This is a genomic window from Ornithinibacillus scapharcae TW25 (assembly GCF_000190475.1).
Lineage (GTDB): Bacteria > Bacillota > Bacilli > Bacillales > Amphibacillaceae > Ornithinibacillus > Ornithinibacillus scapharcae.
In genome coordinates this window covers 57,672-103,447 of record NZ_AEWH01000041.1, presented here as the reverse complement: position 1 = coordinate 103,447, position 45,776 = coordinate 57,672, and the positions used below count along the sequence as shown (strand labels likewise).

General features: G+C 36.8%; 41 protein-coding genes, 1 pseudogene and 1 riboswitch. Of the genes and pseudogenes, 28 read left to right on the top strand and 14 right to left on the bottom strand.

The window, feature by feature from the left end:
- A riboswitch (purine riboswitch) is annotated at positions 1-77 on the top strand. This riboswitch is flagged as partial in the annotation.
- A gap of 312 nt (positions 78-389) precedes the next feature.
- The 7 genes from G5W_RS0110335 to rbsB all read left to right on the top strand — a co-directional run bounded on the left by G5W_RS0110335 (position 390) and on the right by rbsB (position 7,602).
- Positions 390-1,490, top strand: coding sequence for a BMP family lipoprotein (locus G5W_RS0110335; protein ID WP_010096432.1), 1,101 nt, complete (start codon positions 390-392; stop codon positions 1,488-1,490).
- Positions 1,491-1,763: 273 nt separating this feature from the next.
- Positions 1,764-2,765 (top strand): LacI family DNA-binding transcriptional regulator, encoded by a 1,002-nt coding sequence (locus G5W_RS0110330; protein WP_010096430.1) that lies wholly within the window; start codon positions 1,764-1,766, stop codon positions 2,763-2,765.
- A complete protein-coding gene (gene rbsK / locus G5W_RS0110325; RefSeq protein WP_010096428.1) occupies positions 2,758-3,648 on the top strand; it encodes a ribokinase in 891 nt (296 codons plus the stop codon). The genes G5W_RS0110330 and rbsK overlap by 8 nt, the downstream gene beginning before the upstream one ends.
- Position 3,649: 1 nt before the next feature.
- The gene (gene rbsD / locus G5W_RS0110320; protein ID WP_010096426.1) at positions 3,650-4,063 is read left to right on the top strand and encodes a D-ribose pyranase; all 414 of its coding nucleotides are present in this window, start codon (positions 3,650-3,652) and stop codon (positions 4,061-4,063) included.
- Positions 4,064-4,149: 86 nt separating this feature from the next.
- Positions 4,150-5,655 (top strand): sugar ABC transporter ATP-binding protein, encoded by a 1,506-nt coding sequence (locus G5W_RS0110315; protein WP_010096425.1) that lies wholly within the window; start codon positions 4,150-4,152, stop codon positions 5,653-5,655.
- Positions 5,655-6,590, top strand: a complete 936-nt coding sequence (locus tag G5W_RS0110310; RefSeq protein WP_010096423.1) for an ABC transporter permease subunit — start codon at positions 5,655-5,657, stop codon at positions 6,588-6,590. The genes G5W_RS0110315 and G5W_RS0110310 overlap by 1 nt, the downstream gene beginning before the upstream one ends.
- 61 nt (positions 6,591-6,651) lie before the next feature.
- Positions 6,652-7,602, top strand: a complete 951-nt coding sequence (gene rbsB / locus G5W_RS0110305; RefSeq protein ID WP_010096421.1) for a ribose ABC transporter substrate-binding protein RbsB — start codon at positions 6,652-6,654, stop codon at positions 7,600-7,602.
- 66 nt (positions 7,603-7,668) lie between these two features.
- On the opposite strand, the gene G5W_RS0110300 is transcribed toward rbsB, so the two are convergent.
- The 5 genes from G5W_RS0110300 to G5W_RS0110280 form a co-directional block, all read right to left on the bottom strand.
- A complete protein-coding gene (locus tag G5W_RS0110300; protein ID WP_010096419.1) occupies positions 7,669-10,056 on the bottom strand; it encodes a penicillin acylase family protein in 2,388 nt (795 codons plus the stop codon).
- A gap of 353 nt (positions 10,057-10,409) precedes the next feature.
- Positions 10,410-11,078 carry a DUF6320 domain-containing protein gene (locus G5W_RS0110295; protein WP_010096418.1) on the bottom strand — a complete coding sequence of 223 codons (669 nt, stop codon included), beginning with the start codon at positions 11,076-11,078 and terminating at the stop codon, positions 10,410-10,412.
- Positions 11,075-12,352 carry a condensation domain-containing protein gene (locus tag G5W_RS0110290; RefSeq protein ID WP_010096417.1) on the bottom strand — a complete coding sequence of 426 codons (1,278 nt, stop codon included), beginning with the start codon at positions 12,350-12,352 and terminating at the stop codon, positions 11,075-11,077. Before G5W_RS0110290 ends, G5W_RS0110295 begins: the two co-directional genes overlap by 4 nt.
- 269 nt (positions 12,353-12,621) lie before the next feature.
- Positions 12,622-13,131, bottom strand: a complete 510-nt coding sequence (locus G5W_RS0110285; RefSeq protein WP_010096416.1) for a type 1 glutamine amidotransferase domain-containing protein — start codon at positions 13,129-13,131, stop codon at positions 12,622-12,624.
- 166 nt (positions 13,132-13,297) lie between these two features.
- Positions 13,298-13,894 carry a TetR/AcrR family transcriptional regulator gene (locus G5W_RS0110280; RefSeq protein ID WP_010096414.1) on the bottom strand — a complete coding sequence of 199 codons (597 nt, stop codon included), beginning with the start codon at positions 13,892-13,894 and terminating at the stop codon, positions 13,298-13,300.
- Between the two features lie 89 nt (positions 13,895-13,983).
- On the opposite strand from G5W_RS0110280, the gene G5W_RS0110275 reads away from it, so the two are divergent.
- Positions 13,984-14,520 (top strand): 2TM domain-containing protein, encoded by a 537-nt coding sequence (locus G5W_RS0110275; RefSeq protein ID WP_010096413.1) that lies wholly within the window; start codon positions 13,984-13,986, stop codon positions 14,518-14,520.
- A gap of 51 nt (positions 14,521-14,571) precedes the next feature.
- Here the strand turns inward: G5W_RS0110275 and G5W_RS24860 are convergent.
- Positions 14,572-14,757: pseudogene (locus tag G5W_RS24860) on the bottom strand (DUF1093 domain-containing protein); the annotation flags it as partial.
- Between the two features lie 265 nt (positions 14,758-15,022).
- Between G5W_RS24860 and G5W_RS0110270 the strand changes: the two are divergent.
- Together G5W_RS0110270 and G5W_RS0110265 are read left to right on the top strand one after the other, a co-directional pair.
- Positions 15,023-15,664 (top strand): phosphatase PAP2 family protein, encoded by a 642-nt coding sequence (locus G5W_RS0110270; protein WP_010096412.1) that lies wholly within the window; start codon positions 15,023-15,025, stop codon positions 15,662-15,664.
- Between the two features lie 273 nt (positions 15,665-15,937).
- On the top strand, positions 15,938-16,468 hold the full coding sequence (locus G5W_RS0110265) for a copper amine oxidase N-terminal domain-containing protein (RefSeq protein ID WP_420178341.1): 531 nt from the start codon (positions 15,938-15,940) through the stop codon (positions 16,466-16,468).
- 209 nt (positions 16,469-16,677) lie between these two features.
- Here the strand turns inward: G5W_RS0110265 and G5W_RS0110260 are convergent, their stop codons facing one another.
- Entirely contained in the window at positions 16,678-17,427 is a 750-nt protein-coding gene (locus G5W_RS0110260) for a YqcI/YcgG family protein (protein ID WP_033445654.1), read from the bottom strand.
- A gap of 283 nt (positions 17,428-17,710) precedes the next feature.
- Here G5W_RS0110260 and G5W_RS0110255 point away from each other — a divergent pair, with 283 nt between their 5' ends.
- The gene (locus tag G5W_RS0110255) at positions 17,711-19,807 is read left to right on the top strand and encodes a tetratricopeptide repeat protein (RefSeq protein WP_010096406.1); all 2,097 of its coding nucleotides are present in this window, start codon (positions 17,711-17,713) and stop codon (positions 19,805-19,807) included.
- Between the two features lie 152 nt (positions 19,808-19,959).
- Here G5W_RS0110255 and G5W_RS0110250 read toward each other — a convergent pair whose 3' ends face one another.
- The 3 genes from G5W_RS0110250 to G5W_RS24670 all read right to left on the bottom strand — a co-directional run bounded on the left by G5W_RS0110250 (position 19,960) and on the right by G5W_RS24670 (position 21,398).
- Positions 19,960-20,679 (bottom strand): DUF2161 domain-containing phosphodiesterase, encoded by a 720-nt coding sequence (locus tag G5W_RS0110250; protein WP_420178340.1) that lies wholly within the window; start codon positions 20,677-20,679, stop codon positions 19,960-19,962.
- Positions 20,680-20,776: 97 nt separating this feature from the next.
- A complete protein-coding gene (locus G5W_RS24675) occupies positions 20,777-20,992 on the bottom strand; it encodes an RsiV family protein (protein WP_337445661.1) in 216 nt (71 codons plus the stop codon).
- 40 nt (positions 20,993-21,032) lie between these two features.
- Positions 21,033-21,398 (bottom strand): PdaC/SigV domain-containing protein, encoded by a 366-nt coding sequence (locus G5W_RS24670; protein WP_010096402.1) that lies wholly within the window; start codon positions 21,396-21,398, stop codon positions 21,033-21,035.
- Between the two features lie 292 nt (positions 21,399-21,690).
- Here G5W_RS24670 and G5W_RS0110240 point away from each other — a divergent pair, with 292 nt between their 5' ends.
- The gene (locus G5W_RS0110240; RefSeq protein ID WP_010096400.1) at positions 21,691-28,425 is read left to right on the top strand and encodes a pullulanase; all 6,735 of its coding nucleotides are present in this window, start codon (positions 21,691-21,693) and stop codon (positions 28,423-28,425) included.
- Positions 28,426-28,551: 126 nt separating this feature from the next.
- Here the strand turns inward: G5W_RS0110240 and G5W_RS0110235 are convergent, their stop codons facing one another.
- Entirely contained in the window at positions 28,552-29,424 is an 873-nt protein-coding gene (locus tag G5W_RS0110235; protein WP_010096398.1) for a TetR/AcrR family transcriptional regulator, read from the bottom strand.
- Positions 29,425-29,580: 156 nt separating this feature from the next.
- On the opposite strand from G5W_RS0110235, the gene G5W_RS0110230 reads away from it, so the two are divergent.
- The 4 genes from G5W_RS0110230 to G5W_RS0110215 all read left to right on the top strand — a co-directional run bounded on the left by G5W_RS0110230 (position 29,581) and on the right by G5W_RS0110215 (position 35,741).
- Positions 29,581-31,092 (top strand): DHA2 family efflux MFS transporter permease subunit, encoded by a 1,512-nt coding sequence (locus G5W_RS0110230; protein ID WP_010096396.1) that lies wholly within the window; start codon positions 29,581-29,583, stop codon positions 31,090-31,092.
- A gap of 385 nt (positions 31,093-31,477) precedes the next feature.
- Complete coding sequence (locus G5W_RS0110225; RefSeq protein ID WP_029191089.1) at positions 31,478-32,281, top strand: MIP/aquaporin family protein; 804 nt, start codon at positions 31,478-31,480, stop codon at positions 32,279-32,281.
- A gap of 26 nt (positions 32,282-32,307) precedes the next feature.
- Entirely contained in the window at positions 32,308-33,801 is a 1,494-nt protein-coding gene (glpK, locus tag G5W_RS0110220; RefSeq protein ID WP_010096392.1) for a glycerol kinase GlpK, read from the top strand.
- A gap of 278 nt (positions 33,802-34,079) precedes the next feature.
- Entirely contained in the window at positions 34,080-35,741 is a 1,662-nt protein-coding gene (locus G5W_RS0110215) for a glycerol-3-phosphate dehydrogenase/oxidase (protein ID WP_010096390.1), read from the top strand.
- A gap of 138 nt (positions 35,742-35,879) precedes the next feature.
- On the opposite strand, the gene G5W_RS0110210 is transcribed toward G5W_RS0110215, so the two are convergent.
- Positions 35,880-36,749 carry a LysR family transcriptional regulator gene (locus G5W_RS0110210; RefSeq protein ID WP_010096388.1) on the bottom strand — a complete coding sequence of 290 codons (870 nt, stop codon included), beginning with the start codon at positions 36,747-36,749 and terminating at the stop codon, positions 35,880-35,882.
- Between the two features lie 145 nt (positions 36,750-36,894).
- Between G5W_RS0110210 and G5W_RS0110205 the strand changes: the two genes are divergently transcribed.
- The 12 genes from G5W_RS0110205 (at position 36,895) to G5W_RS0110150 (ending at position 43,830) form a co-directional block, all read left to right on the top strand.
- The gene (locus G5W_RS0110205) at positions 36,895-37,860 is read left to right on the top strand and encodes a DMT family transporter (protein WP_010096386.1); all 966 of its coding nucleotides are present in this window, start codon (positions 36,895-36,897) and stop codon (positions 37,858-37,860) included.
- Between the two features lie 410 nt (positions 37,861-38,270).
- Positions 38,271-38,822, top strand: coding sequence for a sulfurtransferase TusA family protein (locus G5W_RS0110200; RefSeq protein ID WP_010096385.1), 552 nt, complete (start codon positions 38,271-38,273; stop codon positions 38,820-38,822).
- 12 nt (positions 38,823-38,834) lie between these two features.
- Positions 38,835-39,230 (top strand): DsrE/DsrF/DrsH-like family protein, encoded by a 396-nt coding sequence (locus tag G5W_RS0110195; RefSeq protein WP_010096384.1) that lies wholly within the window; start codon positions 38,835-38,837, stop codon positions 39,228-39,230.
- A gap of 84 nt (positions 39,231-39,314) precedes the next feature.
- Positions 39,315-40,442, top strand: coding sequence for an MBL fold metallo-hydrolase (locus G5W_RS0110190; protein ID WP_010096383.1), 1,128 nt, complete (start codon positions 39,315-39,317; stop codon positions 40,440-40,442).
- 25 nt (positions 40,443-40,467) lie between these two features.
- Positions 40,468-40,695: a sulfurtransferase TusA family protein gene (locus G5W_RS0110185; protein WP_010096382.1), complete on the top strand. Its 228-nt coding sequence runs from the start codon at positions 40,468-40,470 to the stop codon at positions 40,693-40,695.
- Between the two features lie 63 nt (positions 40,696-40,758).
- Positions 40,759-41,538 carry a sulfite exporter TauE/SafE family protein gene (locus G5W_RS0110180; protein WP_010096381.1) on the top strand — a complete coding sequence of 260 codons (780 nt, stop codon included), beginning with the start codon at positions 40,759-40,761 and terminating at the stop codon, positions 41,536-41,538.
- Between the two features lie 87 nt (positions 41,539-41,625).
- On the top strand, positions 41,626-41,973 hold the full coding sequence (locus G5W_RS0110175; protein WP_010096380.1) for a hypothetical protein: 348 nt from the start codon (positions 41,626-41,628) through the stop codon (positions 41,971-41,973).
- Positions 41,974-41,979: 6 nt separating this feature from the next.
- Positions 41,980-42,240 carry a metal-sensitive transcriptional regulator gene (locus tag G5W_RS0110170; RefSeq protein WP_010096379.1) on the top strand — a complete coding sequence of 87 codons (261 nt, stop codon included), beginning with the start codon at positions 41,980-41,982 and terminating at the stop codon, positions 42,238-42,240.
- 93 nt (positions 42,241-42,333) lie between these two features.
- Positions 42,334-42,630, top strand: a complete 297-nt coding sequence (locus G5W_RS0110165) for a rhodanese-like domain-containing protein (protein ID WP_010096378.1) — start codon at positions 42,334-42,336, stop codon at positions 42,628-42,630.
- A gap of 48 nt (positions 42,631-42,678) precedes the next feature.
- Positions 42,679-43,038 carry a rhodanese-like domain-containing protein gene (locus tag G5W_RS0110160; RefSeq protein WP_010096376.1) on the top strand — a complete coding sequence of 120 codons (360 nt, stop codon included), beginning with the start codon at positions 42,679-42,681 and terminating at the stop codon, positions 43,036-43,038.
- A 15-nt stretch (positions 43,039-43,053) separates the two neighbouring features.
- Positions 43,054-43,353 (top strand): rhodanese-like domain-containing protein, encoded by a 300-nt coding sequence (locus tag G5W_RS0110155; RefSeq protein ID WP_010096374.1) that lies wholly within the window; start codon positions 43,054-43,056, stop codon positions 43,351-43,353.
- Positions 43,354-43,563: 210 nt separating this feature from the next.
- Entirely contained in the window at positions 43,564-43,830 is a 267-nt protein-coding gene (locus tag G5W_RS0110150; RefSeq protein WP_029191088.1) for a glutaredoxin family protein, read from the top strand.
- Here G5W_RS0110150 and uvsE (G5W_RS0110145) read toward each other — a convergent pair.
- Together uvsE (G5W_RS0110145) and uvsE (G5W_RS0110140) are read right to left on the bottom strand one after the other, a co-directional pair.
- Positions 43,818-44,783: a UV DNA damage repair endonuclease UvsE gene (gene uvsE, locus G5W_RS0110145; protein ID WP_010096370.1), complete on the bottom strand. Its 966-nt coding sequence runs from the start codon at positions 44,781-44,783 to the stop codon at positions 43,818-43,820. The genes G5W_RS0110150 and uvsE (G5W_RS0110145) overlap by 13 nt on opposite strands.
- A gap of 22 nt (positions 44,784-44,805) precedes the next feature.
- On the bottom strand, positions 44,806-45,759 hold the full coding sequence (gene uvsE / locus G5W_RS0110140; RefSeq protein WP_010096368.1) for a UV DNA damage repair endonuclease UvsE: 954 nt from the start codon (positions 45,757-45,759) through the stop codon (positions 44,806-44,808).
- Between the last annotated feature and the right edge of the window lie 17 nt (positions 45,760-45,776).

Here is a 45,776-nt window from a genome sequence, read left to right as displayed (position 1 = left end):
TAATAGTAGGGATATGGCCTACAAGTTTCTACCAGTTTACCGTAAATAAACTGACTATGGAAAGCTAGTACGGATAACTTCTATTTTACTATCCTATGATAGTGAACAGTCAGACATCGATTATAGAGAAATATTGCGATAAGTCGTGTTATTAATAGATGTTTTTCTTATTTCAGTCTAATAGAGCTCGAAATACATGCTTTTACATAGTAGCATGTACTTCGAGCTTTTTTCTATGGGATTATATGAAAAAGAGTAATAACGATGAGAAAAGGAGGCGTATAGAGGAATTGATTCTTGTTTGTACAGGGCTTAACAAATATCTATTTAGTGTAATATGAACGAATTGGATAAACTAATCTTAGCAACAAGATATAGGAGGACTATCAATGAAAAAACGTACATTTTTACTTTTCACTTTAATTCTTATTCTAGGCTTGTTCCTAGCAGCATGTGGTGGAGCGAAGGAAGAAGGCGATTCTGGAAAAGATAATAATGGGGATACGGCATCTAAAGGTGGATCAGATTATAAAGTTTCTATGGTGACAGATGAAGGTGGCGTAGATGATAAATCGTTTAACCAATCAGCATGGGAAGGTATTAAAGCTTGGGGAGAAAGTAACGGATTATCCAAGGGTGAAGGTTTTGATTATGCACAATCAAATGAAACTGCCGAATATATGCCTAATATAACTCGTTTTGTTCGTGACGAATATGATCTTATTTTTGGTGTTGGGTTTAAATTAAAAGAAGACCTACAAACAGCAGCAGAACAATATAAAGATAATAACTTTGCTATTATAGATGAAGTCGTTGACGCTCCAAATGCTGCAAGTATTACGTTTAAAGAAGATCAAGGCTCATTTCTTACAGGGGTAGTGGCTGCTTTGAAAACGAAAACGAATAAAGTAGGTTTTGTAGGTGGTATCGAATCTCCTTTAATTACCAAATTTGAATCTGGATTTATTGCGGGTGTGAAGTCCGTGAATCCTGAGATTGAAGTAGATGTTCAATATGCTGAATCCTTTACAGATCCTGCAAAAGGTAAAATAATTGCGGCTAATATGTACGATTCGGGTGTAGATGTAATTTATCATGCTTCTGGTGGAACAGGTAATGGTGTATTTAACCAAGCTAAAGACATTAAACAAAATAATCCTGAACGTGAGATTTGGGTTATTGGGGTAGACCGTGACCAGTACGAAGAAGGGCAAATTGGGGAGCATAATGTAACCTTAACTTCGATGGTTAAACGAGTAGATGTAGCTGTACAAGATGTTATCAATAAAGGGATGAATGGGGAATTCCCTGCAGGTGAAGTATTACAATATGGTATTGAAGAAAATGCGATCGCTATTGCTGAAACAAATGAAGCGATGACAGAAGAGATTATTTCTGCTGTTCAAGAATGGGAGGAAAAGATTCTTAACGGGGAAGTGGAAGTACCACAAACTACGGAAGAATTAGAGGCTTTTGTGAATTCTTTATAAAAATAAAAGAGAAAGCTAAGACGATATAATCTTAATACGGAATATTTAAGGGAGATGGTACCTACCATCTCCTTTTTTTGATTAATCCGTTAAAAGCTAGGAAGGCTGATAAATATTACATTACAAGAAAAAGTAATTGACATCGTAATGAAAGCATTTTACTATATATGTAACGGGTTACACAAATCAATATAAAGTTGATTTGTGTTTTTATAAACCTATGATGTAACCCGTTACATATTGCATGTTATAAAGAAAAGGCGGTTGATTTTGATGCCTACTATAAAAGATGTTGCAAAACTTGCGGGTGTTTCTGTGGCCACGGTTTCACGTGTGTTAAATGATAGTGGTTATGTGAATTTAGAAACCAGGCAACGTGTTGAACAAGCAATCTCGGAATTAAACTATCGTCCTAACAATGTAGCTAGAAGTTTATTTAACGGCCGCTCACAAATGATAGCATTATTAGTTCCCGACATAATGAATCCATATTTTCCTGAACTAGCTAGGGCGGTAGAGGACTTTACGAAACAAAATGATTATACATTTGTACTGTGCAATACCGATGATGATTTGGAAAAGGAAATGCATTATATATACGCTCTTCAACAGAAGTCTGTTGATGGGATTATTATCGTTTCTAGTAAAATCTCTGAGGAGAGATTAAATGAAGTGAGTATACCTATAGTGGCTTTAGACCGTATTGTAAGTACTAAAATTTCGTCGATTACAGTTAACAATAGAGAAGGTGCCAGACAAGCGGTAAAGTATTTAAAAGCCAAGGGTTGCAAGCGAATAGCACATATATGTGGTCCGGAAAACGTTAGTAACTCAAAGGAGCGCTTAAGTGGGTATATGGATGAAGTAAAAAATGAGGGCTGGCTATTATCTAGTTATGTGGTGTCTGGTGATTATCAGTATGAAACAGCTATGGATGCCACGAAAAGGCTTTTAACCAATCACCCTGAAATTGATGGGATATTTGTAGCAAATGACTTAATGGGAGTAGCTGCTTTGAAAGCGACACAGGAGCTTGGACTAATAGTGCCGAAAGACATATCCATTATCGGTTTTGATGGTATATCCTTAGGTGAACAGATTACACCATCTATCACTACCATGAAACAACCCATCTATGAGATGGGTACACGGGCAGCAGAACTACTAATCCAACAAATTAATGAAAAGAGCATTAGCGTTCAGCACGAACAATTTGATGTTACCCTAATCGAGCGAGATTCAACGAAGAAAAAAGGAGGAACTAGCTTTGAATAAAACTCCGGTGGTTACCGTGATAGGAAGCATTAATATGGATTTAACGGTAACAACTAAAAAAATACCTAACAAGGGCGAGACAATTTTAGGAGAAAGCTTTTCAACACTTCCCGGTGGAAAGGGTGCTAATCAAGCTGTTGCCGCAGCAAGGCTAGGAGCAAAGGTTAATTTGATAGGGGCACTTGGTGATGATGCGTTTGGAACTAGCTTACTGGATACCCTAAAAATTGAAGGAATAAATACACATGGTATTAGTATTGAAAAAGATGTCTCTACTGGAATTGCTACTATTCTCGTGTCCGATAATGACAATCGTATTATTGTCACGCCTGGTGCTAATTATCACGTTTCTCCAGCATTAGTAGAAAGATATAAAGAGTTAATTATGCATAGCGATGTCGTGCTACTTCAATTAGAAATTCCGTTGGAAACAGTAGAATATACGACACATCTATGTAAGGAGAATCATATTCCAGTCGTTATAAATCCAGCACCTTATCAAAAATTACCAAGGAATGTAGTTGATATGACTACTTATCTAACTCCAAATGAGTTAGAGGTAGAGGAAATGAAGAATGATTATAGACTTGATGCTATAAAGGAGAAGGTAATCATTACAAAAGGTTCAGCGGGTGTTAATTTCTATAAAGATGGAGCAGAAGATGTGGTACCAGCATTTCAAGTTGATGTAGAAGATACTACTGGGGCAGGAGATACTTTTAATGGCGCTTTTGCAACAAGGATTGCATTGGGATCATCGATAGAAGAAGCTATTCAATTTGCAAACGCAGCAGCAGCATTATCTGTAACTAAATTTGGGGCACAGGGTGGCATGCCAACAGCTCAACAAGTAGAGAATTTTTTACAGGAGAGGAGTATTTAAAATGAAAAAGACAGGAATTTTAAACCGAGATATCGCAACCGTTCTTGCTCGAATTGGACATACAGATACTATTGTTATAGCAGATTGTGGGCTTCCAATTCCAGATCATGTTCCGTGTATTGACTTGTCTTTAAAAATTGGCGTTCCAAGTTTTATAACAGTACTGGATATTATATGCGAGGACATGATAATAGAAAAAATGACATTCGCTCAGGAGATAAAAGGGCACAACAGTATGTTACACGCAAAGCTTCGCAAGGATTATTCTGAAATTCCATTTGATTATGTTTCGCATGAAGTTTTGAAAAAAATCCTTAGCGAGACAAAGGCAATTATTCGTACTGGTGAAGCAACTCCATATGCAAATGTAATCCTTCAAGCGGGTGTTTTATTTGCAGATAGGAAAGAATCATAATCCTTCTCACTTGCACGAAGAAGTTAGGATAATCTCATAAGAACGATCGAATGCGAAATTTTCTAGAAACAGAAAGGAGTGGTGATATGGCGATAACGCCTTTAGTAGAGATGGTTGGGATAGATAAATCATTTTCTGGTAACCAGGTTTTGCATAATGTTCAATTTAATGTAAATAAGGGCGAAATCCATGCGTTGATGGGTGAAAATGGGGCAGGAAAATCAACACTAGTTAAGGTTTTAACTGGTATTCATGACAGGGATGCAGGTGAGATTAGAGTAAATGGTGAGGAAGTTCAATTTATTAACCCTAAGCAAGCAGAAGCGAAAGGTATTGTTGTAATCCATCAGGAATTAAATATCATCCCTAACTTAACTGTTGCCCAGAATATGTTTCTTGGGAAAGAAATAAAGTACGGTCGAACCGGGATATTAAATCATAAGAAAATGAAATCACTAACAGAGGAAAGCTTGCAAAAATTAGGGGTAATAAATATTTCACCGGATGATATTGCAGGAGAATTATCGGTTGGAAAGCAGCAGATGGTCGAAATTGCTAGAGCATTAGCAACCAATGCTGAGTTAATCATTATGGATGAACCTACTGCAGCACTTACAGACCGCGAAATAGAGAGTTTATTTTCTGTTGTAAATGATTTAAAAGAACGTGGAGTTAGCTTCGTCTATATATCTCATAGAATGGAAGAAATCTTTCAAATTTGTGATCGGATTACTATTTTACGAGATGGCGAGTTTATTGGAACAGAGAATATTCGTGAGACATCATTTGAGAAAGTCGTAAAGATGATGGTGGGACGGGAGTTAGGAGAACGTTACCCAACGAAGAGCAATCAGATTGGCAATGTTGTTCTAGAAGTTGAAAACTTAACTAGTAAGGATGGAACATTTAAGAATGTTAGCTTCCAAGTACGTGAAGGTGAAATTCTCGGGGTAGCAGGTTTAATGGGAGCTGGTCGTACAGAAGTAATGGAAACGATTTTTGGTTATCGGAAAAAAGAAAGCGGTATCATAAAACTGGATGGGAAAACATTAAGGAATGGACATCCAAGTGATTTAATCAAAGCGGGGATTGGTTTCATAACAGAGGATCGAAAAATGAAAGGACTTATCTTAGGGTCTTCGATAAGTGAAAATATAGCATTAGCAAACTTAAAAACTATTTCCCAAAATGGTGTTATTTCGAATAAAAGAGAAAACGAATTAGTAGAAGAATTAATTAATCGACTTCATGTGCGCACTACAGGGAAAAACCAAGAAGTAAAATCGCTGAGTGGTGGTAACCAACAGAAAGTAGTTATCGCAAAATGGTTAGGAATAAAACCTAAAGTTCTTATATTAGATGAACCTACTAGGGGGGTCGATATTGGAGCTAAGAAAGAGATCTATACAATTATGAATGAACTAACAGAAATTGGTGTAGCAGTCATTATGGTTTCATCTGAATTGCCGGAAGTTTTGGGGGTAAGTGACCGAATAATGGTGTTACATGAGGGGAAAGTCACTGCCTTTATCAATCGTGATGAAGCTGACCAGGAGAAAATAATGTTTGCTGCAACAGGGGGGAATAGATAATGAAGCGATTTATATCGAATAACATCTCCATCATTGGTCCTTTTATTGGTTTGATTATATTCTCTATAATTCTAGGAATTATGAGTGATAGCTTTTTTACACTTGATAATTTACTAAACTTGTTACGACAAATCTCTATTAACGCTTTAATTGCGTTTGGGATGACATTTGTTATTTTAACTGCAGGTATCGACTTATCAGTGGGATCCATTCTAGCACTTGGAAGCGCATTAACAGCAGGCCTATTAACGAGTGGTATGGATCCTGTTTTAGCGGTGCTAATTGGTCTTTTAATTGGGCTAGCACTTGGGGCTATAAATGGATTAATTATCACGAAAGGGAAAGTAGCACCATTTATTGCAACCTTAGCTACCATGACAATTTATCGTGGAATTACATTGGTTTATACGGAAGGTCGTCCGATAACTGGTCTTTCGGATAGCTTTGCATTTGAAATGATTGGGAAGGGATATATATTTGGTATACCGTTTCCAGTAATCCTGATGTTGATTGCATTTGCGATCCTATACTTCATCTTGAAAAAAACAGTACTCGGACGGCAAGTATATGCGATTGGTGGTAATGAAGAGGCTTCTATTTTATCTGGTATTAAAGCGGATCGAGTGAAAATTTGGGTGTACTCTATAACAGGGATGCTCTCTGTACTTGCAGGAATCATTTTAACAAGTCGATTAAATTCCGCACAACCGACTGCAGGTGCTAGTTTTGAACTTGATGCGATTGCTGCTGTTGTAATAGGTGGTACAAGCCTAGCAGGTGGTAAAGGGAAAATCGTTGGTACTTTAGTTGGTGCTCTTATCATAGGTGTAATCGATAATGGTTTAAATCTATTAAATGTATCTTCCTTCTATCAACAGATTGTAAAAGGGGCAATAATCCTACTAGCTGTTCTGTTAGATAGACGCTCTAAATAGTGGTATTACGGATGTGCAAGCATCCTAAAATATAAATAATATCTCAGAGGAGGAAATAAATATGTTAAATCTACTCAAAAAAGTAGGTCTTGTTTCAATTTTATTAGTCGTGTTAGCAGCATGTTCAACAGAAGCACCCGGATCAAAGGATTCAGCCGATAAAAAAGCGGGAACAGAAGGGAATAGTGATAGCGATGTGAAAATCGGACTATCCGTATCGACTTTAAATAACCCGTTCTTTGTAACACTGCGTGATGGTGCACAAGAAGCTGCAGATGAAGCAGGCTATGAGCTAGTAGTTTCAGATGCACAAGATGATCCCTCAACACAGCTTAGTGATATTGAAGATTTATTACAACAAGATATTGACGTATTATTAGTAAATCCGGTTGATTCTGATGCAATTGTTTCTGCTGTAGAGTTAGCAAATGAGGCTGGTGTACCAGTAGTTACTGTAGATAGAAGTGCAAATGGTGGAGAAGTTGTAACACACATTGCTTCAGATAATGTAGCTGGTGGAGAAATGGCAGGAAAGTTTATCGCTGAAAAACTTGGCGATGCAGGAAATGTAGTAGAACTTGAAGGAATCCCAGGTGCATCTGCAACTCGTGAACGTGGAGAAGGATTCCATAATATTGTGGATGGAATAGATGGAATTGAAGTAGTTGCAAACCAAACAGCCAATTTTGATCGTACAGAAGGATTAACTGTAATGGAGAATATTATCCAAGGCGTAAGTGATATAAATGCTGTTTTTGCTCATAATGATGAAATGGCACTTGGTGCATTAGAGGCATTAGAAGCAAAAGGATTGCTTGAAGATGTAGTTGTTGTTGGTTTCGATGCAACTGACGACGCTATTTCTGCGGTAGAAGAAGGTAGGCTACATGCAACGATAGCACAACAACCAGCATTAATTGGTGAGTACGCTATTGATGCTGCAGGTAAAATAGTGAAAGACGAAGCTGTTGAAGAATTTATTCCTGTTGAATTGGAATTAGTCTCAAAATAATGGTAATCAAGTAGAAAGGACGGTCTCTTGTTTCAATATTTCTGAAACAGGAGAACCGTCTTTTCTTCATGGTACTAAATGTAATACTTTCCCATTTTCAGGAATAAGCTTTGTTTCATGGTAAATTCCTTCCACCCAGTCATCAATTTGGTTATGGTACCAGTCACTTCGGAAATGACCTTCTTGACCTGGACCAACGATATGGTAACCAGTCGTTGGATCTTCCATGTCAATAACGAAACGCCATGATGCACCATGATCTACCTCACCGGTTTCTGTTTCGAAAGCGGCAGCCATAGGCGTTACATTACTTCCACCAACTGGAACTGGATCTCCGTTATTAAAGAAGTAAGCTAATACAGGATGAACCGCTGATAATGGGTGATGAAACTGGACTTGATGATAATCGCCCCACTTCCAAGTATCCATGTCCTCACCATACGACTCGGTAAGCTTCTCAATTGTTTGCTGTAACGATACATGAAGTACGCTTTCCAGACCTCCATTTTCATCAACCCATATGGATCCTTCACCACTGGCCGCCTTACGAAGTAGTTCGTCGGTTGTTTGACCACGGCTATTGAATAAATCCATAACACCATCCGGTAATTCGTTATACAGAATGTCTTCAATTGAATTTATCCAATGATGGAAGATTAATGGCTGTACTGCATCCACATTATCAACATAATCCCATTCCGTTAGAAGTGATAGTGCTTGTGCTTCGTATTTACTTAATTTTGAATCCTTTAGCATATCTAAGAACATCGGCACAAATTCTCTCGCTTGTAAATTGGTTTGGTCCATTTGAAGTGCCATCATATCTTCTTTTGTTAACGTGTCATTAGCCTCTAATACCTCTGCAATTCTTTCGTATCGATAAGGCTGTGCCCAAACATTACTAATATGATATGGATACTCATTACCTGCTACTTTATTGTTCGCTGTTGCGATATAGCCTTTTTTCGGATTCACGACCTTAGGTAATTCATCGAAAGGGATGTACTCATTTAATATATAAGTTGGATCCCAGCCAGGAAGCGGTATTAACGCGTCCTCACTATTTTCGTAGATTGGTATTTTACCATTTGCTTTATAGGCAATCGTTCCGTCTTTAGATGCAAAAACAAAATTTTGTGCTGGAACGAGGAATTTCTCTAATCCCTTCTCAAACTCTTTCCAGTTTTTTGCCTGGTTCATCTCTAGAATGGCTTCGAGCTCTGTTGTTGCATCCAATGCGGTCCAACGTAATGACATAACGGTATTCTTTCCACTATTCTCAGCAAACTCTGATACAATTGGTCCATGCCTTGTTTCAACGACTTGATAGTCTATCGTTTCGCCATCTTTTACTTTTATTGGTTCCTCAATAATCGTTGCTTCTTCCCATTCCTCGTCAAATAGATACTCATTTGGGTTATCTGGATTTTGCTTTTCTAGGTATAGTTGTTGAACATCAGGTCCGGTGTTGGTGACTCCCCAAGCGATATAATCATTATGTCCAAGAATAATCCCAGGAACACCCGCGAAAATTACCCCACTAACATTTAATTCATCTGTCTGAAGATGCATTTGCATCCAAATGGAAGGTGTTGCCAAACCGAGATGTGGGTCATCTGCAAGAAGCGGCATACCTGACTGTGTTTTCTCCCCACTTACAACCCAGTTATTACTTCCATTAAATGGATGTGGGATAACCGCTTTTTCAAAGCTGGATGCTACATCAACAATCTCATCTTCTTGAATAATGGTTGGTTTGGTTTCAGGATAAACGGGGAATAATTCATATGCTTTTTCCTCATTGAATTCATTAAGTACGTAGTAATTAAACGCCTGCCTTTCCCAATGGCCCCCAAGGTCAAAAGCCATGAATTTCCCAATGGTTAATGAATCAATCGGTGTCCACTCAGCGGGCTCACTGCCTATAAGGGTAAATTCAATTGGTAATGAATTGGATTCTTTTGCTTGATTGATATATGTATTTACACCGTCTGCAAACCATTGCAGGATTTGTTTACTCTCGTCTGAATATATTTGATACGACTTCTCCGCAGCCCGTCTTAACCCTAGGGTGCGAAAATATTTATCTTGGTTAATTGTGGATTCCCCAACTACTTCGCTTAATGTTCCAGATGCTTGTCTCCTTGATAACTCCATTTGGAATATCCGATTTTGTGCTTGCATATACCCCTGAGCCATGTATAAATCATGGTCATTGCTAGCTTGGATATGGGGAACACCATGTTCATCTGTTGTAACAATAACTTCATCTTGTAGCCCTGGAATCTCAATAGTCCCTTCTACTTGAGGAAGGGATTTGTTTATGTATGCGTTTACAAAAAATACCCCGATTAAAAGAATAGCTAGTAAAACTCCAACAATTAGGAAGATGATTTTCTTCCAATTTTGTAACTTTTTTTCTGATAAATTCTCAGCTAAACTTGGTTCCGACATTTTTTAATCCCCCTATAAAATGTTTGTTATTAATATTCTGATAGTTAAGATTCTACACATCTTTGCAGGGGTAAACAAGGAGTTGTTTTATAGTTGTAACTCCTATTCTTTTTAGAGTGAGGGCTTATAGTAAAAAAATAAAATAAAAAAGTTATAAGCTGATAAAGGGTACGGTAATATTTAATAGTTATCTTATAAGCTTTTTGGTTTTTAAAATTAATTCAGTTGGTTCAAGGTTTTTTATTCTTGTCCTGCAAGCAGAGGGGACCTCCCTCTGCATTTGATGACTTTTTAGTCGAATACAATTGTCTTGAAATTAAAGCAATCCTAAGGCAAGGAATAGATTCTCTAGTTTAAATATGAAAACGGCGAACGAACTCTTCTTTGAATGTTTTGTTGGAAAAAGTTAGCATTCCAATAAGGGTAAGCAGTGCATATAAGGAAGTAATAGCACATGCCCAAAGTGTTGTAGCAATACCACTTATATAAAGGCCAATCGGGAGAAAACCCATTACAATCATTGCTAGTATAAACCCTACATATTCTTGCCAGCGCATCCGTTTAAATAAAATAATTATCGTTATCAAAAGAGTCGCCGTAATAATCAAGAAAGGAATAACAAAATTTACTGACCAGCGCTGAAATCCTGATGTTATATCAATTAAAATTACCATGATGGAGAAACTAATAACTTGACCAACAATTTTGGACCCAGTATGAGCAAAGGAATAGACTGTATGGTTGATAGATACATATAGATAAATCACGGCTCCTACAATATACAGAGCCCAGAGATGGTTAGGGCTTACGAGAAAATTTATTAGTAGACATGTACTGATAATAACGATAGATATAAAAGTCACTATTCTTCTGATAAATGAATAACCTTTTTTTATTGCCATTTCTCGGTATTCCGGATATAAATTATCCTTTATCGTATCTGTTGGGTTAGCTACCTTACGATGACATAATGGACATGTCACATGCTCGATCAATACTCCGCAGTTATGGCAGTAATTCATGTAGTCTCCCCCCAGTCATTGGAATAGACCTTCACGTCCAGACCTGTTAACCTAGTAAGTTGACTGAAGAAGGCTCTTATTATTTCAGTTTCTACAATAGAGCGCGCAAATGTAATGGTCATATGATCGTTAATGGAACAAACTCCACAATTGATAGGACTATTTTTCGTTGGATAGAGTACCACTTCCATACTTTCGATATAGTCCTTCATAGAGGGAGGTATTGCAATGTTTCCTAAATTAGAAAGTGTAAGAGTCTTAGCCAGTTCCCCAAAGTTTTTAAAACCATAGCGCATCGCTTGATACTTAACGATAAGTGGAACAATTCTCGTTTTTAAGCTTTCTTGTAGCACTACATGGCGATTGATATCATCCTGTAAATGTTCTTTGTTCGTCTTACTTCTCAATTGATCAGACACAGTTTGAATAATATCTTTTAACGTAATCTCGTCAGTGATATCTACTTTTATATTTATTACAGAAAAGAAGTTTCTTAATGTGATAGAAGGAAATTTTTTCCGTAGATTAGCAGGCAGTGCTATTGTAATATTCTCTTTATATATCCCATATTTCATTGTTTCAGAATAAATGGCATAAATAAGTAAAGCAGTTATAAATTCCGTTATGGATGCGCCCATTCGTTTGGCAAAATGGTTTAAAGCTGAAGCGCTAATGACACCATGGATGACATTTACGCCTGGAGGATCAAAGGGAGTTCCTTTAATCTGAAACGAACGGGGTGCTTTATCCTGTAAATGATTGTGTTTAGATTTCTGATAATATTTTACAAAGCTATCCTCTATTTCATATTTACTAGGTATTTGATCTGGGAATAATATATCATCGTCTACAACTAAATCTACTTTTTTCAATGTTAGATATTGATAAATTAAGGTTTTAAGAAACTCAATTGCACCTGTTCCGTCAGTAAGAGAATGGAATATTTCAACCGATATTCTATGGTTGTAGTATAAAACCCTGAACAAATACCCATTATTCTCCCTTGGGTTAATGGGGTGGCAAGGATAGGATGTTTCCTTCTGAACCTTAAGTTGTTCTTCATTACCCTCCATAAAGTCCCAAAATATTCCTTTACGTACTTTTACAGCTAATGTTGGAAATCGTTTGATTACTGTATCTAATGCTTCTTGTAATAATTCTACTTTTACAGATTCCTTCATTAACACAGAGACACGGTACACAGAAGAGTTAGAGGCCTCTGTTACTGCGTGAAATACTTTTCCTGCATTATCGATTTTATACCATTTGTTCATCAACGTACCTTCTTTGTCATTAATCTCAAAAATACCGACATATCGTTTATGTACCGACCTTTGTTTGATTGTTATTATAGCATTGTTTGAAAATAGCGTATACCATGTGAAACACGTGTATCCAAAATGAATATTTCTAAATTTATTTCATAGAACTTCTTGATTATTGCTAGATAAATTACAATGTACAAGAAGTCATATTGTAATAGATTGAAGAATAAAAAAAACGGTATCTGTACAGCACAGATACCGTCTTTATTCTAATGAGATTATTTAAGCAATTTTAATGATTCACGGTTGAATGCAGGTAGGTCAGCAGGTGTTCTACTAGTAACGAGATTACCATCTACAACAACCTCTTCATCTCTTACAATTGCTCCTGCGTTTTCTAAGTCTTTTCTAACAGAAATGAAGCTTGTTAATTCTTTTCCTTTTAATAAGTCTGTTTCAACTAAGAATTGAGGGCCGTGACAAATTGCGAATACTGGCTTTTCTGCCTCCATAAACGCTTTTGCGAAAGCACCATTTTTGGGATTAATACGAAGTAAGTCTGGGGAGAATCCACCAGGAACTAACAATGCGTCATAGTCGCTAGCATTAACTTCATCAATTCCTTTATCTGCCTTTAGTTCATGTCCGTTTTTACCTTTAATTAGTTTACCTGCCTCGTCACTAATAATTTCAGCTGTATGACCAGCTTCTTCATAAGCCTTAACAGGATCTGTCAATTCAATTTCTTCCACCATATCAGTCACAAGTACTGCAATTCGTTTAGACATAAAACATTCTCCCTTCATATATGTTACCTTAATGGTAACGAATATAATGCGATTTGTGAAGAAGGAAGTCTTATACTAAAAAGGGGAAAGTAATGGGACATAAGCCCTAAGTTGCACTAAAAAGGCAATGTTTATTACATAAGCATGTTAGATTTAAGAAGGATGATCATTTACAAAGTGATTGAAGATGATAAGCTAACGTTTGAATTATATTCTCCTTTGTAAATTGTTCGGGATTTAATAAATGATGTATAGCCATACCATCCACTATTGCATGAAGCCTATTAACCTCCATATCTAAATTAAGATTTTCCTTTGTAAGGTTTAAAGCTTGCAAAGAGAGGACAACATTTTTAAATCCTAGATGCATATCACAATATACTTTATTGCTCAGTTCACGAAGTGTTGCATCGACAAGAACCTTTGCCGAGAATGCAAGCCACACCTCCATCTCTATTTTTCGCTCTTCATCGATAGGGAGTACCTCATAAACTCCTTCCGTTACAAATTCTAGTGGATCCTGTCCTTTTGAATATTTTCTAGCTTTTGCACGTTCCATAACTCTTTCTGAAACCAGTTCCATGGAAAATCGTAATAATTCCGACTGTGATGCAAAATAGTGTCGCAGGGCACCAACCGATAGGCCGGTAGCGCCAGCAACTTTTCTTACCGTTGCTTGTTCAATACCTTCGTCGACAATTACCTTCCATGTAGCTTCAGCAATTTGAATTTTTCGTTTATGATGATCAACTTTTTTTGGCATGTTTTTAATATAACACACTTGTATTAAATAAACAATTCTGATACCATTTTAGTACAGACGTGTTAAATAAAGTTGGAGGTGTGTTTCATTTGATTGGATGGTTAATTATCGCCTGTGAAATTGGATTTTGGGTATTTGTTTTAGTTGGTTTGACATCTAGGTATATCCTCAAGAAAAAGAAACTAGGTACTATTTTATTAATCTGTACTCCTTTGGTTGATTTAGTTTTACTAATCGCAACTGTGTATGATTTGAAAAATGGTGCTGTTGCTACTACAATACACGGAATAGCAGCAATTTATATTGGCGTAAGTGTGGCATTTGGTCATCAAATGATTAGATGGGCAGATGAGCGTTTTAATTACCGATTTGGTAATGGGAATCAACCAGCAAAGGTTAAAAAGTTTGGAAAAGAGCATGCGAGGAAAGAACGAGAGGGATGGTACCGTCATTTGTTGTCGTGGTTTATAGGTGTGGCATTATTAATGGGGATTATCCTTTATATTAATGACCATTCACAAACAGAAAGATTATTACGTACCGTACAGCTCTGGTCTATAGTTTTAGTCATAGATTTTATTATTAGCTTCAGTTATACACTTTTTCCAAGGAATGAGAAGGTATAATAGATTAAAAGGAAGCCTGATTCTGTTAGTCAGGCTTACCCTTATTCGTATCTACTCATTTATTATATTTAATATCTTTTCCGGTACATCTTCCTTGTCAATTTCTCCCCTGCGTTCGCCGAAGCTTCCCTCCGCAAAAATGATAAGGTAAGCATCAGGACGAAGCTTTCTATCAACTACTTTCGCGATTTTTTGTTTTTCCCCGTCTTCGCTATATCCAGAAAAAGAATAACGGTATTTTCCATTCCAAAGCTTTTTAAAGTTATCTGTTGAATAGGATCTTTAAGACAAGAAGTTCTCTTGATTTTTCTCATATTTTCTAATTTTAAATGGAAATCTAGTTCAACGCCCTTAAGAAGTAGGAAAATTAAATAAAATTGAAACTTTTATGAGGTAAATGAGTATTAAAGTACTATGGGAACTTATATTAAAATATTTTTTTCGATAAACTTTTAAAAAATATATAAAAGGAAGAAATTGCAAGAAGGGGGGAGAAATTGATTTGAGATATAAGAACCTATCCGTAGTTCTATTTTTATTAACCGTGATTTTTATATTATTAGTACAACTTAATATATTTAAAGAAATAGACCTTTTATTAAATGGATGGTCTTATTCACTTTCAAATCCAGTAACGGATGTATTCTGGAGAATGTTTACAGTGCTAAGTGACACTGAAATATTAGCGGTTTTATCATTATTAATCCTTGTATATTTGTTTTATCAAAAAAAGGTCATTGAAATCATATTATATTTATTTCTAATGTCTTCTGGAATTATGATTACGTTTGTTTTAAAGATTTTATTGCAAAGGGAACGTCCTGGAGATGTGGAGTATATAGATTTTTGGGGGCTAGGTAAAGATATAGTATCTTATAGTCTTCCTAGTGGGCATGCAGTAAAGAGTTTATTGCTTTTTGGTTTTGTCCTATGGTTTATCCAGCAGAATTATCATCATAACAGATATACGCTTATACTTTCTACATTACTTGTATTCATAATTATATTTTGCGGTATTGGTCAAATGTTCCTGAATGAACATTACATGAGTGATATTATTGGAGGTTATTTAGTTGGTTTTACTGTTTTTTCTTTTTCATTTTGGCTATATAGAGTAAGGTTTCCAATGTCTTATATAAGATAATTAAGTAAGTACAAAAATAGGGGTTTGAAGAATAGTTGATGTTTTTTATTCATTGGAGGATTATTACGTTTGGAAATATTTATTTAAATAGATAGATAATAATGCTTGTAAAGATAAAAATATAATAAAAGTGGAAAATATAATAAAAGTGGAAAATTATAATTAAAATTCCTATTTTATAGATTATAATATAATTGATTATCAATTATTTATAGAATAGGAGAATGAAAAATGAAAAAGTTATCTATCGTAATTACTGTTTTCTCATTGTTTATGATGTTCTTAACTCCTATAGTAAATGCACATCCAGGAAGAACAGATAGTAATGGTGGACATTATTGTTGGACAAATTGTAGTAAGTGGGGATTATCCTACGGCGAGTATCACTATCATAATAGTGCCAAAAACTATAATCCTCCAAAAGTTGATTACACTCCTTTGGTCGAACCAATAGATATTTATATTAATGGTGCCTGGCAATATTATGATCCCAGTGCTTATATTAAGAATGGTACTACCCTAGTACCTATGCGGGCAATATTTGAAGAGTTGGGAGCAACTGTAAATTACGACTCCAAGAATAAAAAGATTACTGCAATTAAAGATGGAAAGAAAATTGTTTTTAGTATTGGTAATAAGAAAGCGTATGTGAATGATAAAGGTGTTACAAGTTCTATTAGTTTAGGATATCCAGCAGAAATTAAAAACGGCTCTACAATGGTTCCGATAAGATTCATTAGTGAAGCACTCGGAGCAAGAGTAAACTGGGATGGCTTAACGAATACAATTGAAATTAATAATTAGGGATACGGATGTTAAGTGTGTCTAATAAAAAACATAAAAGCTATACACTAACTCTATACAAACAAAAAGAAAACTCTAGGCAATTTTGATATGCTCCCCTTATAGTAGACAGGTTAAAAAATCTATTTACTTAAGGGGAGTATTTTATATGTCAAAAGAGCATGTTCCTTAGAAGAAAAAGCCTTGATTATTACTCCTCTGTACTTTACCTAATTTTCATAGTGGGATATCAAAAGGCGATGAAAAGGACACTTAGGTATAGTAGTGTCATCGTCATGTAAGAAGTATTGTTTCCATTCATAATTATCATCTTCTCCATAACTATTTAAATCAGGATGCACCTCAATAGAATCAAAAGCTTTCAGCCGTTTCCGTATACGCTCTTTAATTTTTGTTGCTCGATGCTCGGATTTATTAAACGTCTGTAAAACCCATCTTGGTGTAATGGCAAGCAACATGGTGTCAAAATGTCTGCTCTGACGATTCTTATGAGCGGGTGTTGCACAAAACATGAAATATCGCTCTCCGTGAAAACAAAATTCCCAAATTGGATGGTCTGGTTTTACAGGGATATCCTTAGGCCAGTCTAATTTATCAATAGAAGCTAATTGGTTTAGAATATGCCAAAATAATTGTTCATAATCCTCAACTGAGCATGTCTTTTTAGTCTCTTCTGATAGCTGGAAAAAAACAATCAGCGAAGTGTAGTCCCCGAATTCATTCGATTTCTCTGTGTAATCTCTTAATAGATTCGCGAGTTCGCTAACAGTTGATAACCTACTGGGATCACCTATGAAACCATAACGTAATTGATTCAACGAAAAGCCTATAGTCGCAGGAATACAAGGAAACGGATTACTTCTATCAAGCATTCTGGCTTCAAATTTCTCCAATACCATTCTTTTATTATCACGTAATTGCTTCCTAGTTGTAGGACCGTCTTTAAATAAAGTCTTCATTCCAATCACCTCTATTAGCTTCCTATACTGTATTCAACCTAGTGGGCATTTGGTGAATTATTAAGTGAAAAATGGGCAGTTGTACAGATTTTTACGTGAATTGTTCCATAATTTACAATAAAGTGATTCCTATTTATGCCCCCATAAACAGAGGAGAAATCCCGAATATAGTGACGATGAACTTATATGCTAGCACTATTTTAGAACCTTCTAGTACTAGTAAGATAACCTGATAGAGCGCGAACTACTAAAACAATCTAATAGAAACATGTGAGGGATTATCATGACATTTGAAAAAAAATTAATGAATAAAACTTTTTATCAGACATTGATTGAAGAACATGAACTGATTCATCCAATTGAAATATTAGGTAAAATGTATATGAACGAAATGCAAAAAAATCGACCGAATTTATCAGCGATTCGTTTTGCTCAAGGGGAAGTATATTTCATGCATCATGATTATGAAGCGGCAATTTACAAATGGGGACAAGCCTTAGATGATAAATTCATTCCTTGGGCACAAAAAAATATTGCTGATGCCCATTTTGAAATGGACTTAATAGATGATGCAGAGAAATATTATAAAGAAATAGATACCCAATCAATTGAGTTGAATGCAGAAGTTCTACTGCAGTTATTTTCTTTGTATGTTCAACAAGGTGATTATGAGAATGCTGTTGATACGATACAACAGGCAGTAAGCCTAAATCCAGATTATTCGGGTGTTACAGAAATAGCTAAAGTCTTTTTCGAAGATATCCAGGATTGGAACCATGCTATTCAACTTGCCGTGCAGGAGGCAGTTCGAACGGAGTCGCTATCATGGTTTGTAGCTTTAGAAGAGTATGTGGTGCAAGGTCTTACAAGGAATTATGAACCAGAATACTTTAAAAAAGTACTAGCGTCTTTATTACATATCGATAAGTTACAATTTGAAACCTTTACGGAAGTATTGTGGAACAGTTATAAAGAGAGCGACTATTATATGTTGTGGCTAAGAGAGATTAACCATTTCCTAATGGAGAATCATGTGGAAGAAGCTTATATGTGGAAGAAGCTACCAAGCCTTTACACAGAAGCCTACTTTGAACTAATTAGCGGAAAGTTTCTAATTGGGGACATATCCACGCTGGTACAAATTCATTTAACAAATTGGCTAAGCTTATCCTCTGATTCAGATACATTAGTTTCCTCATCTGCAATTCTGGCTTGGAATGAGATGTTTCCATCGGATCTTAATACTTCGCTGCTCATAGAGGCGGAAAGTCGTTTTGAAAGTTCGAATGTCCACCAAACCAATAGAGAAGATGGGATTAAGCTCTTTGAATCCATTAAAGATTGGGCAGAGAAAGAAAACCTCTTAGAAGAATTATCAGAATGTATTCTGCCTATGATAGAGGAGTATAACATCGATGTGGCAAGTCCTTCTAAAATCCGAAATGTAATTAAGCAGGCAATAGAATTTCTGATTGAGAAACAGGTAGAAGTAGAAAATGAAATAATGGAGAAAGTGAGTTGGAACGAAGAGCAACTTGCAAATCTTCAAGACATACAACAACAGTTAGGTAAATTGGAAAAGGAAAAAGTAGAAGTTATAAGAACATCCTTCCAAAACATTAAAAATGATTACACTCAAAATTTATTACGGACGTTGTCAGAGCTACTTCGAAGTTGTTCTGAATTAATCCATGTAGATAGTGACTTTGGTAAACTTCATGTTGATCTCAATAATGAGATGAATAGGAAGCTTCAATCTTACTTGGAAACAACTGCGCTGCAGGAATTTAGTAATGCCATTCAAGTATGGGTAAAGGATTGTGAAAGAGAGTTAAGTGATAGTCAGGTAAGACTGGCTGAAATCAGTGAAGATTTTAATGATCCATATGGGAGAGAGATGATTGTATTAGAGGGTGACTTTAAGGTGCTAGATGATTGGAAAAGAGATATGGAACGTATTGCTAGAGGAATGATTCACCTAGAAAATGCAAATGTCATGTTACGTAATAACCCTTATCAGTTGTTCTTAAAAGGAGCAGGAAAAATACTCGGTTCCATTTCCAAAAACAAAGAGAAGCTCTATAGTAAATATAAGAATTACATTGAGACCCAGGATTATAATCAAATAACACAAGAAATAGTAACGCCATTTATCCAACAATTAGAATTATTCGAAGGATCGATGGATTGGGATATAAATAAGTTTTTCTCCGGTTCTTATGAAGTACTTAATTATGTTAGAGAGCAAGTACAAGGTGAAATGGAGGAACATCAAACTTCTCTCGCTATAATACAAGAAAAGCCAGAAATATATCGTGATCCACTTACCTTTTTCGAAGTAAAGCTTCGTCAATACGAATTAATGAATAGGATAAGTTGAGGGCTATAAAGCGGTAGTTTGAACAAAAGAAGTAGCTTTGGCGGTTTAAATTTCGCACTCTACAAACAATATAAAGGCAAAGGGAACTCTGTTTGGAGTCCCCTTTTTTTACGATATAAGTAGAATCGAAAACTATACAAAACATTTTGATGCTATTTACGGTAATATGCTACAAGATCAGGGTATTCCTTTATTTCTCGTTTACCTTTTGCGCTGAGTGCATAGATGCCTCTTCGAATACGTACAAACCATCCATAATAGTTTTTACTTAAAATTGATTGGGTTTTCTTATTTGTTCCCAGTTGTAATAATTCTTTTGGTGATAGTTCCCCATGCTCCTCCAGGTAGCTAGCAATTTGAATGCAGCTTTCTCTGTAAGCAGTCATAATTTGTTTTCTAGAAGAACCACCAACATTATAGTCTCCACTACGTCCATTGATTTCTTTTATAATGGCCTGTCTAAGGTATTTGGCTTTTCCCGCACTGATTGGACGATGAAAAGGTGTTGGCTCCAAGACAACTTCCACTCTTCTTTGCTTTTCTGTAAACGAAACAAGGATTAGACCTAATTCTAATCTTCGTATTAAGTGGCAAGTATCCCGCCATTTTTTGGAGCGAGGGTTGTGCTTTTTCGGTCTAGGAATAGCGATATATACATGCTCGGACAACCGTTGTCTTTTGGTAGCTTGTATGAGTAGGTCCACACTTAAGTTCAATTTTAATTCCACTATAATTAACAGATCATCTTTTATAACTGCAACATCACAGTCTTTTACTTCACCATAGACTTCATAGCCTTTACGCTTGAAGTACTTGTTAATCGGCTCATATAAATCAATTTCTTTTAACTTTACATTCTCCAAAGCTAGCACCGTCCAGTAATAGAATTCTAGAATCCATTTTAACATATTAGTAGTGTGTAGTTGGGAGTAGTGATGCTTATGATAAGTGCATAACTCTTTCCAATGGTTAATTATTTTCCGCCATACGCCCTAATGGTCCATCTTCCCTAATAATATCTTGAATTTGATAAACGGAAATTGGAAACATTGGAAATCCATAAACATATGGCGTTATTTCATACAGTTGGAAATAAATGACTAAGCTTTTATCAGCAATGTAAAAATCCTGGTTAGGACTAATTTCGGTAAAATCTTCTATTAGTTGGATGTCACGTTGTTTGATTTGTTCTTTGATGATTGCCGATAGTCGTTCGATATACGGACTACCAGGTTTGTTTGAATAAATCCTTTAAATCAAGTTTCTTCTTGGCTAATAAATCAAAGTTTAATGATTTTATATATGTCATCCCATGTGCTGCCTTATCGTGGTATGTGTAATTCGTAAGAGAGAGGCTCAAAACTTCTCGTTGATTATTTTTTAATTCAAATGTTCCAAGCATTTCCACTACCGAAGATGGCATGTCAGCCACTTGTAAATTTATTAGAGCTTGTGTTTCGTTTATAATTGCTTGATTGATAGATTTTTCTAGTAATTGATTTTGCATATGGATAACTTGAGGATAATAGACATTCTTCTGTAAACCAGCACTAACCGATAAGGGGATTATTTGAACAGGGAAGGTAGGCAATTATCTCATTCCTTTTTTATCTTATCTTATTCGTAAGATGTATAGGTGTGAGGCGGAAGAAGAGAAAATCCTTATTAAGTTTTGATAATACTCTATGTGTAAAATTTTTATAGAACTTTTTGCCCCTTTGTGGGTTTTCCCCTTGATAGTTTTTCCTTTGTAACTTAGAATAAAAATACATTTATGAAAACGTTTGCCTAAATTATTATATTAGTCTACTACCTTGGTTTGAATGTTAACAGAATACCTAGTGCAATTGTTTTCACAAAAATATAAGGAGGATTGGGAAAACATGAAAAGGGATTCGAAGCGAAATTTTTCTATCGTTATGATTGCAATTATGTTATGGAGTTTGTGGGCTCCTTTTGTACCTACTCAATTAGTATTTGCAGAAAATGTAAGCGTTACCAGTGGGGCAGAGACTGGGCAACGAACTGTGCGTTTTACGTATATACGCGAAGATCAAAATTTTACTGATTGGAACATTTGGGTATGGAATACTGGTGTTAAAGAGGATCAAATTGATTTTGAAACGTATGATGGGGATAAGGCGATAGCTAATATTGCTGTTGCAACTGAGACGGAACAATTCGGATTTGTTCTTCGTAGTACAGATAATTGGGATACGGCGGTTAAGGAGTTCGGTGATCGCTTTATTAAAGTAAACAAAAATGACTTGCTAACCAAAGTTTATATTACAAGTGGAACAGAAGAAGTTCGTATTGTCCCAGATGGCTCTGCGCCGGTCGTGAAAGATGGGAATGCTACGTTTTATTATCGTGATAAGGAGCTTTTCCAACAGGATGCGATGGACAGTATTGAAAAGGTAGAGTTAGAGATAAATGGCGAAACATATGAGATGGAGTATGAGCCAGAGAATGAGAGATTCGTAGTTACATATAACAATTTGGAAAACGGTGAAACAGTTTATCATTATAACGTAACGATGAATGGTAATACGAAAAAAGTGAATGATCCTTATAATACGGTCGACGGTGTTTCTAAAGTTAGTTATTATAGAGCAGATTTAACGGTGTCTGGAAATGTAACACCGAACGCTATAGATTATAACCAAAATGCGGTCTTAAGCGTTGATGTAGAAGGGTTTGTAGATGGGAATCACATACAGGAAATGTATGCCGATATATCTGCATTAGGAGGATCTAATGCGTTAAGAATAGATCCTAGTTTAGGTGCGATTACGATAGCGGTAGATGATGATGTCACTGCTGGAATCAAAAGTATACCTTTGACGGTAATTGATTCTTTTGGTAATCGTTTTACAGGGACGACATCTGTTGAAGTAAAAACAAGACAGTCTGTCGGTGATGAAGATTTTGATTGGGATGAAGCGATTATTTATTTCATGTTGACAGACAGATTCTTTAATGGGAATACAGAAAATGATGATCCATATGGTATGAATTATGACAGGAGTAAGGGTGGTACATATCATGGTGGAGATTTTAAAGGTATTACAGAAAAACTAGATTACTTAGATCAGTTGGGAGTTAATACGATTTGGATTAGCCCAATTGTTGAGAATATAAAACATGATGTTGGTTCAAATGTAGAAGGAGAACCTTTCTATGCAAACCATGGTTATTGGGCAAGCGACTTTGGGGAGCTAAATCCACACTTTGGAACAATAGAGGATTTTCATACATTAATTGATGAAGCACATGCCCGTGGCATTAAAATAATGGTGGATGTCGTGTTAAATCATACTGGTTATGGACTGAAGGATATTGATGGAGAAATTGAGAATCCTCCGGTAGGATTTCCAACGGATGAAGACCGTACAGCTTTTCGTAACTTGCTAAGACAAGGTGCTAATGTTGGTTCAGATGAAGTCGTTGGTGAATTATCTGGACTTCCGGATATTCGAACTGAAGATCCAGCTGTTCGTGAGCAGATCATTCAATGGCAAACAGATTGGATTGATAAAGCTAGAACCCCTAATGGCAACACAATTGATTACTTCCGTGTTGATACCGTAAAACATGTTGAAAATACAACATGGATGGCATTTAAGAATGCTATTACGGAAAAAATGCCAGAGCATAAAATGATTGGTGAGGCGTGGGGGGCTAGTGTTCATAATGACTATGGTTACCTGGACACAGGTATGATGGATTCCCTTTTAGATTTTAATTTTAAAGAAGTTGCAAAGAACTTTGTAAATGGAGATGTTATGGGTGCCAATGATCAGTTAGTTGCCCGTAATGTAGAAATGGACAACACGGCAACTCTTGGCCAATTTTTAGGAAGCCATGATGAGGACGGGTTTCTCCATTCAGTTGGTGGGGATGAAGGCAAATTGAAGGTTGCTGCAGCACTTCAAGTAACCGCTAAAGGTCAGCCGGTTATTTATTACGGAGAAGAGATTGGGCAAACCGGTGCAAATAATTATCCGTATTACGATAATCGAAGAGATTTTAATTGGGGAAAAGTTGAAGGAAATGATATTTTAGCTCACTATACGAAGGTCTTGAATTTTAGGGGCGACCATTCAGAAGTCTTCGCTAAAGGAGATAGAACAACAATCGGTGGCTCCAATAGTGGAAAGTACGTATTATTTAAAAGGAGTTATCAGGATGATTCTGTATATGTTGGTTTGAACGTATCCAATGAAGCAAGGAAAGTAACCTTAACGGTTGATGGTCAAGCAGCGGCTGTAACCGATCATTACAGTGGTGAAACATTTAGTCCTAATGAAAATGGAGAGATTAATTTAACCATTCCTGCCAATATGGATGGTGGTACAGTTCTGTTAACGGTTAATGACGGTACAATTACCGAAGTGAAAACAGATGATAATGGAGAGGCTCCAGAATCTGGTAAGGAGATTCCTGATAATCATATTCGAATCCATTATAACCGTACAAACGGTGATTATGATAACTATGGAATCTGGAATTGGAATGATGTGGCTGAGCCATCAGCAAACTGGCCTATAGGGGCTACTATGTTTGAAACGTTTGATAGCTATGGAGCATACGTAGATATTGAGCTTGCTGAAGGGGCGAAAAACATCGGGTTCCTTGTAATGGATGTGACAAAGGGTGATTCAGGTAAAGACGCTGGTGACAAAGGTTTTACCATAACAAATCCAGAAATTAATGAGCTTTGGATAAAACAAGGTTCTGATGAAGTGTATATTTTCGAACCAGTAGAGATTCCAGAGGATACGGTTCGGATACACTATGTCCGTGATGATGGAAATTATGATAATTTTGGTGCCTGGATTTGGGAAGATGTTGAGAATCCAAGTGTTGTCTGGCCAACAGACGCTAAGGATTTTACAGGAAGAGATCAATATGGTGCCTATGTGGATATCAAGCTAAAGGAAAATGCCAAAAAGTTGGGCTTTATTGTATTAGATGAATCTAAAGGTGACAATGGTAAAGACGGAGGAGATAAAACGTTTAACCTACTTGATCGATATCATCATCTTTGGGTGAGACAAGGTGATGATAATGTATATGTATCACCATATTGGGACTTGGCTACAGGTATTACCTCTGCTGAAGTAGTTTCTGAGGATACAATTCTATTGAACTTTACGATGACAGAAGGCTTAAATGTTAATCAAATCCAAGACAGTCTAGAGATAAAAGATGCCGATGGAAATAATATTGAGGTAACAGGTGCTGAAATCACAGGTGATAAAGCTGTAGAGGTAAAAGCATCATTTAATATAGAAAAATTACCTTTAACGATAACCTTTGCAGGGCGTACAGTTACAGCTGAATCTGGCTGGAGGTTACTAGATTCCCAATATGCTTATGGTGGGGATGATCTAGGAGCAACCTATCATGCTGGGGATGTAACATTAAAATTATGGGCTCCTAAAGCTAGTAAAGTTGTAGCAAACTTCTTTGATAAAGAGGATGCAACAACACCAATTGGCAGTGGTATTGAACTAAGTCTAGGTGAAAAAGGTGTTTGGTCCGCAGACATTAAAGCAAGTGACCTTGGAGTAACAGACTTAAGAGGATACTACTATCAATATGAGGTAACAAATGATGGTATCACGAAAACAGTTTTAGACCCGTATGCAAAATCGATGGCAGCCTTCACAGTCAATACTCAAGGTAATGCAGGAGCGGATGGTGACAAAGTAGGGAAAGCTGCTATTGTGGACTTAGAAGGTACTAATCCAGAGGGGTTTAGCCATGCGTCGATCGATGGCTATGAAAAAAGAGAGGATGCTATCATTTATGAAGTTCACGTGCGTGATTTTACATCTGATCCTTCCATTGAAGGGGATTTAACTGCCAGATGGGGTTCCTATGAAGCATTTATCGATAAGCTTGACTATATAAAGTCACTTGGTGTAACTCATGTTCAATTATTACCAGTAATGGCTTGGTACTATGGTGATGAAACAGCTATGGGGCAAAGAGAACTTGACTATTCCGCTGGTGGAAATGAATATAACTGGGGATATGACCCCCATAATTACTTCTCCCCGGATGGAGCTTACTCAGAAGACCCAACAGATCCAGAACGAAGAATTAAAGAATTAAAGACTCTAATAGATGCAATTCACGATGCGGGAATGGGTGTTGTACTGGATGTGGTATACACACATACAGCACAAGTAAGCATTCTAAACGATATCGTACCAAATTATTATTACTTCCAGGATGCGGAAGGTAATTTCCTAGGTGGATTTGGTAATAATTTAGCAACAAATCATCATATGTCCGAAAAACTAATGGTTGATTCCGTAAAATATTGGTTTGATGAGTTTAAGATAGACGGTATGCGTTTTGATATGATGGGAGATGCCAGCTATCCAGCGATTCAAAATGCCTATGATGCAGCAGCGGAAATTAATCCGAATGCATTATTTATCGGGGAGGGCTGGCGCACATTTTCAGGTCATTTATCTGATCCTTCTCTAATCGGTATGGGAGCGGATCAAGATTGGATGGATAAAACAAATGATGTAGGTGTATTTTCTGATGAAATTCGCAATGAATTAAAATCTGGTTTCGGTTCGGAAGGAGAGCCTAGGTTCTTAACGGGTGGTGCCCGTAATATTGATGTGATTTTCGCTAATATTAAAGGTCAGCCATCTAACACGGCAGAAGATGATCCAGGTGATATGGTTCAATATATCGCTGCACATGACAACTTACCTCTATATGATGTCATTGCACAATCGATTAAGAAGGACCCGGAAAATCCGGAAAATAATTTGGAAATTCATAAACGTATTCGGATAGGAAATGCATTGATTTTAACTGCTCAGGGTACGGCATTTATTCATGCAGGACAAGAATATGGACGAACAAAACAGTGGTTAGGTGAGGGTGTACCAGAGCAAAAATATCATATTTTGGTTGATGTGAATAACCAACCGTTTACCAATCCTTATTTTATCCATGATTCCTATGATTCATCAGATGCGATTAATAAATTCGATTGGCAAAAAGCAACTAATGTGGATTCGTATCCTATTAATACAACCACTCAGGAGTATACAAAAGGTTTAATAGAGTTACGTAAATCTACGAATGCATTTCGCCTAGGAGAGCAAGGACTAGTCAATGAAAATGTGAAATTGCTAGATATACCTGAAATCAATTCGACAGATTTACTAATTGCCTATAAAAATCAATCAACAGATGGTACAGGTGACTATTATGTATTTGTTAATGCTGACAATAAATCTCGTACATTAACACTAGGTGATGATGACTTTTCGACTGGAATAGTTGTTGTCGATAATGACGAAGCAGGTACAGAGGCGGTTTCGGAAGAGTCTGGTTTTACATTAATAGACGGAACATTAACGTTGGATCCGTTAACTACAGTCATCATTAAAGTTCCTGACGAGAAAGGAGAAACTCCTGGTGAAGGGAATCCGGGAGGTGGAGGAGGAATTACTGTTCCAGTGCCACCAATCCATAATGAACTTATTATTGACGAAAAGGATATTGGTGACCAGGTCGATGACTCCAAAGTAACGAAAGTAGAAGTTACAGTTTCTTCTCCGACAGAGAGAGATCCTGAAGTGGAAGTAAAAATAACAAGAGCAGCTTTACAAAAGGTGGCGGATTCTTCTAAATCTTTAGTTGTGAAAGCTGGAGATGTTCATTTAGTGATACCGAACGCAGTCTTGAAAAAACTTGCTGAAACTTTACCAGATTCTATTAGCATTCATGTTGGAATAGCAGATCATAAGGATGTTCCTGGAAAAGGAGTTGCTATTTCGGATGTATATGAGTTCTTTATTACAATGGAAAAGGACGGTAAGAAAACAACGGTATCACGATTTACTGAACCAATTGAGATTACGGTTCCAGTGTCGATTGCAAAAATGAAGGATAAACGTAAGGCTGCAGTCTATTATGTAAATGGTAGTAAATTAGACTTTCTAGGTGGAACATATAAGGATGGTAAGTTTATTTTCAAGACACATCACTTCTCAAAATTTGTCGTTATGGAGAATGATATCACATTTACCGATATCAAAAATCACTGGGCAAAAGATCAGGTGGAGGTGTTAGCTTCACGTTCTATCACAACCGGTACTTCCGAAAATATCTTTAATCCAAATGGTGATATTACTCGTGAGGAATTTGCAGTTTTAATTGCAAGAGCATTGAACTTGCCGACGGATGAATTTGAAGGCATATTTAAAGATGTAACAATTAAAAACATTTGGTCGTATGCCGGAATTGAAGCAGCGTATCATGCTGGTATTGTTAAGGGAATTAATGATAATAAATTTCATCCAAGTGCTAGGATTACTCGTGAGCAAATGGCAGTCATGATTACCCGAGCAGTGAATCATGTGAACGAGGATTTATCAAAAGACATCGAAGAAACGGTGAAATTTGTAGATGATTCACAAGTCAGTAAGTTTGCTGATACAGCAGTTAAGGAAGCGGCTAAACTTGGAATTATTTCCGGAAAGCCAGGGAACAAATTTGCACCACAAGATTATGCGACAAGAGCTGAAGCCGCCATGATGCTATATCGATCTCTTGAAGTGTTAAATGAATTGTAGTAGTTTATAGGAGTAAATCTGAGATAGGCCAAAAGCATGTCATAAAAAAGTTCATACTAGTGAAAAAATCCCCTTGTTTCGCAAAGGGGATTTTTTCGTATTGTTATAGATAGTAGTCTCTATTATCTATTGTAATTTCAAGAAACTCCAAACTGCATTCGTAAACAGCTGAACTTGTGATGCTATAGGGGTTCCTTCAAATAATTGAAGCAACGGTTTCAAGAGCTTTTGAACAACAATCTTCCGAATACGGTCACGCTCCAACTCACTTAGAATAACATCTATCAAATCCTGTTGTTCTTCATTAAAATTATATTGTTCCATCAATTGTGCTGCCATTTCCATTACTTTCGATTTTGTTACCACTTTCTTGTGGGCATGCGTTTGAAGTAAATCGATAGCAAAATTATTGAGAATGGTACCACCGTTTCGTTTCATTTGAATGATAATTACTTCTACATACGATAGAAGCGTTTCAATTAAGTCATGTAAGGAATACGAACTGTTAGTTAGATTAAGCGTAAATAACATGTACTGCAGCATTCCAAAAAATAATACCGTCGCTTCAGTTGAATACTCCCGTATATCTTCTCCCATGACGTCTATAAGACGATTTGCAAACCATTCCATTTCTATTACTCTATGCTGTAAAACCAATTTCTTTAATTCTGGTTGATTAGAAGAAAGAATATTTTCAAATAATGTCCGCAGATTATGTTGCTCATTTAATCTCATTAAAATGGTAATTTGTTCGATTAATACTTCACGATCCTGAGGGTTCTTACCGACTTGAACGGCAACACGCTCTTGACTAGCGTGATAACGAATGTTTTCTAATATCTCTGCAATACAATCATTTTTGGAAGAAAAGTAATTATAGAATGTCCCTTTCGATATTTTCGCATGATCAATGATTTCTTGAATGGAAGTTTGTTGGAACCCCTTATCGATAAATAACTTCAAGGCGATATCTGCTACTTTTCTTTTACGCTCATTCATCGTAACCTCAGTCCTTTCTATAAGAAGCAGTATACGGTTATTTTAATAGAAAAACAATAGTTTTAAACCATTAGTAAAAAAACGTTGCAAAAACTGAACTACGGGTATAAAATAAGCAAATGCAATAAATTTAGTCAGGATGAGAGGGAACAAAATATGAATAAAGAATTGAACAAACCACCATATTTAATGATCGGTATTTTATTTATTGGTGCTTTCGTATCCTTTTTAAACAATTCGTTGTTAAACGTAGCACTTCCATCTATTATGGTAGATTTAGAGATAAAAGATTATTCTACGGTACAATGGCTTGCTACAGGGTATATGCTTGTTAGTGGAATATTAATTCCGGCATCAGCATTTTTAATAACACGGTTTTCGAATCGTAGCTTATTTATAGCATCTATGGCAATTTTTACATTAGGTACAGCTCTTGCAGCATTCGCACCTAACTTTGCTTTCTTATTAGGTGGTCGTATGATTCAAGCAGCAGGTTCTTCTGTGATGGGACCATTGTTAATGAATATCATGCTAGTTAGTTTTCCACGTGAAAAACGCGGGACTGCTATGGGTGTATTCGGTATGGTTATGATTGCAGCACCAGCAATAGGACCAACATTATCGGGTTATATAGTAGAGTACTATGATTGGCGATTACTATTTGAAATGATTCTACCATTAGCGATTATTAGTTTAATATTAGCTATTTGGAAATTCGGTAATGTTATGGAACAAGATAAAAATGCAACACTTGATTATTTCTCTGTTGTTCTTTCTAGTCTTGGATTTGGTGGACTATTATACGGTGTAAGTAGCGCAAGTTCACAGGGGTGGGATGATCCGGTTATCCTAACTTCTTTAATTGTCGGAGGAATTACGTTAATTCTATTTATTATTCGTCAATTGAGATTGGATGAGCCATTATTAGATTTAAGACCTTTTAAATATCCAATGTTTACGCTAGCAGCTATGATTGCTATTGTTAATGCGGTCGCAATGTTCTCAGGTATGATTTTAACTCCTGCATACGTCCAAGATGTTCGTGGAATTTCACCACTTGAGTCTGGACTAATGTTATTGCCGGGAGCAATCATTATGGGAATTATGTCACCAATAACAGGAAGACTATTCGATAAGTTTGGTCCACGTGCATTAGCTGTAATTGGACTTGCTATTACAGGGGTTTCAACTTATATGCTAGCGAATTTGCAACTTGATTCGACTTACGCGTATATTGTAGTGGTATATTCTCTACGAATGTTCGGTATGTCAATGGTTATGATGCCAATTATGACAAATGGATTAAACCAACTACCAACACAATTGAATCCGCATGGTACAGCTATTAATAATACAGCCCAACAGGTATCCGGTTCAATTGGTACCGCAATTATGGTTACCATTATGAACTCCGTCGCTACAACAAAAGGTGAGGAACTAATGTCTGGCGTTGATCCATTATCATTAACTGAAACATCCATTGCATCGATGTCACAGCAAGCACTACTAAACGGAATCCAATATTCCTTCTATGTAGCTTTTGCAATCAATATATTAGTATTAGTCTTAGCACTGTTCATCAAGCGGGTTGATACAAGAGCTATGGCTTCTGAACCTCAGACACGGGACTTAGGGACAGCTACTTTGTCTCAAGCAGAGAGTAAATAGTGTCAAGCTACTAAAACAATCAAACTCACTAATGTTATCCATGACATTGGTGAGTTTTTTCCTGTAAGTTGATTTCTAGTTTGGTGGCTAGACGGATAGCAATTTATATATTTCTATATGTTTCAATATGGACATACTTCTTTTCTACAGGGGATAGAGGGGTCTTTGTATTTCTGGAAAAATATTAAACTATTGACAACGCTTTCAGAGATGTGTACTATAATAGTTAACAAGTTAATTTATGTGTCGGAGAATGGAGATCACACTACTAGGTATATTTCTCGTTGGAGAAATATACCGGGTACAGTGTGGTCTCTTTTATTTTATATCATGGCACACAAATATAACTAGTAACAAAAAGATAATTTAGGGGGATTCATACATGATGACAGAATTTATAGGAGAACTTATCGGCACCATGATTCTTATTATTTTTGGTGGCGGTGTAGTTGCAAGTGACATACTTCATAAGTCAAAGGGTGCTGGTGGTGGCTGGGTGCTTATCACACTTGCATGGGGACTAGCTGTTACACTTGGAGTATACGCAGTAGGAAGTGTTTCAGGTGCACACCTTAACCCAGCCGTTACATTAGGATTTGCGGCAATTGGAGAATTTCCATGGGAAAATGTTTTACCGTATATTTCAGCTCAAATAATCGGAGCCATTATTGGGGCGATTATCGTATTCTTTGCATACCTACCTCACTGGAGAGCAACAAAAGAAGCAGACTTAAAATTAGCTGTATTCGCTACAGGGCCAGCTATTCGTAGCCCATTATCAAACTTAGTAACAGAGATTATTGGTACATTTATTCTTGTACTTGGATTATTATTTATCGGAGCAAATGAATTTACAGAAGGACTAAACCCACTTGTAGTTGGTGCATTAATTGTTGCAATTGGTATGTCCTTAGGTGGACCTACAGGTTATGCGATTAACCCAGCACGTGATTTAGGACCAAGAATTGCACACGCTTTATTACCGATTCCAGGTAAAGGTAGCTCTGATTGGGGATATGCTTGGGTGCCAGTTGTTGGACCAATTATAGGTGGAGTTTATGGTGCACTATTTTATCAAGCCATTTTTAAAGGTGAATATTCTGTAGCGTTTTGGGCAGAAAGTGCTATATTAGCGATTATTTTTGTAGCTGCTACAAGCATTGAATTAAAAAAACAAGCAAAGTTATAGGAAGATTATAAGGAGGAAATGTAATTATGAGTAAATTTATTTTATCTATCGATCAAGGAACAACTAGTTCTCGTGCGATTTTGTTTAATCATGAAGGAGAAATCGTAGAAACAGCACAACGCGAGTTTGAGCAGTTCTTTCCAAAGCCAGGTTGGGTGGAACATGATGCGAATGAAATCTGGACTTCTGTATTGGCTTGTATTGCTGAGGTGTTGCGAAAAGCAGATATTGGGGCTGACCAAATTGCCGGTATTGGGATTACTAACCAACGGGAAACAACAGTAGTATGGGATAGAGATACTGGAAAACCTATTTACAAAGCAATCGTATGGCAGTCTCGTCAAACAGAAGGAATAGTGCGGGAATTACGTGAAAAAGGATATAATGACTTGTTTAAGGAAAAAACAGGATTACTACTAGATCCATATTTCTCTGGTACAAAGGTTAAGTGGATTTTGGATAATGTAGAAGGTGCTAGGGAAAAAGCAGAGAAGGGTGAACTTCAATTCGGTACTATTGATACTTGGCTAGTATACAAATTATCTGGTGGTAAAGCACATGTTACCGATTACTCTAATGCTTCTCGTACGCTAATGTATAATATTTATGATTTGAAATGGGATGACGAACTACTTGAAATCCTAACGGTGCCAAAGAGTATGCTTCCTGAAGTAAGACAATCCTCTGAGGTTTATGCAAACACAGTAGATTATCATTTCTTTGGAAAAGAAGTTCCAATCGCAGGAATTGCTGGGGACCAACAAGCAGCATTATTCGGACAAGCGTGTTTTGAAGAAGGAATGGTCAAAAACACTTATGGTACAGGTGGATTTTTATTGATGAACACTGGAGAAAAGGGTGTTCAATCGAAGAATGGTCTCTTAACAACACTTGCATGGGGTGTTGACGGTAAAGTCGAGTATGCTCTAGAAGGAAGTATCTTTGTATCTGGCTCAGCAATTCAATGGCTACGTGATGGATTAGGATTAATTAATAGTTCTCCTGAAAGTGAAGATTTAGCTACAAAAGTGGACTCAACAGATGGTGTATATGTAGTTCCAGCATTTGTTGGATTAGGAACGCCATATTGGGATAGTGAAGCTCGTGGTGCGGTATTTGGCTTAACACGTGGAACTACAAAAGAACATTTTGTTCGTGCAACACTTGAGTCACTTGCTTATCAATCAAAAGACCTTGTTGATGCGATGGCTGCAGACTCAGGTATTGAAGTAAAGTCACTACGTGTAGATGGTGGAGCTGTTAAGAATAACTTCTTAATGCAGTTCCAAAGTGATTTATTAGGTGTTCAAGTGGACCGTCCAGTAATAAACGAAACAACAGCACTAGGAGCAGCTTATCTTGCTGGTTTGGCGGTAGGATATTGGAAAGATAAAGAGGAAATTGCGAAACAATGGAAAATTGAACGTACCTTCACAAACGATCTATCTGAGGAGACACGTGATGAACTCTATAGTGGCTGGAAGAAAGCGGTTGCCGCAACTAGAACCTTCAAAAATTAACACATTGTTTTAAGAGTATCTTTTCTCGTATCAGTATCATTGGCGAAGATTATCTTGTTAATATGCAGAAACATCTTTTCATCTAATGCAATAGGTGTTATAATAAAGACAAGTTAATATTCGGACGGAGATATTCGAGAGACCACATGAACTCTATTATTCTATAGAGTTTCTTGTGGTCTCTTTTTATTTTAACACCTCTAGCCAAAAGGTGAATAATCCGTCTATTAGTAAAGGTACAAAATATAACTAGAAATTCTAATAAGGAGAGAATTTTCATGTTTTCGAGCTTAAATCGTAATGAGATAAAAACAAAAATTAGTGAAGAATCCCTTGATTTAATCGTAATAGGCGGTGGGATTACTGGTGCCGGAATTGCTCTTGATGCAGTAACAAGAGGAATGAAGGTTGCTGTATTAGAAATGCAGGATTTTGCTGCAGGTACTTCCAGTCGCTCAACAAAACTTGTTCATGGTGGACTACGTTATTTAAAACAGTTTGAAATAGGTGTAGTTGCTGAAACAGGAAAGGAACGAGCAATTGTTTACGAGAATGGTCCACACGTTACAACACCTGAATGGATGATGTTACCATTCTACAAGGGTGGAACATTTGGGCCATTTACAACGAACATCGGGTTACGCGTATATGACTTCCTTGCAGGTGTGAAAAAAACAGAAAGAAGAAAGATGTTTAAGCCTGAAGTAGCCCTAAAACGTGAACCATTATTAAATAGTAAAAATCTTAAGGGTGCAGGTTATTATGTAGAATACAAAACAGATGATGCTCGCTTAACGATCGAAGTGATGAAAAAAGCTGTCGAAAAGGGAGCACTTGCGATCAACTATATGAAAGTGAACAACCTAATCTACGAAAATAATAAAGTAGTTGGGGTTGAAGCTATCGATCAAACAGACGGTTCTACCCAGGAATTTACTGCGAAGAAAATTGTAAGTGCTGCTGGTCCATGGGTGGATACATTACGTGAATTGGATAATTCGAAAAAAGGTAAAACCCTACGATTAACAAAAGGAATTCACTTAGTGTTTGATGGAGAACGTTTCCCATTAAAACAAGCAATCTATTTCGATACACCTGATGGAAGAATGGTATTTGCTATCCCTCGTGAAGGGAAAACATATGTTGGTACTACAGATACGGTATATCAAGGTGATATTGCTCATCCGACAATGACCGTAGCAGATAGGGATTATGTGTTAAAGGCTATTGATTATATGTTCCCACAAGTAAAAATTAAACCAGAGGACATCGAATCAAGCTGGGCAGGTTTACGACCATTAATCCATGAGGAGGGTAAGGGTCCGTCTGAAATCTCTCGTAAGGATGAGATATTTGTATCAGACTCTGGCTTCATTTCGATTGCAGGTGGTAAATTAACCGGCTATAGAAAAATGGCAGAAAGCATTGTAGATTTGGTTGGAAAGCAATTACAGGAAGAAGAAGGTAGAACATTCCCTTCTACTCAAACGAAAGAACTACGTATCTCAGGTGGGGATGTAGGTGGCTCAGCAGGCTTTGAAAACTATGTAAACCAAAAGCTTAAAAGAGGTATTGATTTAGGAATAGAGAAAGAATTAGTGGAACATCTTGTTAGAAAATACGGATCTAATATTGATATTATCTTTGATATCTATCAAAATGAAAAATCTGTGGCTCAAGCAGAAAATATTGATCCAGCTGTATTCGCTGTACTTCGTTATGCTATTGATTATGAGCTAGTATATAAGCCTACTGACTTCTTTATCCGCAGAACAGGAGCTATGTTCTTTGATATTGCTTGGGTTCGTGAGCATAAAAATAGTGTCATTACTTATATGAGCAAGGTATTTAATTGGTCTAATGAACAGACAAAAGAATATACAGAAGAACTAGAAAAACTGATGTATGAGGCAACTCATCCAGTTGAAAATGAACAATAAGGTTGATTCTAATAAAAGCCTCCCCGGAGTAACAACAGGGAAGGCTTTTATTTTGTTTATATCATAACGAGGAATAATAGCTTCACAAGCCCCGATGTGGTTCTCCTTCTAACAATTTTCGTAGCTCGTACCGTAAACTCACCGGTTCCATTGCATTAGTTTATGAGTTTCAATGGTATCGATAAACTTTTCAATTGTTGTTGTTAAGTAAGTATCCGCTCGTCTAATGAATACGGTCTTAATTTTACTATACTCTTCTGGAAGTGTGTGGAACTGAATATTACCATCTTGTTTTAAGTGTTCGACTGCTGATTTTGGAACGAATGCAATACCAAGCCCCATGGCAGCACTCCGCAAAATTGTCTCTAAAGTACCAAATTCCATAATTTTGGTTGGAGTAATATTTTGGTCCTTATACCATTTAGCAAGCCGTGCTCGATAGCCACACCCTTTACTAAAGCATAAGACTGGTTCTGCTTTTAATTCCTCTAGTGTGCGAATACGAGCATCAGAAATGAGGATGAGTTCCTCTTGAAAAACATCATGAGATACAAGATCGGGATGAAAATCTGTTTCTGTAATGAAAGCACCATCCAATTTATGAAGTAATACTTCCTCCTCTAGAGTTTCCGTAACCCCAGTATAGATGGACAAGTCAACACCTCTATATTTTTTTACGTAGCTTGACAAAATTTTTGGTAAATGAATAACGGTTTCCACCGTTCCAATCTCTAGTTTTCCAGATGGCTCTTTATTGGTCTGTACTGCTTGTTTCATCTCAGCTTTTAAACTTAAAATTTGGTCACAATAGGTTAGTAGTTTTTTTCCTTCTGGTGTCAGGCTCATTCCACGCCGATGTCGATTAAATAAAGGTGTATTTAGTTCCGATTCTAATTTATGAATTCTCGAAGTGACGTTAGATTGGACATAGTTTAATTCCTTTGCTGCTCCTGTAATGGTTCCTTTTTCTGCAACCATCTGAAAAATTTCTAAGTCTTTGAACTCCATATAAAACCACCTCATTTCTATGAATTTAGGATACCTATATGGTATCACGAATAGTGATAGTAAATCATCACTTTTATTCATTTTACAAGATATCAAAAAGGATGGATAATAAATGCTGCTACTAACTCAGGGAGGCAGAAGAAAATTGAAGAATAATGTATTGTGGGGAGCTTTTTTATGTTTTATTGCTGCAGTTTCATGGGGGGCAATGTTTCCAGTCGCTCATGCAGCTTTTTCATACATCGATCCTTTTTATTTTACAATTATCCGTTATGGAGCAGTTACAATTATTTTGGTCGTACTCCTTTTATGGAAAGAGGGAAAAAAGGCATTTCGCTTTGAAGGTAGGGGGCTATCATTATGGTTCTTTGGTACAATGGCGTTTACTGTATATAACTTATTAATTTTCTGGGGAGAAAATATAATGGGTGAATCAGGTGTCATGGTTGCCTCGATAATGGAATCGTTAATGCCGATGATTTCTATTTTAATCGCATGGATGATTTTCCGAAAACGACCTCATACCTTTACATCAATCAGTGTATTGGTATCACTGGTAGGCGCTATGTTAGTTATTTCGAAAGGTGATATTCAAGCATTTCTAGGAGCAACGAATGACATCATTCCAACTATCCTTATCTTGATCGCTGTAATTGGATGGGTCATTTATACAATGGGAGGCAGTAAATTTGATGGTTGGTCTGCATTAAGATATTCTACTTTAAGTTGTTTACTTGGAACAGGAACAGCTGTCGTAATTGTTGTAGGCTCAACATTGTTCGGGTATATTTCTGTTCCAACAGTAGATGTGATTATGGTAACAAGCCCACATTTATTATTTATGATCATTTTTCCAGGGCTTATTGCACTACTTGGATGGAATATTGGAGTAGCTATACTTTCGCCCATTAACGCGCTATTGTTCATTAATTTTGTTCCAGTCACAACTCTATTATTTTCTATGTATCAAGGATATGATGTAACAAAGTTTGATTTAATAGGAACGGTTTTGATTATACTATCTCTTTTAGCTAACAATATTTTTGTTAGGGTACAAAAGAAAACATTCAAGAATCCTGTTCGAGCGGATTTACAGGAACGGATGTCTTAATATATCTCATGAAGGTGGGACCTAGGGTAATTCTTGATGATATGCGCCCACCTGCATGAAACCTTAGTGAGGATTATGTGGAAGCTTGTACGTGATAGCTAACAGATACCACAGGAATGATTCCGCCATGCAGAAAGTATAGTCCCACATCCAGAGACATATTCCCTCATACTGAAAATTTTAGTATGCCACCAGCAATCGCTTAAGAAAAAATAAATCCTAGGTGTTGACATTTTACCCTAGGGGGTATATTATTGGTGTTGTGATTGATTCCCAAGTGGAAAGTCATTACTAAAAAACAAAATATAGTGTGATAATAGTCCGACCTTAAAGCGGCTATTTTATTACAATCAATTATACCCATATGGGTATAATTATTTACAAAAAATAATACCGTGGGGGGTAAAATTATGATCCAAGCAAATCATCTCTTAGATGCCAAAGGTCTTGCATGTCCAATGCCAATTGTGAAAACTAAGAAAGCAATTACTGATATTGATGAAGGTCAGGTATTGGAAATTCAAGCAACTGATAAAGGATCAAAAGCAGATCTAGCTGCATGGGCAAGTTCTGTTGGACATCAATATTTAGGGACAGTTGAAGAAGGGGATGTACTTTATCATTACATCCGTAAAGGTTCAAATGAGCCTGAAGTGGAAAAAGCATTTGAGCAGACTGTTCCACTGGAGGAAATTGAATCACGTGAAGGCTTAATATTAGACGTTCGCGAAGCAGCAGAATATGCATTTGGTCATATTAAAGGTGCAAAATCCATTCCAATGGGAGAGCTAGAATCTCGCCTTACTGAATTGGATAAAGAACAGGATGTTTACGTCATCTGCCGTACAGGGAAACGATCTGACTTGGCAGCACAGCTTTTAGCGAAAAATGGTTTTACAAAAGTGTATAACGTTCTACCAGGTATGAGTGAGTGGAACGGTAATATAACAAAAGAGGTCTAGGAGGAATTTAGAATGTCAAATAAAGTAGCTATTATCGCAGCAAACGGTGGAATGTTTGATGCATACAAAGTATTTAACATTGCAACAGCAGCAGCAGCTTCAGAGAAAGAGGTGCAAATCTTTTTCACATTTGAAGGATTAAACCTAATTCACAAGCAGGCTATGCATCATCTTGAAATGCCAGCAGGAAAGGAACATTTTGCGGAAGGGTTCGTGAAAGCTAACATTCCTTCCATCCCACAACTAGTCGAAATGGCTCAAGAACTAGGTGTTAAGTTTATTGCTTGTCAAATGACAATGGATGTTATGGGTCTTACCAAAGAAGATTTTGTTGATGGAATCGAAGTTGGTGGAGCGGTAACATTCCTAGAATTTGCAAAAGATGCAGCACCAACTTTAACATTCTAATAAAACGAATGAAAACTTTTTTGCAGTGGGATACTCCACTGCAAAAAAATCGACTCAAATATACCTAGGGGGGTAACTTTAAGGATGACTGTAAAGAAATGGACAGCAGCAAATGTTGCTCGAAAAGTAATTAATAATGAAGAATTATTTATTTTAGACGTCCGTAATCAGGATGCATTTGAAGATTGGAAAGCTGAAGGACACAAATTTGAATATTTAAACATTCCTTACTTTGAATTATTAGATGGTGTAGAAGAAATTCTACCAAAACTTCCTACTGATAAAGATGTGTTAGTAGTATGTGCAAAAGAAGGATCCTCTGTGATGGTAGCGGAAATGCTATCGGAAGCTGGTCGAGAAGTAGCTTACCTAGAAGGTGGTATGAAATCTTGGAGCAGTTACCTTGAACCGATTAAAGTCACTGACTTAGAAAATGGTGGCGAGCTATACCAATTTGTTCGTCTAGGTAAAGGATGTCTATCGTATATGGTTATCTCTGAAGGGGAAGCTGCGATTATTGACGCTGTTCGCTTCACGGATGTATTCACTACCTTTGCAAATGAAAAAGGTGTAACAATCAAGCATGTTTTTGATACTCATCTACATGCAGACCATATTTCAGGCGGTCGCCACATTGCTGCTGCAACTGGAGCAACGTATTATCTACCACCAAAAGATGCAACAGAAGTGGTGTTTGATTACACACCTCTTACGGATGGTTTAAACGTGAAGATTGGATCATCTCAAATTGATGTAAATGCTCTGTATTCGCCAGGTCATACAATTGGGTCTACTTCATTTGTAATCGACGACCAATTTTTATTAACAGGTGATATCCTATTCATTGATTCAATCGGTCGCCCAGACCTAGCGGGACTTGCGGAAGATTGGGTAGGCGACTTACGTGAAACATTATATACACGTTACCGTGAACTATCTGAAGATTTAGTTGTACTACCAGCCCACTTTATGATTATTGATGAATTAAACGAAGACGGTACTGTAGCTAGACGTCTAGGCGACTTGTTTAAAGAAAATCATGGTTTAAATATTGAAGACGAGGCAGAATTTCGTAGCACTGTTACAGATAATTTACCACCACAACCAAATGCATATGAACAGATTCGTCAAGTCAACATGGGTAAAATTACTCCTGGCCATGATGAACAAACGGAAATGGAGATCGGTCCAAACCGTTGTGCAGTTCGATAAAAAACGTAAAAAGGGGAAAATCTAGATGGATATTAAGAAGACTTTAGATGCGAAAGGACTTGCTTGTCCAATGCCTATCGTAAAAACGAAGAAAGCAATCGACACGATTAACTCTGGTGAAGTGTTAGAAGTACTTGTAACGGACAAAGGTGCTTTAAATGATATTCCAGCATGGGCGAAATCTGGTGGTCATACCGTGTTGGAGCAAAAAACAGAAGAGGATATTTTATATTTCTATATTCAAAAAGCATAATGAAAAGGTAGTAGCGAGTAGCAATAACTACTCGCTTCCCTTAATTAGAAAGAAGGAGTGTCAATGGATTTAACTTTTCTCATCGTCATATTCGCAATTGGTTTTATTGGTTCCTTCCTTTCGGGCATGTTAGGTGTTGGTGGATCGATAATTAAGTACCCAATGCTATTATATATTCCTCCTTTATTTGGCTTAGTTGCATTTACAGCCCATGAAGTATCAGGTATTAGTGCTTTACAAGTATTGTTCGCATCTATTGCTGGTGTATGGGCATATCGAAAAGGCGGATATTTAAACAAACAGCTCATTTTATATATGGGTGGTGCGATTTTAATTGGTAGCCTAGTTGGTAGTTATGGATCTAGCTTCTTATCCGAACAAGCAGTGAATGTCGTGTATGGGTTATTAGCGGTTATTGCAGCCATAATGATGTTCCTACCGAAAAAGCAAATAGATGATCTGCCACTAAATCAAATAACATTCCATAAGCCGCTTGCAGCGATATTAGCTTTAATCGTTGGGGTAGCATCTGGGATTGTTGGAGCGGCAGGTGGCTTCCTACTGGTACCAATTATGCTTACCGTTTTACACATTCCTACCCGTATGACAATCGCGACAAGTCTAGCTATCACCTTTATTTCTTCTATCGGAGGAAGTATTGGAAAACTTGTCACCGGTCAAGTTGATTATTTGCCTGCAATTATCATGATTATTGCTAGTCTACTCGCAGCGCCACTGGGAGCAAAAGTTGGTAAAACGATGAATACTCATGTCTTACAGGTTATTCTAGCCATAATGATAGCCGGTACAGCAGTGAAAATTTGGTTTGATATATTATTATAGTTATCACCGTTGTTATGTAAAATAAATTCTTGACTATATACCCTTGTGGGTATATGATTAGCTTATCCTTTTTCGATGGTGGTGGATATGAGTACCTATATTATTGTATTGGTTAGCTCACTTTTATGTATAATGGTATATAAAAGATATTATCCTGTACAAGGTATTCCTTGCAAAAAACTCGGTCATGATAAAACAAACACAGTTGTTTTAGATATAAGGGATTACAATATTGATGTAAATCAAACGCCAAGCGATGTGCGTATCCCCTATGCCTATTTGAAAAGATTTATGCAAGAAATCCCTAATCAACAATTACATGTGATTGCTAGTGATCGCCTAGAGTTAAATCTAGGAGTCAGATATTTGGTTAGCAAGGGGTATAATGTCGCTAGTTATTATATTAGTAATTGTCCGTGCAGAGATAAGGAGTGATAAATAATGGAATATGATAAATCGGTTGTTAATCGATTAAAACGAATTGAAGGTCAGATTAAAGGCGTCTTAAGTATGATTGAAAAAAACGAGGATTGTAAAGACGTTATAACACAGCTATCTGCTTCACGAAGTGCTATTGACCGTACCATTGGGCTAATTGTAAGTATGAATCTAGAACAATGTGTTCGAGAGAATATTGCAAAAGGCGAAAGTACATCACAAGTGGTAAAAGAAGCAGTAGATTTATTAGTGAAAAGTAGATAAGTTCAACAATTCAAACGAAAAGGAAGAGTTGATGAACTTTTCTTTTTAAATAAAATTATACCCATCAGGGTATATAATTTGGAGGTAAGGAACATGAAAGAAATTACAGCAAAAGAATTGGAACAAAAGTTGGTAGCAGGAGAGAATTTAAATATAATCGATGTCAGAGAAGATGAAGAAGTAGCAATGGGTAAAATTCCTGGAGCTAAACATATCCCATTAGGACAAATCCCAGAACGCCTAGATGAGTTAGATAAGGACGAACATTATTACATGGTTTGCCGTTCAGGTGGTAGAAGTGGTAACGCATGCCAGTTCCTAATGCAAAATGGCTACAATGTTACCAATATGATAGGCGGAATGCTAGATTGGGAAGGAGAAATGGAGTAAGTTCTCCATTTCTTTTTTGCAGATAAATTCTTATATAGGAGTAGTGAAATGGATATTATTGAATTAATCATTTTAGTCTTAGTCATCGCATTTTTCATTAGTCGATTTTTACCAGCAAAAGGTATATCAAATATCAGTGTCCAAGAGGCAAAAGAAAAATTTAAGGATAGTAATGTTCAATTTATCGATGTCCGTACGCTGGGAGAATATAAAGCGAACCACCGCAAGCCATTTGAAAATATCCCACTCTCAAGCCTGCCTACTAAAATGGATACGCTAGATAAGGAAAAGGAAGTAGTGGTTATTTGTCAAAGTGGAATGAGAAGTGCAAGAGCAGCAAAAATGCTCAAGAAACAAGGATTCCAAAAGATCTCAAATGTTAAAGGTGGCATAAGTGTTTGGAGCTAAGAAAGGAAGACGAAGATGGCTAAACAAATAACACCGGAAGAGATGGCAAAACGTCTTCAACATGGAGAAGAAGTAATAGTAATTGATGTTCGAGAAAATAGTGAAGTGGCAACTGGTAAAATTCCAGGTGCTAAACATATTCCATTAGGTCAACTTGCTTTACGGAAGAATGAGCTGAACAAGGATAAAAGCTATATTATAACTTGTCAATCTGGCAATCGAAGTAAGGCAGCTTGTGGTATTTTGGAAGCACTAGGTTATCAGGTGGAAGATATGAAAGGCGGCATGAACAACTGGAACGGCGATACGGAGTGAAACCAGAATAATCGTATAAACTGCCCGAAGTTCGAGGATTAATACCCGAAGTTTTAAAATTTTGCCCGAAGATTAGTAGTTTATCCGGAGTTTTAATTAGAATCGCCGAACCTCTAATCACATTCAAGCAGGTAGGGGCAGTCCAAACATAACGGACTGCTTTCCTTTCATACTGTTGAAAAAAATATTAATAGAAATGCAGGAATTCAGATGAAAAGTCCAAGTATTACAATTTACACCTCTACTATGTGCCCAGTATGTGGAATGACAAGGGATTTCTTAACCAATATGAATCTGGAATTTAAAGAGATTAATGTGGATCTTAATCCAATCGTATTAGTGAAGCTTATTGGAAAGACACGTAGATTAACCGTTCCACAGACGCTTATAAACGGTGAATGGGTTTTTGGGTTTGATCCTGTTGGAATGTTAGAATTACTACATAACAGAGAGGAAAACGGTCATCATCTCAAATAAAATGATGACCCATCAACAATCTCCACACCACCGCGATCCTTCACTTCTTCCATTAACTGAAAAAGTGCCGTATCTTTTTGTTTCGCTTCGATCATACAATCAATTTGTGGTACTGTCCCATTAATTTCATTTAAAAAGTCGAAAAACATATCACCATCGACAAAATCAGAATGATGACGATATTCTTTCTCGCTTTTAGGGCTTGATATGTGCATTTTGATAGGGAGAGGAGAATCTTTCCATGTTTGCACAATACTTTCCCAATACTGTATCCAGTTCAGGTCACGATGATAGGCAAGATGGTGATGGTAGTCAAAGACGAGTGGGATACCTAGCTTCTGACAAAGATAGAGAGTATCCTCTAGTGTAAAGGAGGTATCATCATTTTCGAGCATAATCATCTTTTGAATTCCACTAGGAACATCCATCCACGCCTCAACAAACTGCTCAAGCGATTTTTCTGTATCTTTGTAATTTCCCCCAACATGCATGACACAACGGTGGGTAGGATCTATTCTCATTCCTTTTAAAATGAGATAGTGCATCCGTAAAGTGAGAAGGGAATTTTTGAATACTTCTTTCTTGGTAGAATTTAATAAAACAAAATGATCAGGGTGAAAGTCTACCCGGAGCCCATGCTCGTTAATAAACTCACCGATTTCCTTTAGTGAACCTCTAAGTGGTTTTATATAGTCCCATTCAGGTATTGCTTCATGGTTGGCTAAAGGAATTAGCTTTGAGGTTAGCCGATAAAAATGTATTTCCGAAGCTACATTATGTCGAAGCAAACGTAATGTATTATATAAGTTGGATAGAGCTATTCGTTCCAATTTCCGAATGGCTGCTTCGCGGTCCGTTAGTTTCTGAAATTGTGCAAAGGTCATGGTTTGTGATGGAGAGGCATGATGTAATTCCATACTCATCGCAACATAGCCTAGTCGTACAAGTGTCATGAAAATCCTCCTTACCCTTAATTTAGTATTCTATAGAACCTCCAGATAAGCGTTTAATCCCTCGAATTCTCGCAACATCTTCCACTAACTGTAGCATTGCCAAATTTTTTTGTTTTGCTTCAATCATGATATCGAAGTCCCGATTTAACTCTTTTGCTATTTTTAAAAAGGGTAGGATAAACTTCAGGTCAACATAATCGGCATGAGAGCGATATTCCGACGCCGACTTTGGGGAAGAAATATGAACTTTCGGTATGAGATCTCGATGGTTCCAAGTATTAAAAATCCGTTCTAAATATTCCACTAGCTCAACCTCACCTTTATTTGCCATGTAATGATGATAATCTAGCATCATCGGGATCTGTTCTTTTTCACAGGCAAGCAGTGTTTCCTTTACATCATAGGTTTTATCATCATTTTCAAGTGTCATATAGTACTGTACCTCATTGGGGAGTTTTACCAAATTTTGATGAAATCTTTTTAATGTCTCTTCCTTATTTCCATAAGCCCCACCAATATGGATGTTCAAGACTGACGTACTTAGTACATCCATCGCTTCCAACATCCGGTAATGATATTCCATATCCTTTACAGCATTTACAGTGACCTCTTTCCGAGGGCTAGTAAAAAGCGTATATTGACCGGGGTGGAAGCTGGTCCGAATATGATACTTCTTAATTAACCTCCCAAGCTCCTTCCATTCATCTTTAAACGGCGTGATAAAATCCCATTCGACCTCAGGGTGAGTAGCAAGCGGGACAAGCATGCTGGAGAAACGGTATAGCTCAATCTCATGGGCGATATTATAGCAAAGTATTCTTTTCGTATGGTGCAAGTTTTGAGCAGTAACGGACTTAAGACTATCCAAACGATCCTCTTTTGGGAGCTTGGAATACCGAGCAAAGGTCAAGGTTTTAGAAGGACTTGCATCCCATAAGCCTAGTGCATTCGCTACATAGCCGAATCGTATTTTCATCTAGGTCGCTCCTTCAA

Coding starts and splice junctions, on each gene's coding strand:
- G5W_RS0110335 (WP_010096432.1), top strand. CDS start 390: ATGAAAAAACGTACATTTTTACTTTTCACTTTAATTCTTATTCTAGGC.
- G5W_RS0110330 (WP_010096430.1), top strand. CDS start 1,764: ATGCCTACTATAAAAGATGTTGCAAAACTTGCGGGTGTTTCTGTGGCC.
- rbsD (WP_010096426.1), top strand. CDS start 3,650: ATGAAAAAGACAGGAATTTTAAACCGAGATATCGCAACCGTTCTTGCT.
- G5W_RS0110315 (WP_010096425.1), top strand. CDS start 4,150: ATGGCGATAACGCCTTTAGTAGAGATGGTTGGGATAGATAAATCATTT.
- G5W_RS0110310 (WP_010096423.1), top strand. CDS start 5,655: ATGAAGCGATTTATATCGAATAACATCTCCATCATTGGTCCTTTTATT.
- rbsB (WP_010096421.1), top strand. CDS start 6,652: ATGTTAAATCTACTCAAAAAAGTAGGTCTTGTTTCAATTTTATTAGTC.
- G5W_RS0110300 (WP_010096419.1), bottom strand. CDS start 10,056: ATGTCGGAACCAAGTTTAGCTGAGAATTTATCAGAAAAAAAGTTACAA.
- G5W_RS0110295 (WP_010096418.1), bottom strand. CDS start 11,078: ATGAATTACTGCCATAACTGCGGAGTATTGATCGAGCATGTGACATGT.
- G5W_RS0110290 (WP_010096417.1), bottom strand. CDS start 12,352: ATGAACAAATGGTATAAAATCGATAATGCAGGAAAAGTATTTCACGCA.
- G5W_RS0110285 (WP_010096416.1), bottom strand. CDS start 13,131: ATGTCTAAACGAATTGCAGTACTTGTGACTGATATGGTGGAAGAAATT.
- G5W_RS0110280 (WP_010096414.1), bottom strand. CDS start 13,894: ATGCCAAAAAAAGTTGATCATCATAAACGAAAAATTCAAATTGCTGAA.
- G5W_RS0110265 (WP_420178341.1), top strand. CDS start 15,938: ATGATGTTCTTAACTCCTATAGTAAATGCACATCCAGGAAGAACAGAT.
- G5W_RS0110260 (WP_033445654.1), bottom strand. CDS start 17,427: ATGAAGACTTTATTTAAAGACGGTCCTACAACTAGGAAGCAATTACGT.
- G5W_RS0110255 (WP_010096406.1), top strand. CDS start 17,711: ATGACATTTGAAAAAAAATTAATGAATAAAACTTTTTATCAGACATTG.
- G5W_RS0110240 (WP_010096400.1), top strand. CDS start 21,691: ATGAAAAGGGATTCGAAGCGAAATTTTTCTATCGTTATGATTGCAATT.
- G5W_RS0110235 (WP_010096398.1), bottom strand. CDS start 29,424: ATGAATGAGCGTAAAAGAAAAGTAGCAGATATCGCCTTGAAGTTATTT.
- G5W_RS0110230 (WP_010096396.1), top strand. CDS start 29,581: ATGAATAAAGAATTGAACAAACCACCATATTTAATGATCGGTATTTTA.
- G5W_RS0110225 (WP_029191089.1), top strand. CDS start 31,478: ATGACAGAATTTATAGGAGAACTTATCGGCACCATGATTCTTATTATT.
- glpK (WP_010096392.1), top strand. CDS start 32,308: ATGAGTAAATTTATTTTATCTATCGATCAAGGAACAACTAGTTCTCGT.
- G5W_RS0110215 (WP_010096390.1), top strand. CDS start 34,080: ATGTTTTCGAGCTTAAATCGTAATGAGATAAAAACAAAAATTAGTGAA.
- G5W_RS0110210 (WP_010096388.1), bottom strand. CDS start 36,749: ATGGAGTTCAAAGACTTAGAAATTTTTCAGATGGTTGCAGAAAAAGGA.
- G5W_RS0110200 (WP_010096385.1), top strand. CDS start 38,271: ATGATCCAAGCAAATCATCTCTTAGATGCCAAAGGTCTTGCATGTCCA.
- G5W_RS0110195 (WP_010096384.1), top strand. CDS start 38,835: ATGTCAAATAAAGTAGCTATTATCGCAGCAAACGGTGGAATGTTTGAT.
- G5W_RS0110190 (WP_010096383.1), top strand. CDS start 39,315: ATGACTGTAAAGAAATGGACAGCAGCAAATGTTGCTCGAAAAGTAATT.
- G5W_RS0110185 (WP_010096382.1), top strand. CDS start 40,468: ATGGATATTAAGAAGACTTTAGATGCGAAAGGACTTGCTTGTCCAATG.
- G5W_RS0110180 (WP_010096381.1), top strand. CDS start 40,759: ATGGATTTAACTTTTCTCATCGTCATATTCGCAATTGGTTTTATTGGT.
- G5W_RS0110175 (WP_010096380.1), top strand. CDS start 41,626: ATGAGTACCTATATTATTGTATTGGTTAGCTCACTTTTATGTATAATG.
- G5W_RS0110170 (WP_010096379.1), top strand. CDS start 41,980: ATGGAATATGATAAATCGGTTGTTAATCGATTAAAACGAATTGAAGGT.
- G5W_RS0110165 (WP_010096378.1), top strand. CDS start 42,334: ATGAAAGAAATTACAGCAAAAGAATTGGAACAAAAGTTGGTAGCAGGA.
- G5W_RS0110160 (WP_010096376.1), top strand. CDS start 42,679: ATGGATATTATTGAATTAATCATTTTAGTCTTAGTCATCGCATTTTTC.
- G5W_RS0110155 (WP_010096374.1), top strand. CDS start 43,054: ATGGCTAAACAAATAACACCGGAAGAGATGGCAAAACGTCTTCAACAT.
- G5W_RS0110150 (WP_029191088.1), top strand. CDS start 43,564: ATGAAAAGTCCAAGTATTACAATTTACACCTCTACTATGTGCCCAGTA.
- uvsE (WP_010096370.1), bottom strand. CDS start 44,783: ATGACACTTGTACGACTAGGCTATGTTGCGATGAGTATGGAATTACAT.
- uvsE (WP_010096368.1), bottom strand. CDS start 45,759: ATGAAAATACGATTCGGCTATGTAGCGAATGCACTAGGCTTATGGGAT.